At 69.2% G+C, this 57057-nt stretch carries 56 protein-coding genes and 3 pseudogenes (2 of these 59 only partly in view); 24 read left to right on the top strand and 35 right to left on the bottom strand.

Annotated elements, in window-relative coordinates; all coding sequences use genetic code 11:
* The 3 genes and pseudogenes from J4H86_RS26190 to rarD form a co-directional block, all read left to right on the top strand.
* Positions 1-846, top strand: partial view of a ring-cleaving dioxygenase gene (locus J4H86_RS26190; RefSeq protein WP_236540970.1) — the 3' portion only. It extends 105 nt beyond the left edge of the window; only the last 846 of its 951 coding nucleotides appear in the window; its start codon lies beyond the left edge, outside the window; it ends in the stop codon at positions 844-846.
* 5 nt (positions 847-851) lie between these two features.
* Positions 852-1521: pseudogene (locus tag J4H86_RS26195) on the top strand (alpha/beta hydrolase).
* A gap of 68 nt (positions 1522-1589) precedes the next feature.
* Positions 1590-2489 (top strand): EamA family transporter RarD, encoded by a 900-nt coding sequence (gene rarD, locus J4H86_RS26200; RefSeq protein ID WP_236540971.1) that lies wholly within the window; start codon positions 1590-1592, stop codon positions 2487-2489.
* A 171-nt stretch (positions 2490-2660) separates the two neighbouring features.
* Here rarD and J4H86_RS26205 read toward each other — a convergent pair whose 3' ends face one another.
* Both J4H86_RS26205 and J4H86_RS26210 read right to left on the bottom strand, forming a co-directional pair.
* Complete coding sequence (locus tag J4H86_RS26205) at positions 2661-2927, bottom strand: hypothetical protein (protein WP_236540972.1); 267 nt, start codon at positions 2925-2927, stop codon at positions 2661-2663.
* A 324-nt stretch (positions 2928-3251) separates the two neighbouring features.
* Positions 3252-3608 carry a TFIIB-type zinc ribbon-containing protein gene (locus J4H86_RS26210; protein ID WP_236540973.1) on the bottom strand — a complete coding sequence of 119 codons (357 nt, stop codon included), beginning with the start codon at positions 3606-3608 and terminating at the stop codon, positions 3252-3254.
* Between the two features lie 292 nt (positions 3609-3900).
* Here J4H86_RS26210 and J4H86_RS26215 point away from each other — a divergent pair, with 292 nt between their 5' ends.
* From J4H86_RS26215 to J4H86_RS26235, 5 genes are all read left to right on the top strand, one after another.
* Positions 3901-4293 (top strand): DUF485 domain-containing protein, encoded by a 393-nt coding sequence (locus J4H86_RS26215; protein ID WP_236540974.1) that lies wholly within the window; start codon positions 3901-3903, stop codon positions 4291-4293.
* Positions 4290-5960: a solute symporter family protein gene (locus tag J4H86_RS26220; protein WP_236540975.1), complete on the top strand. Its 1671-nt coding sequence runs from the start codon at positions 4290-4292 to the stop codon at positions 5958-5960. The genes J4H86_RS26215 and J4H86_RS26220 overlap by 4 nt, the downstream gene beginning before the upstream one ends.
* A gap of 51 nt (positions 5961-6011) precedes the next feature.
* A complete protein-coding gene (locus tag J4H86_RS26225) occupies positions 6012-6479 on the top strand; it encodes an Lrp/AsnC family transcriptional regulator (RefSeq protein ID WP_236540976.1) in 468 nt (155 codons plus the stop codon).
* Between the two features lie 125 nt (positions 6480-6604).
* Positions 6605-7831 carry an ornithine--oxo-acid transaminase gene (rocD, locus tag J4H86_RS26230; protein WP_236540977.1) on the top strand — a complete coding sequence of 409 codons (1227 nt, stop codon included), beginning with the start codon at positions 6605-6607 and terminating at the stop codon, positions 7829-7831.
* A gap of 446 nt (positions 7832-8277) precedes the next feature.
* On the top strand, positions 8278-9972 hold the full coding sequence (locus tag J4H86_RS26235) for a hypothetical protein (protein WP_236540978.1): 1695 nt from the start codon (positions 8278-8280) through the stop codon (positions 9970-9972).
* A 263-nt stretch (positions 9973-10235) separates the two neighbouring features.
* On the opposite strand, the gene J4H86_RS26240 is transcribed toward J4H86_RS26235, so the two are convergent.
* The 8 genes and pseudogenes from J4H86_RS26240 to J4H86_RS26275 all read right to left on the bottom strand — a co-directional run bounded on the left by J4H86_RS26240 (position 10236) and on the right by J4H86_RS26275 (position 20457).
* On the bottom strand, positions 10236-11174 hold the full coding sequence (locus J4H86_RS26240) for a hypothetical protein (protein ID WP_236540979.1): 939 nt from the start codon (positions 11172-11174) through the stop codon (positions 10236-10238).
* 364 nt (positions 11175-11538) lie between these two features.
* Positions 11539-12357 carry a 6-phosphogluconolactonase gene (pgl, locus tag J4H86_RS26245; RefSeq protein WP_236540980.1) on the bottom strand — a complete coding sequence of 273 codons (819 nt, stop codon included), beginning with the start codon at positions 12355-12357 and terminating at the stop codon, positions 11539-11541.
* Positions 12354-13274, bottom strand: a complete 921-nt coding sequence (locus J4H86_RS26250) for a glucose-6-phosphate dehydrogenase assembly protein OpcA (protein WP_236540981.1) — start codon at positions 13272-13274, stop codon at positions 12354-12356. The genes pgl and J4H86_RS26250 overlap by 4 nt, the downstream gene beginning before the upstream one ends.
* A gap of 22 nt (positions 13275-13296) precedes the next feature.
* Positions 13297-14826, bottom strand: a complete 1530-nt coding sequence (gene zwf, locus J4H86_RS26255) for a glucose-6-phosphate dehydrogenase (RefSeq protein ID WP_236544188.1) — start codon at positions 14824-14826, stop codon at positions 13297-13299.
* Between the two features lie 68 nt (positions 14827-14894).
* A complete protein-coding gene (locus J4H86_RS26260) occupies positions 14895-16505 on the bottom strand; it encodes a glucose-6-phosphate isomerase (protein WP_236544189.1) in 1611 nt (536 codons plus the stop codon).
* Between the two features lie 71 nt (positions 16506-16576).
* Positions 16577-17686 (bottom strand): transaldolase, encoded by a 1110-nt coding sequence (gene tal / locus J4H86_RS26265; RefSeq protein ID WP_236540982.1) that lies wholly within the window; start codon positions 17684-17686, stop codon positions 16577-16579.
* 23 nt (positions 17687-17709) lie between these two features.
* Positions 17710-19738 (bottom strand): annotated as a pseudogene (tkt, locus tag J4H86_RS26270) (transketolase).
* Positions 19739-20037: 299 nt separating this feature from the next.
* Positions 20038-20457 (bottom strand): phosphatase domain-containing protein, encoded by a 420-nt coding sequence (locus J4H86_RS26275; RefSeq protein ID WP_236540983.1) that lies wholly within the window; start codon positions 20455-20457, stop codon positions 20038-20040.
* Between the two features lie 269 nt (positions 20458-20726).
* Between J4H86_RS26275 and J4H86_RS26280 the strand changes: the two genes are divergently transcribed.
* From J4H86_RS26280 to J4H86_RS26290, 3 genes are all read left to right on the top strand, one after another.
* Complete coding sequence (locus J4H86_RS26280; RefSeq protein WP_236540984.1) at positions 20727-21191, top strand: GbsR/MarR family transcriptional regulator; 465 nt, start codon at positions 20727-20729, stop codon at positions 21189-21191.
* Complete coding sequence (locus J4H86_RS26285; protein ID WP_236540985.1) at positions 21191-22060, top strand: alpha/beta fold hydrolase; 870 nt, start codon at positions 21191-21193, stop codon at positions 22058-22060. Before J4H86_RS26280 ends, J4H86_RS26285 begins: the two co-directional genes overlap by 1 nt.
* Before the next feature lie 346 nt (positions 22061-22406).
* A complete protein-coding gene (locus J4H86_RS26290; RefSeq protein ID WP_236540986.1) occupies positions 22407-23348 on the top strand; it encodes a heme o synthase in 942 nt (313 codons plus the stop codon).
* Between the two features lie 53 nt (positions 23349-23401).
* Here J4H86_RS26290 and J4H86_RS26295 read toward each other — a convergent pair whose 3' ends face one another.
* Together J4H86_RS26295 and J4H86_RS26300 are read right to left on the bottom strand one after the other, a co-directional pair.
* A complete protein-coding gene (locus J4H86_RS26295) occupies positions 23402-23749 on the bottom strand; it encodes a hypothetical protein (RefSeq protein ID WP_236540987.1) in 348 nt (115 codons plus the stop codon).
* 75 nt (positions 23750-23824) lie between these two features.
* Positions 23825-24244 (bottom strand): DnaJ family domain-containing protein, encoded by a 420-nt coding sequence (locus tag J4H86_RS26300; protein ID WP_236540988.1) that lies wholly within the window; start codon positions 24242-24244, stop codon positions 23825-23827.
* Positions 24245-24461: 217 nt separating this feature from the next.
* Here J4H86_RS26300 and J4H86_RS26305 point away from each other — a divergent pair, with 217 nt between their 5' ends.
* Positions 24462-25766: a PrsW family intramembrane metalloprotease gene (locus J4H86_RS26305; RefSeq protein WP_236540989.1), complete on the top strand. Its 1305-nt coding sequence runs from the start codon at positions 24462-24464 to the stop codon at positions 25764-25766.
* On the opposite strand, the gene J4H86_RS26310 is transcribed toward J4H86_RS26305, so the two are convergent.
* The 11 genes from J4H86_RS26310 to J4H86_RS26360 all read right to left on the bottom strand — a co-directional run bounded on the left by J4H86_RS26310 (position 25720) and on the right by J4H86_RS26360 (position 35371).
* Positions 25720-26784: a COX15/CtaA family protein gene (locus J4H86_RS26310; RefSeq protein WP_236540990.1), complete on the bottom strand. Its 1065-nt coding sequence runs from the start codon at positions 26782-26784 to the stop codon at positions 25720-25722. The two genes, J4H86_RS26305 and J4H86_RS26310, sit on opposite strands and share 47 nt — an antisense overlap.
* A 104-nt stretch (positions 26785-26888) precedes the next feature.
* Positions 26889-27869 (bottom strand): transporter substrate-binding domain-containing protein, encoded by a 981-nt coding sequence (locus tag J4H86_RS26315; RefSeq protein WP_236540991.1) that lies wholly within the window; start codon positions 27867-27869, stop codon positions 26889-26891.
* A gap of 132 nt (positions 27870-28001) precedes the next feature.
* Positions 28002-28496, bottom strand: a complete 495-nt coding sequence (locus J4H86_RS26320) for a hypothetical protein (protein ID WP_236540992.1) — start codon at positions 28494-28496, stop codon at positions 28002-28004.
* A gap of 52 nt (positions 28497-28548) precedes the next feature.
* The gene (locus J4H86_RS26325) at positions 28549-29628 is read right to left on the bottom strand and encodes a methyltransferase domain-containing protein (protein ID WP_236540993.1); all 1080 of its coding nucleotides are present in this window, start codon (positions 29626-29628) and stop codon (positions 28549-28551) included.
* Positions 29625-30047, bottom strand: coding sequence for a hypothetical protein (locus tag J4H86_RS26330; RefSeq protein ID WP_236540994.1), 423 nt, complete (start codon positions 30045-30047; stop codon positions 29625-29627). The genes J4H86_RS26325 and J4H86_RS26330 overlap by 4 nt, the downstream gene beginning before the upstream one ends.
* A 104-nt stretch (positions 30048-30151) precedes the next feature.
* Positions 30152-30454: a hypothetical protein gene (locus tag J4H86_RS26335; protein ID WP_236540995.1), complete on the bottom strand. Its 303-nt coding sequence runs from the start codon at positions 30452-30454 to the stop codon at positions 30152-30154.
* The gene (locus tag J4H86_RS26340; RefSeq protein WP_236540996.1) at positions 30451-30876 is read right to left on the bottom strand and encodes an ATP-binding protein; all 426 of its coding nucleotides are present in this window, start codon (positions 30874-30876) and stop codon (positions 30451-30453) included. Before J4H86_RS26340 ends, J4H86_RS26335 begins: the two co-directional genes overlap by 4 nt.
* A 650-nt stretch (positions 30877-31526) precedes the next feature.
* Positions 31527-32720 (bottom strand): helix-turn-helix domain-containing protein, encoded by a 1194-nt coding sequence (locus J4H86_RS26345; protein WP_236540997.1) that lies wholly within the window; start codon positions 32718-32720, stop codon positions 31527-31529.
* Positions 32721-32961: 241 nt separating this feature from the next.
* Complete coding sequence (locus J4H86_RS26350) at positions 32962-34182, bottom strand: helix-turn-helix domain-containing protein (protein ID WP_236540998.1); 1221 nt, start codon at positions 34180-34182, stop codon at positions 32962-32964.
* A 35-nt stretch (positions 34183-34217) separates the two neighbouring features.
* Complete coding sequence (locus J4H86_RS26355; RefSeq protein ID WP_236540999.1) at positions 34218-34427, bottom strand: hypothetical protein; 210 nt, start codon at positions 34425-34427, stop codon at positions 34218-34220.
* 65 nt (positions 34428-34492) lie between these two features.
* Positions 34493-35371 (bottom strand): EamA family transporter, encoded by an 879-nt coding sequence (locus J4H86_RS26360; protein ID WP_236544190.1) that lies wholly within the window; start codon positions 35369-35371, stop codon positions 34493-34495.
* Positions 35372-35444: 73 nt separating this feature from the next.
* On the opposite strand from J4H86_RS26360, the gene J4H86_RS26365 reads away from it, so the two are divergent.
* Positions 35445-36665: an arginine deiminase gene (locus J4H86_RS26365; protein ID WP_236541000.1), complete on the top strand. Its 1221-nt coding sequence runs from the start codon at positions 35445-35447 to the stop codon at positions 36663-36665.
* Here the strand turns inward: J4H86_RS26365 and J4H86_RS26370 are convergent.
* From J4H86_RS26370 to J4H86_RS26400, 7 genes are all read right to left on the bottom strand, one after another.
* Positions 36650-37036: a hypothetical protein gene (locus tag J4H86_RS26370; RefSeq protein ID WP_236541001.1), complete on the bottom strand. Its 387-nt coding sequence runs from the start codon at positions 37034-37036 to the stop codon at positions 36650-36652. The genes J4H86_RS26365 and J4H86_RS26370 overlap by 16 nt on opposite strands.
* Before the next feature lie 10 nt (positions 37037-37046).
* Positions 37047-37400: a hypothetical protein gene (locus tag J4H86_RS26375; RefSeq protein WP_236541002.1), complete on the bottom strand. Its 354-nt coding sequence runs from the start codon at positions 37398-37400 to the stop codon at positions 37047-37049.
* Positions 37397-37816, bottom strand: a complete 420-nt coding sequence (locus J4H86_RS26380; RefSeq protein WP_236541003.1) for a hypothetical protein — start codon at positions 37814-37816, stop codon at positions 37397-37399. Before J4H86_RS26380 ends, J4H86_RS26375 begins: the two co-directional genes overlap by 4 nt.
* 135 nt (positions 37817-37951) lie before the next feature.
* Positions 37952-38311 carry a hypothetical protein gene (locus J4H86_RS26385; RefSeq protein WP_236541004.1) on the bottom strand — a complete coding sequence of 120 codons (360 nt, stop codon included), beginning with the start codon at positions 38309-38311 and terminating at the stop codon, positions 37952-37954.
* Positions 38308-38727, bottom strand: coding sequence for a hypothetical protein (locus J4H86_RS26390; RefSeq protein ID WP_236541005.1), 420 nt, complete (start codon positions 38725-38727; stop codon positions 38308-38310). The genes J4H86_RS26385 and J4H86_RS26390 overlap by 4 nt, the downstream gene beginning before the upstream one ends.
* Before the next feature lie 181 nt (positions 38728-38908).
* The gene (locus J4H86_RS26395) at positions 38909-39712 is read right to left on the bottom strand and encodes an ABC transporter permease (protein ID WP_236541006.1); all 804 of its coding nucleotides are present in this window, start codon (positions 39710-39712) and stop codon (positions 38909-38911) included.
* Entirely contained in the window at positions 39709-40635 is a 927-nt protein-coding gene (locus J4H86_RS26400) for an ABC transporter ATP-binding protein (protein WP_236541007.1), read from the bottom strand. Before J4H86_RS26400 ends, J4H86_RS26395 begins: the two co-directional genes overlap by 4 nt.
* Before the next feature lie 330 nt (positions 40636-40965).
* Between J4H86_RS26400 and J4H86_RS26405 the strand changes: the two genes are divergently transcribed.
* The 8 genes and pseudogenes from J4H86_RS26405 to J4H86_RS26440 all read left to right on the top strand — a co-directional run bounded on the left by J4H86_RS26405 (position 40966) and on the right by J4H86_RS26440 (position 47528).
* On the top strand, positions 40966-41667 hold the full coding sequence (locus tag J4H86_RS26405; RefSeq protein ID WP_236541008.1) for a helix-turn-helix transcriptional regulator: 702 nt from the start codon (positions 40966-40968) through the stop codon (positions 41665-41667).
* A gap of 50 nt (positions 41668-41717) precedes the next feature.
* The gene (gene sufB / locus J4H86_RS26410) at positions 41718-43130 is read left to right on the top strand and encodes a Fe-S cluster assembly protein SufB (RefSeq protein ID WP_236541009.1); all 1413 of its coding nucleotides are present in this window, start codon (positions 41718-41720) and stop codon (positions 43128-43130) included.
* A gap of 2 nt (positions 43131-43132) precedes the next feature.
* Complete coding sequence (gene sufD / locus J4H86_RS26415; RefSeq protein WP_236541010.1) at positions 43133-44302, top strand: Fe-S cluster assembly protein SufD; 1170 nt, start codon at positions 43133-43135, stop codon at positions 44300-44302.
* The gene (locus J4H86_RS26420) at positions 44299-44625 is read left to right on the top strand and encodes a non-heme iron oxygenase ferredoxin subunit (protein WP_236541011.1); all 327 of its coding nucleotides are present in this window, start codon (positions 44299-44301) and stop codon (positions 44623-44625) included. The genes sufD and J4H86_RS26420 overlap by 4 nt, the downstream gene beginning before the upstream one ends.
* Positions 44626-44634: 9 nt before the next feature.
* Positions 44635-45396, top strand: coding sequence for a Fe-S cluster assembly ATPase SufC (gene sufC, locus J4H86_RS26425; protein ID WP_236541012.1), 762 nt, complete (start codon positions 44635-44637; stop codon positions 45394-45396).
* 44 nt (positions 45397-45440) lie between these two features.
* Positions 45441-46716, top strand: a pseudogene (locus tag J4H86_RS26430) (cysteine desulfurase).
* Between the two features lie 2 nt (positions 46717-46718).
* Positions 46719-47183, top strand: coding sequence for a Fe-S cluster assembly sulfur transfer protein SufU (gene sufU, locus J4H86_RS26435; protein WP_236541013.1), 465 nt, complete (start codon positions 46719-46721; stop codon positions 47181-47183).
* Positions 47184-47528, top strand: coding sequence for a metal-sulfur cluster assembly factor (locus J4H86_RS26440; RefSeq protein WP_236541014.1), 345 nt, complete (start codon positions 47184-47186; stop codon positions 47526-47528).
* On the opposite strand, the gene J4H86_RS26445 is transcribed toward J4H86_RS26440, so the two are convergent.
* Entirely contained in the window at positions 47518-49704 is a 2187-nt protein-coding gene (locus tag J4H86_RS26445) for a hypothetical protein (protein WP_236541015.1), read from the bottom strand. The two genes, J4H86_RS26440 and J4H86_RS26445, sit on opposite strands and share 11 nt — an antisense overlap.
* A 456-nt stretch (positions 49705-50160) precedes the next feature.
* Here J4H86_RS26445 and J4H86_RS26450 point away from each other — a divergent pair, with 456 nt between their 5' ends.
* On the top strand, positions 50161-51108 hold the full coding sequence (locus tag J4H86_RS26450) for an SGNH/GDSL hydrolase family protein (RefSeq protein ID WP_236541016.1): 948 nt from the start codon (positions 50161-50163) through the stop codon (positions 51106-51108).
* A gap of 547 nt (positions 51109-51655) precedes the next feature.
* On the opposite strand, the gene fabF is transcribed toward J4H86_RS26450, so the two are convergent.
* The 4 genes from fabF to J4H86_RS26470 all read right to left on the bottom strand — a co-directional run bounded on the left by fabF (position 51656) and on the right by J4H86_RS26470 (position 55128).
* Positions 51656-52888 carry a beta-ketoacyl-ACP synthase II gene (gene fabF, locus J4H86_RS26455; RefSeq protein ID WP_236541017.1) on the bottom strand — a complete coding sequence of 411 codons (1233 nt, stop codon included), beginning with the start codon at positions 52886-52888 and terminating at the stop codon, positions 51656-51658.
* Positions 52889-52970: 82 nt separating this feature from the next.
* Positions 52971-53210 (bottom strand): acyl carrier protein, encoded by a 240-nt coding sequence (locus tag J4H86_RS26460; protein ID WP_236541018.1) that lies wholly within the window; start codon positions 53208-53210, stop codon positions 52971-52973.
* Positions 53211-53236: 26 nt separating this feature from the next.
* Positions 53237-54190: a beta-ketoacyl-ACP synthase III gene (locus tag J4H86_RS26465; protein WP_236541019.1), complete on the bottom strand. Its 954-nt coding sequence runs from the start codon at positions 54188-54190 to the stop codon at positions 53237-53239.
* A gap of 2 nt (positions 54191-54192) precedes the next feature.
* The gene (locus J4H86_RS26470; protein WP_236541020.1) at positions 54193-55128 is read right to left on the bottom strand and encodes an ACP S-malonyltransferase; all 936 of its coding nucleotides are present in this window, start codon (positions 55126-55128) and stop codon (positions 54193-54195) included.
* Between the two features lie 177 nt (positions 55129-55305).
* Here J4H86_RS26470 and J4H86_RS26475 point away from each other — a divergent pair, with 177 nt between their 5' ends.
* The gene (locus tag J4H86_RS26475) at positions 55306-56526 is read left to right on the top strand and encodes a PucR family transcriptional regulator (protein ID WP_236541021.1); all 1221 of its coding nucleotides are present in this window, start codon (positions 55306-55308) and stop codon (positions 56524-56526) included.
* Between the two features lie 237 nt (positions 56527-56763).
* A protein-coding gene (locus tag J4H86_RS26480) for a hypothetical protein (protein ID WP_236541022.1) crosses the window boundary here: on the top strand, positions 56764-57057 show its 5' end (the start). The gene runs 429 nt beyond the window's last position; 294 of the gene's 723 nt are visible here — the first part of the coding sequence; its start codon is at positions 56764-56766; the stop codon falls past the right edge of the window.

The raw sequence follows: 57057 nt of genomic DNA on the forward strand, positions 1-57057 counted from the left end.
CGCACGGTCAACTTCGACTCCCCGGACACCTACCACTTCTACTACGGGGACAGTGCCGGTCACCCCGGTACGATCATGACCTTCTTCCCCTGGCCCGGCGCGCCCAAGGGACGTCACGGGGCCGGGCAGGCGACCACCACGGCGTTCTCCGTTCCGGAGGGCTCTATCGGCTGGTGGGAGACGCACCTGGCCAAGCGCGGCGTCGAGACGACGCGACCCGCCGAGCGGATGGAGGAGGACGTCCTCGCGCTCCGCGACCCCGACGGCCTGTTCATCGAACTCGTCGCCAGCCCCGACCACCACGACACCGACCCCTGGGACGGTGGGGGTGTCCCGGCCGAGCATGCGGTGCGGGGGATTCGTTCGGTGACCCTCACCGAACACGACCTCGACCGTACCGCGCGAATGCTGGGTGACCACCTCAACTTCCGGCTCCACGCGGAGGAGGGAAACCGCTACCGGTTCCGTACCGCCGCCGCGGGAACGGCGGTCGGCACCGTCGTCGACGTCGTCGCCGACCCACGGGCTCCCCGCGGCCTCGTCGCCGCCGGGACCGTTCACCACGTCGCCTACCGGGCGCCGGACGCCGACGCCCAGGTGGCGTGGCGGACCGAGCTGGCCAACCTCGGCATCGGTGTCACCGAGGTCCGCGACCGCCAGTACTTCCAGTCGATCTACTTCCGGGAGCCCGGTGGAGTCCTGCTGGAGATCGCGACGGACGGTCCCGGCTTCGACTACGACGAGCCGTTGCTGGAGCTGGGGCGCGCACTGCGCCTGCCTCCCTGGCTCGAGCCCCAGCGATCCGACATCGAGCGGGCGCTGCCGTCCATCAAGACCGAGGGGTGAGGGCGATGTCCGAGCAGGGTCACGGTCGGCATCTCGGGTTCGACCACGTGTTCCAACCGGCCAGTTCACCGGGCGCTCCCACCCTCCTGCTCCTGCACGGCACCGGGGCGGACGAACACGACCTGCTCGGGCTGGGCCAAGCCCTCGCCCGGCGCCGCGATGCTCTCCCCGCGGGGGCAGGTCACCGAGAACGGTATGAACCGCTGGTTCCGGCGCGAGGCCGAGGGCGTCTTCGACGTCGCCGACGTGACCCGACGCAGTGAACACCTCGCCGGCTTCGTCGCCGAGGCCGCCAACGCCTACCACCTGGACCCCGACCGAATCCTCGCCGTGGGCTTCTCCAACGGGGCCAACATCGCCGCCGCCACCCTGCTGCTCCACGGGGACATCTTCCACGGCGCGGTTCTTCTCGCCGCGGCGGCACCGCTGCAGGACAGAGAGCCGGAGTGGGTCGACCTCTCCAGCGCGGCCGTCTTCATGGCCTCGGGGACGACGGACACCATCACGCCGATCGACCAGGCCGAGCTGCTCGCGACCCAGCTCACCGAGCGAGGCGCCGCGGTCGAGTTCTTCCGCCACCCGGGGGGTCACCAACTGCCGCCTCCCGCGTTGGCCAAGGCGCAGGAGTGGGTCCGCAAACAGCGCGCCGCCGCCGGGGAGTCCGGTCTGGCCTGACGACCGCGCGCCCCGTATCGGGACTCCGCGCAGGGCACGAAACCTCACGTGTCCTACTCTTGGGCTTCGTGTCGGAAACACAGCGCGGCGTCCTCTTCGGGATCGGCGCCTACACCCTCTGGGGACTGACCCCCCTCTTCTGGATCCTCCTCCAGCCGGCTACCGCGATCGAGATCCTCGCCCATCGCATCGTCTGGGCGTTGGTCTTCGTCGTCCTCATTCTCGCCGTCCTGCGCCAGTGGGCCTGGCTGCGGAGCCTGACGCCGCGAAAACTGTGGCTGCTGGCCCTGGCCGCGATCGTGGTCACCGTCAACTGGGGCACCTACATCTACGCCGTTACCAGCGGGCACGTGATCGAGGGAGCTCTGGGCTACTTCATCAACCCACTGGTGAGTGTGCTGTTCGGCGTTCTGCTGTTGCGGGAACGGCTGACGGTCGCCCAGTGGATCGCCGTCGGACTGGGCGCGGTGGCGGTCACGGTACTCGCCATCGACTACGGTCGTCTGCCCTGGTTCGCGTTGGTGCTGGCGTTCAGCTTCGGGACCTACGGTCTGATCAAGAAACACGTGAACACGGGCGCGGCGCAGAGTCTCGCGGTGGAGTCGGCGCTGCTCGCCGTTCCCGCCGCCGGGTTCCTGGTCTTCCTGCGGGTGACCGAGGCCGACTCCTTCGGCGACGCTGGCCCGTACCATCTCCCACTGCTCGCCGCCGCGGGCCTCATCACCTTGTTGCCGATGTTGCTCTTCACCGGGGCGGCGACCCGGGTACCGCTGTCATCTCTCGGAGTGATGCAGTACATCGCGCCGAGCATGCAGTTCCTGCTCGGCATCACCGTCTTCGCCGAGGAGATGCCGCTCAGCCGTTGGGTGGGGTTCGTGATCGTGTGGGCCGCGCTCTCGCTGTTCACCTGGGACGCGTTGCGGCGTGCCCGCCGAGAGGCTGCCGCGCGCCGGCCCGCACCAGTGTGACGCGCGGGAGTCCACGCGGACCTGGCCACCCGAAATCACGGCCTGAGGGGGAGGGGTCCGAACACGAACGGGGGGTCGCGTGGCGGTGCCACGCGGCCCCCCGCTCCCCACGGTCACTTCGCGGGCGGATGACCCGTTCGTGCGACGGCTTCGGAGCGAACCGGGTTCGGCTCAGTCCTCGGAGTCGCCGCTGTCATCCGACGCGGTGGCGGGCTCGGCCGGCGCCGTGGTCTTCGTCTTCCTGGTCCGCTTGACGGGGCGGGAGTAGTCCACCAGTGGTTCGATCCACGCGGTGTACTCCTTGTGGCACTCCTCGCAGGAATCCACCTCGCGCAGCGATCCCTCGTGCGCGAACTGGATGACCTCTGTCGCCTCCACCTTCTCCTCCCGCGAGGCGTGCGGGTCGCAGTACTTCACAGTGAAGACCTCAGTAACCACAGGAAATCCCTTCCATCCGATCGATCCGACTACTGGTGTGGTCGCAGTGCTCACCAATGCTCTGCCGCCGGGGCGCCCCAGCGGCATCCCTTCGTCACGACCCGTGTGTCGGTCGCGGTGTCGCACGGAGCGTCGCCGCCAGAGAACACGGCAATGATACATGCGTTCGAAGAGTGTCCGAGATCGCGGAACGTTACACCGTTTCGCCGTCGGGTAACCCCGAGGGGCATCCCCTCGCCGGTCGACGCGCCCAACGGCACAGCGGTGCCGCGGGTCGTCCGGGCGGAGGATGCCCAATCCGAGACTGAGCAGGACCAAGTGTAACTAGGAGAAGATCGCGTCGAGGAAGTCGCCGTAGGCCTCGCCCTTGGGGTCCCGGGGCGAGCTGGCCCCGTCCCGATCGGAGTCCTGGGCCGCCCCGTCCTGGGGGGAATCCGGGCCCGCCGCATCCGCCGCGCCCGCCCCCTCGGCGGACTCGTCGAGGTCGGAACGGCGCCGTCCGGTGTAGGGGGTCTCGATGTTCTGGCCGCGGCTGTAGCGGTGCTCGGCCTCGAGCAGCGCCTCGAGCTCGCCACGGTCCAGGAAGATGCCGTGACAGTCGTCGCACCGGTCGATCTCGACTCCCACGAGTTCGAGTCGGATGAGGTTTCCGGGGCATTTGGGGCAGTTGAGAGTGTTCATGTCTCGTTAGACAGGTGACGCGGTGCGAAAGTTCCCGTCTCGGGAGATCACCGTTAACGGACTTCGCATAACCCCGGCCGATTTACCCGGCTTCATTTCTGGCGTTTCTCCACCACGCAGCGTTCGGCCTCGTTACGGTGAGGATTCAATCTTGATCCGTGTGTCTTTTTCTGCTGGGCACGGTTCGGGATAGAGGGGGGAACGGGTATCGATCATGGTCGACTATGTGGAAAGGTCGTCTGAGGCACTACCGACAGGGCCTGCGCGGGAGACCGACACGGTGGGGGGCACCGTGCCGGTGGAGACCGCGGGTGGTGCGCTCGAAGGGGTACGGATTGACCAGCGGGTCATTCTGTACAGCGGGTTGCGAACGGCCGAGATCAGCGCGGATCCACGTTTCGCGCTGCTACGACGACGGTTGCGGACGCGAATCATCGTGCTCGTGGCCCTGTTCGTGTCGTGGTACCTCGCATATCTACTGCTCACGGCATTCGCCCGGGACACGTTGTCGATCAACGTGACCGAACACGTCAACGTCGCACTGCTCCTGGGGCTCGGTCAGTTCCTGTCGACGTTCGTGCTGGCGTGGGCGTTCGGGCGGTTCTGTCGGCGGCGGTTCGATCCGTTGGCCGAGGAACTGCGGGTCGGCTACGCCGAACCGGAGTTCATAGGGGGGAGACAATGAATGACGGGGGAACCGTGCATGTCCCACTGAACGGGCATGTGGTCACCCTCGCGCTGTGTGGCCTGTTCATCGCACTGACGCTCATCGTGACCGTGTGGGCGCGGCGAAACACCTCCGGTGCGGACGACTTCTATGCGGGCGGTCGGGGGTTCGGTAGCGCGCAGAACGGGCTCGCGCTCACGGGCGACTACCTCTCGGCCGCGTCCTTTCTGGGCATCGCCGGGCTGATCGCCCTGCAGGGATACGACGGGTTCCTGTACTCGGTCGGGTTCCTCGTCGCGTGGCTGCTGGCGCTTCCGCTGGCTCAGCTCATGCGCAACACGGGGCGGTTCACCATGGCCGACCTTCCTGGGTACCGGATTCGGCGAATGAGGGTCCGACTGGCTTGCGCGGTGTCCACGGTGACGGTCTCGGTCTTGTACCTGTTGGCGCAGATGGTCGGAGCCGGCGCCCTGGTGGCGCTGTTGGTGGGCACGCACGAGGCGATGCCGAAGGTCGTCGGGATCGTCCTGGTCGGGGTCCTGATGATGATCTACGTGATGTACGGCGGGATGAAGGCCGCGACCTGGCTCCAGATCATCAAGGCGGTCGTACTCCTCGCCGCGACGATCCTCATCACCGTGCTCGTCCTGGCGCGGTTCGGGTTCGACGTGAGCACGCTGCTCGGCGCGGCCGCGGAACGTAGCGGACACGGGGAGGACTTCCTGCTGCCCGGGCAGAGTTTCGGCGAGGAGGTGCCGGGCGACCCCGTCCAGACGGTGGTCAACAAGCTCGACCTGCTCAGCCTCGGACTCGCCCTGATCCTGGGGACGGCGGCGTTGCCGCACATTCTGATCCGCTTCTACACCGTGACCGACGGCTCCACCGCGCGGTCCTCGGTGAACTGGACCATCGTGTTCGTGGGTGCCTTCTACCTGATGACGCTCGCCCTGGGATTCGGGGCGGCGGCCCTGGTGGGTCGGGACGCGATCCGAGAGCAGGATCCCAGCGGCAACACCGCGGTACCGCTGTTGGCCGAGGAACTGGGCACGTCGTTGGCGGGCCCGCTCGGCGGGGCCGTCCTCCTGGCGTTCATCTCGGCAGTCGCCCTGGCCACCATCCTGGCGGTCGTCGCGAGCCTGACGCTGTCCTCCTCGATGTCACTCGCCCACGACGTGTTCGGCCACATCCTGATGCTCGGCCGACCGCGCGAGTCCCAGGAGATGAGCGTCGCCAGGATCTGTGCCTTCCTGATCGGCGTGACGGCGGTCGCGTTGGCGATCGTCGCGCGGGACCTCAACGTCGCGTTCCTGGTCGGGCTCGCGTTCTCCACCGCGGCCGCGGCCAACTTGCCCACGATTCTGTTGGGGCTTTTCTGGAGCCGGTTCAACACGCGCGGCGTGGAGTGGGGAATCTACGGCGGGCTCACCGCGTCCGTGGTCCTGGTGCTCCTCTCACCCGTGGTTTCGGGGAAGGTGGATCCGGTGACCGGGCAGAACGCCTCACTGCTGCCGGCGTGGATCGACATCCAGATGTTCCCGTTGGAGAACCCGGGGCTGGTCGCGATCCCGATCGGGTTCCTGTGCGCGATCATCGGTGCGTTGACGAGTCCGGAGCGCACCGACGTGCGCTACCAGGAGCTGAAGGTGCGGGCACTGACCGGAACGGGGGCGGTGAAATCCCGATAACGGCCGCGGGCGGCCCTTCTGGGGGCGTCCGCGGTGGGTCAGACTGGGCGCATGACCCTCGATCCGCTGGATGAGCGCATCATCGGCATACTCGGGCGTGACGGCCGGCGCAGCTACGCGCGCATCGGTCATGAGGTGGGTCTCTCCGCGCCGGCGGTGAAACGCCGGGTCGATCGCCTGTTGGACACCGGGGCGATCACCGGGTTCACCGTCGTCGTGGACGAGACGCGGTTGGGTTGGCAGACGGACGCCTACGTGGAGCTGTACTGCACCGGTCAGCCACAGCCCGGACAGTTGGCCCGGGACGTGGGGCGGGTCCCGGAGGTGGTGTCCGCGTGCACCGTGACGGGCGACGCCGACGCCCTGTTGCGGATCCGTGCCCGCGACGTACGCGACTTCGAACGTGTCCTCGACGAACTGGCCCAACTGGACTACGTGGCGCGGACGAAGACGACCCTCGTCCTGTCGCACCTCGTTGACCGGCCACGACCCGACTCACGCAAGAACGGTTCACGCTGAACCGTAAACACGCAAGAAAGGGTTGGCCGAACGCAAGTTTCCTCCTTGGAATGCCACGAAGGTGCGCCGTAGGGTGCCGATAGAACATATTGGCTGCTCAGACGGTTTCCAACGGAGGTCAACCCATGCGTGAATCCGTCCCCGCCGCGACACAACGGGCCGTGGACGCTGTGTCGGCCCACAGTGCCCAGAACTACGCACCACTGCCCGTCGTCCTCAGCGAGGGACGCGGAACACGCGTCTGGGACATCGAGGGACGCGAGTACCTGGACTTCCTCGCGGGATACTCCGCGCTCAACTTCGGACACCGCAACGCGACGCTGGTCGAGGCCGCGCGGGCCCAGTTGGAGCGGATCACCCTCACCAGCCGCGCGTTCATCCACGACCAGTTCGCCGGATTCTGCACCTCACTGGCCGAGCTCTGCGGCAAGGACTGGGTGCTGCCGATGAACACCGGCGCCGAGGCGGTGGAGACCGCGATCAAACTGGCGCGCAAGTGGGGCTACGTGCGCAAGGGTGTGGCCGACGACGAGGCGACCGTCATCGTGGCACGGGAGAACTTCCACGGCCGCACCACGACGATCGTCGGATTCTCCGACGACCCCGACGCCAGGAACGGGTTCGGTCCGTTCACGCCCGGATTCCGCAGTGTCCCCTACGGCGACGCCGAGGCCGTGGAGCGGGCGATCGACGACACGACGGTGGCGGTGCTGATCGAGCCGATCCAGGGCGAGGCCGGAGTCATCGTCCCGCCGAGCGACTACCTCGCGCGGGTGCGCGCGGCCTGTACGCGGGAGAACGTGCTGTTCATCGCCGACGAGGTGCAGTCGGGACTCGGTCGAATCGGTCGGACGTTCGCGGTCGAGCACTTCGGAGTGACGCCGGACGTGTACCTCCTGGGCAAGGCTCTGGGCGGGGGCATCGTCCCCGTCTCGGCCGTCGTGGCGAACCGTGACGTACTGGACGTCATCCGTCCCGGTCAGCACGGCAGCACCTTCGGTGGAAACCCGATGGCCAGCGCCGTCGCGCGGGCGGTCATCACCCTGTTGAACACGGGGGAGTACCAGCGGCGTGCCACCGAGGTGGGCGCGGTGTTGCAGAGCGAACTGCGGTCCCTCATCGGGTCCGGGGTCACCGACGTCCGGGGGCTCGGCCTGTGGGCCGGAGTCGACATCGACCCGCGGTTGGCCACGGGGCGGGAGATCTGTGAGGGGATGCTCGCCGAAGGGGTGCTCGTGAAGGACACGCACGGTTCGACGATCCGGATGTCGCCTCCGCTGACCGCGACCGAGGACGAGGTACGCGACGGCGTCCGCGCGCTGCGCACCGTCCTGGAGAAGCGGATGGCATAGCCCGCGTCTCCACGCGAACATCCACGGCCGCGCCCGGACACGGGCGCGGCCGTTCTCTCGTCCGGAGGACGCATCGGCCCGCCGGGCGGAAGAACCCGGTGCGTGGCCACACACGCGACGGCCGCCCCGCGCGTCGCGACGCGTCCTCGACCCGCCACGGGAGGTCGGTTCGCGGTCGAAGAACACCTGGCGACGGCGGATCCCGGTCGGGTGATCCCGGCGACGCCCAGCACTGTGGCGGCAGTCTGGTGTCCGGTGAGACACCTGAGCGAGCCCCACGGGCAGCGGAAGACTCCCACATGAGGAGGGGGGAGTGTCGCGCGGGCGAACACCGCGTTCCCACGGGTGTGCCGGCATGCGATGCCCACCACATACGGGCTGTTGGGGCGTGCCCGGACCTGACGCGACGGCCGCATGCGACCAGAATCGCCTGCGAGGTGGTTGTGATGGATCGCGAGACTGCCCGGAACGAGTTGGTGCGTCTCCTGTCGTGGTTGCGCGCGGAACGTGGCGACCCCGTGGTCGACAACGCTCTGTACCCCCGGCGCCGGTGGTCCGACCCGCAGGTCCGCCGGGACCTGTGGCGGCGAGCCAGCGCGGCGGCGGGGGAGACGAGCCTCGCCTGGTGGGAGGTGCGCATGTGGGGGCACCTGCACGGTCTCACCGGCGGGTTCCGCTGGAGCCGAGCGGAGGTGCGGCGTCGCCTCGGGGTGGGGCGGGCGGCGGCGGAGGCGGGAGTCCAGCGCGTGACCCACGTGGTGGCCGACAGCCTGGTCGCGCATCCCCCACGGCGGCAGCGGGCCCAGCGCCAGGCGATGACGCGTGGCGACTGGGAGGACGCGGCCGCGGTCACCCTGGGTCGGTCCATCGTGGAACACCACCCCCACCGGGAGGAGATCGCCTACGCCCTGTATGACCACGGGCAGGTGCCCCACAGCGTCCCGCACACCCACCGCAGGGTCCCGGCGGGAACACGCCCCCGCAAGCGCAACCTCAAGACCACGCGATACGCGCCCACGGCCCGCACCGCGCTGCGCCGGGCGGCAATCGAGGCCCGCCACCGGAGCGACGTCCGTGGTAACCGGGGCGCCGGTGCGGTCTTCCCGCTGTGGGCCACCTATCCGCTGTGGGAACGGGTCGAGGGTCGCACGTCCGGACTCACCGAGACGCTGACCGAGCTCCGCGGGTTGGGCCTGTCCGGGGACCGGGACCGGACCGCGGCCCTGCTCGCCGAGGGCCACCACCACATGGTGCGCGGCGACGTGGACCAGGAGACGGTGAACAGTTTCCTGCTGTTGGAGGCGACGATCCTCGGCCAGCACGCCAACATCGGGTCGGCGGCGGTACTGGAGATCCTGGAGCTCAGCCTGGACGTCGGGGACCCGCGCCGGGTCCACGCCGCACAGGCGCGTGAGCACATCCTGGAACGGCACCACTACTGGCGGGCCGCCCAGATCTGGTCTCAGCGGGTGTGGGACCGGTTGCGCGACCCACGGATCCGGTGGGCCAGCACCGACGAGCACCACGTGGCGGTCGCCCGGGCACTGGAACGCCGCGCCTCACTCGCGGCGAAGGTCGCCAGCGTGGTCCCCGCCCGGCGGATGCCCGACCTTCCGGCCCTGGCACGCCGCGTCGACCGCGCGGCCGACCAGGTTCGCGATCCGGACCGGGCCCGGGAGTGGCGCGTCATCGCCCAGAGACGCGCCCTGCAGGCACGGTGGGGCACCAAGAACCGCGATCGGCTCCTTGGGTTGCCCGCCCGTTGGGACGACGACGAGCTCACGGTGCTGGAGGAGATCGACGTGACCGCGGCGCGGCTGGGCGATTCGGCGACCTCCATGAGCTGGAACAACCAGAAGCTCGGAGTGCTGTTGAACGCGGACCGCCCCCAGGAGTTCCTCCGGGCGGCCCGTGGGTTCGTTCCCGCGCTCGCCTCCGAGGGAGGAACCCGCCCCGCGCAGGTCCAGGCGGCGCGCAGCACGGTGGAGCTCGCGCGCCGGCGCCGGTCCCACGGCTGGCGCGCCGTTCGCGACGACCTGGGGGAACTCGCGGTACGACTACCGGAGGACACCGACGAGACCCTGCGTAACCCCTACGCCATCCCGTGGGAGCTGGTCGTGAACGGGATCGCGATCGGGTGATTTCTGCCGGTTTTGGCAATGACGCGTGCAGCGTCGCTTCGTGTGACGGAAGTTCTCGGAGACTGTTCCTGTCCGGAAGGAGAACTTCTCCCTTGCCGACGCATCAGAAGAAAGCAGACTTCATTCGTGCCCCGGAGAGGAGGGAGGCCGAGGGAAGGGTGAGCCCCCGTCCCGGCCGAAATCCATGGAACCCGACAACTGAGACCGGCCCCCGGAACCGACGCGGGAGGGCGTCACCGTCCTCCCGCTGCCGTCGACTCCCTTCAGTTCCACCGCGCCCCGTACCCGAACCCGGTGCGCAGGGTGTGAAAGTCCAGGTGGATCTCGCCGGCGGTGTCCGGCCGCACCATGGCGGTGTCGTCCGCGTACTCCTCGACCACACCGCGCGGCAGGCCCGGGATCTGCCACACCTGGTACGGCTCCTGCCCCCGGTCGAACCGCAACCGCAGGTCGAAGGCGTCACACCGACGCAGGGGGTAGTAGACGTACCGCGGGTGCATCGTCTGGCCTTGCGGGATCCGTACGGCGACGCTGAGCGTGTGCCGCTCCCCGTAGCCCAACGGCCGCGGGAGGCGGATGTAGTGCTGGAAGTAGCTGTCGGTCGGCTGGCGGCGTAGCACCTCCGACCCCCCGAACAGGACGCGCAACTGAAGGCCGTGGGAGTCGCCGCCATAGGACCTGGGAACACGGCCCGACACCAGGACCTCCTCCAGGCCCTCGATGGTGGAAACGATCTCGCGGTCCTCCAGCGCCTCGGGAGTGTCCCCGTCCAGGCACAGCGTGGTGCGCAGCGAGGCGAGGTACCAACCCCCCGGCGCGTAGTTGCCCCGACTCGTCGGCGTCGCGGCGGGTAGATCGGACACGATCCGGTCCACGGCGTCGTCGACTCGGCGGTGTACGGTCCGGATGCTCACGCCGCCCAACTGGTCCGCGGCCCACTCCATCCGGCGTTCCAGTGTGGGGAACCGGGCCGCCGGGTGCGCGCCGAACGCGGCGAGGAACGCCAGTCGTAGATCCTCGGGCAGGTCCTGCGCCCAGGCTTCCAACGCCGAGGCGACCGCCCCCTGCGTCTCGGCTCGGGACGCGGACTCGCGTACGCCGGCCAATGCCTTCAGTTCGTCCCCCAGACGATTCTTCAGGTCGGTGGCGTGGATCCCGCGCCCCGGTCGGAGGCGCTTCATTTCGGTCCTGAGATCGTCCATCGTGCCCCCTGGTGTGTGGAGGCCCGCTCGGTGAACCCGTCCGCGAGCGAGGTGCCTTCCACTGTCCCTTGTTTGTCATTATGGCAACTCTGTGTCAATCCCGTTCGGAATTGAGGCGGCGGTGTCCTGTCATGCCCGGTTCACCGCGTTTAGGATTCCTTGTGGTGAGTCACCTGGTGGCGCGGTGGTGCCGGTGTCTCGACGCTGTGGGGTTCCCCCCTGACTGCCACGCTTGTCGGTGTCACAGCGGAAATCCACCGCGCCATCAGGCTTCCCCGGAGATGGGTTGCCTCATAGGGGACCCACGGTGTCCATCCGCGCGGGGACGACTCTGTCTATCTGCGCGGGGAAGACTTCACAGTGGTCATGACAAGCGTGACGTCGTTTCCCCGTGTCCGGGGATGACCCCACCGGGGGAGACGAGCGCCGGCGGTAGGTGGTCCGCGGCCGCTCTGTCCAACAGGACCAGAGTTCGCACACGTCCGCGGGCCCCTGCCGCCGGAACCTGCACCTCGCCCGCTGGCTTCACGGCCAGGTTGACCGCGGCGGCCTTCTCCGCTCCCGAGGCGAGCAGCCACACGTCGTGCGCGCGCCGGATCGCGGACAGGGTCAGACTGATCCGCGTGGGGGGTGGTTTGGGTGCCCCTCGCACAGCCACGACGGACCGGGTTTCCTCATACAGGGCCGGTTGTCCGGGGAACAGCGACGCCACGTGGGTGTCGGGGCCGACACCCAACAGGCAGACGTCGAAGCTGGGCACGCCGCCCTTGTCCTCCGCCCGGGTCGCCGCCGCGAGACTCGTGGCGTAGCGCGCGGCAGCGCCCTCGGGGTCGTCGCCGTCCGGGCCGTCGGAGGCCGGCATGGCGTGCACCCGCTCGGGGTCGACGTCGACGTGGTCCAGCAGCGCGGCACGCGCCTGGGTTTCGTTCCGGTCCGGATCACCCTTCGGCAGGAAACGCTCGTCTCCCCACCACAGGTCCAGCCGCCGCCAGTCCACCGCGTCCCGCGCCGGCGCTTCGGCCAGCTCACGCAGGACCGCGGTCCCGATCCCGCCGCCGGTGAGCACGACGGACGCGGAGCCCCGCGCGTTCTGCGTGTCGACCAGCCGGGTGACCAGACGCGCCGCGACCGCCTTCGCCAGGAGCTGGGCGTCGGGATGCACCACGACACTCACCGGACTCACGACGTGGCCCCCTCGGCGAACATCACACCGACCGAACGCGCGCTGTCGTGGTACACCTCGTCGGCGTCCAGCCGCCGCAACTCCTCGGCCAACGCCTCGGTCGACCCCCGGCGGGGGAGCGCGACGCGCTGGTCGGGGCGTCCCGTTCGGGACAGGGTCGCGACCCGACCATCGGGGCGCGACACCGAGATCTCCTCCGACTCGGTGATCAGCCGGACACCGGTGATCGCCGGGCCCGAGGAGATCGTGCGCCGTACCGGGATCTCGAGCTGGTCCGCGAGCCAGGCGGCCAGGAGGTCGGCGCTGGGGAAGTCCTCCTCCGCTTCGACCTCCGCGTCGGTGACCCAACCACAGGGCCGGTCCATCGTGGACGCCAGCAGGGACCGCCACGGCGTGATCCTGGTCCAGGTGAGGTCGGTGTCGCCGGGGTGGTAGTGCGCGACCCGGTCCAGTAGGTCCCGCACCGAGGAGTCGGCCCGCTGCGCGTCGGTGATCCGACGCTGCGCGAGCCGCCCCAACGGGTCGGTCGAGGGGTCGCTGGGGCCGACGCCGGGCCACCACACCACGATCGGGGCGTCCGGAGCCAACAACGGCGTGACGACCGAGTCCGGGTGGTCACCCAGTTCGCCGTACAGACGCAGCAGCAGGACCTCGCCCGGGCCGGCGATCCCCGGTGGACGGATCTCCGCGTCCAGGCGGGACTCCTCGTCCGGGTCGCGGCGGATCAGCACGAGGATCCGGCTGGGGTGTTCCCGCGCGGCCTCGGTCGCCGCTCGCACCGCGTCGTAGTGGTCCGCTTCGCCGGTCGCGATGACCAGCGTGAGCACCATGTTGTGCGCTCCGCCGATGGTGCGCTGTTCCTTGCTGAGCTCCTCCACGATCTGCGCGGTCGTGGTGTAGGGCAGGTAGAGCGTCATGGGGTCCCCCTCCCGTGGCTCGTCACGGTCGCCGCCACGACCGCCCCTCGCGTTCCAACAGCTCGTGCCCGGACCGTGGCCCCCACCCACCGGGCGCGTAGGGCTCCGGTGCGCCGGACTCGGCCCAGTGGCGTTCGATGGGATCCAGGATCTGCCAGGACAGGTCCACCTCCCGTTGTCCGGGGAACAACGGTGGGTCACCGACCAGCACGTCGAGAATCAGTCGTTCGTAGGCCTCGGGGCTGTCCTCGTTGAAGGAACGCCCGTAGGTGAAGTCCATGCTGACGTCGCGCACCTCCATGGCCGCCCCCGGGACCTTCGACCCGAAGCGCAGGGTCACTCCCTCGTCGGGCTGGATCCGAAGCACCAGCGCGTTGGCCCCCAACTGCGCGACGTCGCTGGTCGGGAAGAAGGCGTGCGGGGCGCGGTGGAACAGGAGCCCCACCTCGGTGACCCGCCGCCCGAGACGCTTGCCGGTACGCAGGTAGAACGGGACGCCGCCCCAGCGGCGGGTGTCGACCGTGAGCCGCGCCGCGGCGTAGGTCTCCGTCGTGGAGTCGGGGCTGATCCCGTCCTCCTGGGCGTAGCCCCGGACGGGAGCGCCGCCCTGCCAACCCTCGGTGTACTGGCCGCGCGCGGTCGCAGTCGACAGGTCGGCCGGCAGGGTCACCGCCGACAGCACCTTCTCCTTCTCCGCGCGGATGGCGTCGGAGGTGAAGGACACGGGCTCCTCCATCGCGACGAGCGCGAGGAGCTGCAACAGGTGGTTCTGCAGGACGTCACGGGCGGCGCCGATGCCGTCGTAGTACCCGGCACGGCCACCGACCCCGATGTCCTCGGCCATGGTGATCTGCACGTGGTCGACGTAGCCACGGTTCCAGATCGGCTCGAAGAGCGTGTTGGCGAACCGCAGCGCCATGATGTTCTGAACGGTTTCCTTGCCCAGATAGTGGTCGATCCGGAAGACCGACTCCGGGGGGAACACCTCGTCGACCTTCGCGTTGAGCTCACGCGCGCTCTGGAGGTCGTGGCCGAAGGGCTTCTCCACCACGACCCGCCGCCAGGCGTCGCCCGAGGACTCCGCGAGACCGCTGCGCTTGATCTGGCCGATGACCGTAGGGAACAGGGCCGGCGGCAGCGACAGGTAGAAGGCGTAGTTGCCGCCCGTCCCCCGCTTGGCGTCCAGGTCACGCACGGTCGCGGCGAGCTGGTCGAAGGCCTCGTCGTCGTCCAGCTCCCCCGACACGAACCGGATGCCCTCGCTGAGCTGCGCCCACACGTCCTCGCGGAACGGGGTTCGGGCGTGGCGGCGCACCGCGTCGTGTGCGACGGCCGCGAAGTCCTGGTCCTCCCAGTCCCGGCGGGCGAACCCGACCAGTCCGAACCCCGGGGGCAGCAGTCCACGGCTGGCAAGGTCGTAGATGGCCGGAAGCAGTTTGCCGCGGGCCAGGTCCCCGGTGACGCCGAACATCACCAACACGCACGGGCCCGCGACTCGGGGCAGGCGCCGATCCCGCGCGTCACGCAGCGGGTTCGGCACGGCGCCCGGCATCACCGGTTCCTTCACCTTCAACCCCATCCCTGTTCTCCGCCAGACCGCGTGGGCGCGGCCGTGACTGACTATGCCGTGGATTCCAGCGCCGCGAGAAGCTCGGCCATTCCCTCCACCCGATCCCGCAGGTGGACCCGCACCACCGGCCGGTCCCGTTCGGCGAGCGCGCCGAAGTCGCCCAACGCCTGGGCCATCTGCAGCCGCGCGAATCCGAAGCCACGCCCCGGAATCGCGAGGTCCTCATCTGTATCCCCGGTGACCTGCAAGAAGACACCGTTCTGCGGGCCGCCCTTGTGGTACTGGCCGGTGGAGTGCAGGAAACGGGGGCCCCAACCGAAGGTGACGGGGTGGACGCCGCGTTCCGCCAACGCCGGACGCAGCCGGCGCGCGGCGACGTCGCGTCCCCGGTCGAGGTAGGCCATCACCGCGAGGTAGCCCCCCTCTTGAGGGAGCGCCGCGAGCGACCGCAGGACGCCGCTCAGGTCACCGAGGTCGTGCGGGACCGCCTCGGTGAACGCCCGCGAGGCGTACACCTCGACCGCGCCCGCGACGAGCAGGGGATCGCCCGTGGGGAGGGGAGCGTCGCCGGCGGACTCCAGCAGCCGGGTCGTGTTGTTCTTGGACTCCGCCACGTTGGGCTGGTCGAAGGGGTCCACACCCAGGACGCGCCCAGCGATCGCGGTCGCGTACTCCCACGCCAAGAACTGGGCTCCCAGCGGACCGGTGACCACTGTGTCGCTCTCCGGCGCCGGCACGCCCGGTGTTCCGAAGCTGACCAGGTGCCGGTCGCCACCGGGGGAGTACCCCGGCGCGTCCTCGTCCTCGACCACGACCGGCAACAGCCCGCGGCCGTCCTTGCCGGTCGACTCCGCGAGGAGTTGTTCGATCCAGTCGCCCAGACCGTGCGGTGCCACCCCTGCCAGCGCGACCTTGTCCCGGCCCGCGTGGTCGCCGGCCCGGGCCGACGCCCCCAGCGCGGCGCCCAGCAGCAGTGCCGGGTTCTTGGCGACGTCGTTGGACCGCAACGACGGTTGCAGGGCCGAGGCCTCGTCCAACAGGTGCTGCACCTCCACCCCCGCGAGTGCCGCCGGGACCAACCCGAAGGCGCTCAGCGCGCTGTAGCGGCCCCCCACGTGCGGGTCGGCCAGGAACACGGTGTAGCCGTGTGTCTCGGCGAGCTCCGCCAACGGCGACCCCGGATCGGTCACGCACACGATGCGTTCGGCGGGCGCGATGCCCGCGTCCCGGAACGCCTGCTCGGCCGCGCGCCGCTGGCTGTCGGTCTCGATCGTCCCGCCACTCTTGGAGGAGACGACCACCACGGTCCGCTCGAGGCCGTCGTCCAGCGCGCGGCGAACCTGCTGGGGGTCGGTGCTGTCCAGCACGATCAACGAGTGACCGCTGCTCTCGGCGATGACCTCCGGTGCCAGTGACGAACCCCCCATCCCGGCGAGGACGACACGGTCGATGCCGTCGGCGCGTTTGCGTTCCGCGAAGGGCAGGAGCCGAGGCAGCAGTGCCTGCGACGACGCGGGCAGATCCAGCCAGCCCAGCCGGATCGACGCCTCGTCCCGAGCCTCGGGGCCCCACAGGGTGTCGTCTAACGCGACCAACCGCTCGGGCACGTCGTCGGACACGAGCCGGTCCACGGCGTGCCGTACCGAATCCTCGGTGTCCATCGTGTGGACGACCGACAGTTCAGCGGCGTTGGACTCGATCACGGCACACCGTCCTCACTCACGAGATGGGACTATCCCGGCTGGCCACCCAGACGTTCGGCCACACCGTCCAGCAGGTCCTGCCAGGACTTCACGAACTTGTCCACGCCCTCGACCTCGAGGACGTTCTCGACGTCGGTGAAGTCCACACCCACGGTCGCCAGCGCGTCGATGTCGGCCTGCGCCTGTGCGTAGGTGCCGGCGATGGTGTCACCCTTGACCACCGCGTGGTCGGCGACGGCCTCCAGCGTGGCCTCCGGCATGGTGTTCACCGTGCCGCTGGCCACGAGCTCCGTCACGTAGCGCGTGTCCTCGAAGGCGGGGTCCTTCACGCCGGTGGACGCCCACAGCGGACGCTGCGGGTGCGCCCCGGCGGCGGCCAGCTCGTGCCACCGTCCCGTCGCGAAGGTCTCCTCGTAGGCCGCGTAGGCCAGACGCGCGTTGGCGATCGCCGCGCGGCCCCGGAGGTGCCGCGCGGCCTCGGAGCCCACCGCGTCCAGACGCTTGTCGGTCTCGGTGTCGACCCGGCTGACGAAGAACGACGCGACCGAGGCCATCGTCGACAGGTCCACGCCACGCTCACGCGCCTGCTCCAGACCCGTCATGAACGCATCCATCACCGAGCGGTAGCGGCTCAGCGAGAAGATCAGGGTGACGTTGACACTGATGCCCTCGGCGAGCGCCTGGGTGATGGCCGGCAGACCCTCGAGCGTCGCCGGGATCTTGATGAACAGGTTGGGCCGGTCCACCATCCACCACAGCGCGCGCGCCTCGGCCACCGTGCGTTCGGTGTCGTGCGCGAGCCGCGGGTCGACCTCGAGCGAGACCCGGCCGTCCTGGCCGCCCGTCGCCTCGTACACCGGGCGCAGAACGTCACACGCCGACCGGATGTCGTGCGTGGTGATCTCCCGGACCGCCTCGTCGACCGGCACACGGCGCAGCGCCAGGTCCCGCAGTTGGTCGTCGTAGGCGTCGCCCTGCTTGAGGGCGCCGGCGAAGATCGTGGGATTGGACGTGACGCCGACGACGTCGCGTTCGCGGACCAGCCACTCGAGGTTGCCGTTGCGTAGGCGTTCCCGGCTGATGTCGTCGAGCCAGACCGCGACTCCCGCCTCGGTCAACTCGTTCAGCGGACCAGACATGGTGCCCCCTTGGTCGATGTCGCTCACTCGTCGCCCAGGTCCTCGGCGCGCTCCGCGCTGCGCCGCGTCGCCTGCACGACCTGGTCCGCCGTGATACCGAACTCCTCATACAACGTCTCGTACGGAGCCGACGCGCCGAAGTGCTCCAGGCTCACCGTCTCTCCGGCCGGGCCGAGGAACTGGTGCCAGCCCAGGCCAACTCCCGCCTCCACGGACACCCGTACCCGAACCTTGGGCGGGAGTACCGTGCGACGGTAGGCCTCGTCCTGCTCGGCGAACCACTCGACACACGGCATGGACACCACGCGGGTGGGGGTGCCGTCGTTCTCCAGTCGCTCGCGCGCCTCGAGGGCGATCGCCACCTCACTACCGGTCGCGATGATGACGGCCTTGGGGGTACCGCCGGTGGCCTCGGCGAGGACGTAGCCGCCCTTGGCCGTGCCCTCGGCGCTGCCCAGGACCTCGCGGTCGAGGGTGGGGACGTTCTGTCGGGTGAGCGCCAAGCCGGCGGGCCGGTTGTCACGCTCTAGGACGGTCCGCCACGCCACCGCGGTCTCGTTGGCGTCCGCCGGACGGACCACGTCCAGGCCGGGGATCGCCCGCAGACTCCACAGGTGCTCGACCGGCTGGTGGGTCGGTCCGTCCTCACCGAGCCCGATGGAGTCGTGCGTCCACACGTAGGTGACGCCCAGGCCGATCAGGGCCGCGAGCCGCACGGCGGGGCGCATGTAGTCGCTGAAGACCAGGAACGTGCCGCCGTAGGGACGGGTCGGCCCGTGCAGGGCCATGCCGTTCATCAGAGCCCATGCCGTGCTCGCGGATGCCGAAGTGCAGGACCCGGCCGTAGGGGTCGCCGGAGAACTCCTTGGTGGAGCGACGCGCCGGCACGAAGGACGGCTGTCCCTTGGGCGTCGTGTTGTTGCTTCCGGCGAGGTCGGCGGAGCCACCCCACAGTTCCGGCAGCACGGGCGCGATCGCGGAGAGGATCTCGCCGGAGGCCTTGCGTGTGGCCATGCCCTTGGGGTCGGCGGGGAAACTCGGGATCGCCGACGCCCAGCCCTCGGGAAGCGCGCCCTGCTGGAGTCGGTCGTACAACGCGGCCCGCTCGCCGGCGTCGCGACGCCACGCGGCCAGCTGGGACTCCCACTCGTCGCGCCCGGCGCTGCCGCGGTCCAGCGCCTCGCGGGTGCGGGCCAGGACGGCGTCGGGGACGTCGAAGGTGGTGTCGGCGTCGAGGCCGAGGATGCGCTTGGTGGCCGCGACCTCGTCGGCGCCCAGGGCCGCGCCGTGGGAGGCACCGGTGTTCTGCTTGTTGGGCGCGGGCCAGCCGATGATGGTCCGCAGCCGAATGAAGGAGGGGCGCGCGGTCTCGGCGCGGGCCGCGCGCAGCGCCTGGTAGAGCTCGTTGACGTCCTCGTGGTATCCGCCGCGCGCCGTCCAGTCGACGTGCTGCACGTGCCAGCCGTAGGACTCGTAGCGGGCCGCGACGTCCTCGGAGAACGAGATGTCGGTGTCGTCCTCGATGGAGATGCGGTTGTCGTCGTAGATGACGACGAGGTTGCCCAGCTCCTGGTGGCCGGCGAGTGAGCTCGCCTCGTGGCTCACGCCTTCCTGCACGTCACCGTCGGAGCAGACGCAGTACACGAAGTGGTCGAACGGGCTGGTGCCGGCGGCGGCGTCGGGGTCGAACAGCCCGCGCTCACGCCGGGCGGCCATCGCCATGCCCACCGCGTTCGCGATGCCCTGCCCCAGCGGCCCGGTCGTGGTCTCGACACCGGCGGTGTGCCCGTGCTCGGGATGGCCGGGGGTACGGCTGCCCCACTGGCGCAGCCGCTTGAGCTCGTCCAGGCTGAGGTCATAGCCGGAGAGGTAGAGCTGCACGTACTGCGTCAGGCTGGAGTGACCCGCGGAGAGGACGAACCGGTCCCGACCCGGCCAGTCCGGCCTCGCGGGGTCGTGCCGCATGATCCGCTGGTAGAGCAGGTAGGCGGCGGGAGCGAGGCTCATGGCGGTGCCGGGGTGCCCGTTACCCGCCTGCTGAACCGCATCCATCGCCAGAGCCCGGGCCACGTCGACGGCGCGCTGGTCCGTTTCCGACCACTGAAGTTCTTCTGACGGCTGGGCGGGGCCAGTGTTCACTGGGCAGGCTCCATCCTTCGAGTTATTCCGAGCGTGCGCTCCACGGGAACGCGAACCGGGGCCACCCCCCGGGGGATACGGTGCGTCAAACGCGCCGCCACAAGGGGCGACCGCCACGACACCGGTCACTCCGAGCTTATCGCGCACGTGCGCGACAGCGACCACCACTCGACGTCTCGACGCTGGACAACGGCGGACGTCGTGACTCCGTCCTAGAAGTCGCCGTCGGCGACCTGGAGCACCGTCAGTCCGATGTTCCGCCACATGGCGACCACCCCGTCGCGGTCGTCGAGGACACACAGCACGTCGTGGTGGTCCCGGATGTGGCGGTCGTACAGCTCCCGCTTCACCACGTGATCCCGCCGTCGGTCCCCCTCCGACCGCATGTGCAGCTCACCGTCCACCCCGACATGCTCGGCCAGCCACTCCCGCGTCGCGGCCGCGCACTCGTCACTGCGACCCGTGACGTACACGACCTCCAACCCCGACTTCGCGAGGCGTCGGACGACGTCCACCACCGGTGCGTTCGGCGTGTCCTCCCCGACCCGGTGCCACTGATACGGCCCCCGAGCGTCGGCGCCGGTACGCAGCGCGAGGGTTCCGTCGATGTCGACGAGGATGGTCCTGCTCACTGAGTTCCTCCATAGGGGGAGACCGTCGCCTGAAGTCCGATCTCACCCTATGGGCGGGTTTGTGAGGGGTGTGGGCGCCCTTCGATGTGTGGGCCTCCCGTGTCGATGGGGGCTCACTACCGACGTGGGGCCGGTGCGCCCGGTGTGACTCGGTCGATCACTGTCCGGGTCCGCGTTCTCCGCGTCGCCGGAAGTCAACGTGGTGGGATCCCGAACGAAAAGAATACGCTTGTTGCAGGAATAACTGCAACAAGCGTATTCTCATGTCCATGAGCGAACCGACCGAAGCCGAGCTGGACTTCGTTGATGAGGTCGCGGTCTTCTTCGAACGCGAAGGGATGCCACTGATCGCTGGGAGAGTGATCGGATGGCTGCTGATCAGTGATCCTCCTGAGCAAAGCCCGGCCCAGCTCGAAGCGAATCTTCGAGTCAGCCGCAGTTCGATCAGTTCCGCGACCCGGCTGCTTACGCCGAGCGGACTGGTGGAGTCAGTCCGCGTGAGGGGCGATCGTCGGCAGTACTTCCGTATAGCCCCCGATGGTTGGAGCCGCATGCTGGAGCGCCGCTACGCCCAGGCGACGTCCTTCCGCCAGGTGATGGAGAACGGACTTCGGATCCTGGAAGGCGAAGGAGCCTCCCCCAAGCGCCGTGAACGCCTGGACAACGTCCGTGACCTCTACACCTTTCTCGAGGAGGAGCTCCCGGCCCTCCTGCGGCGTTGGAAGGAGTCCTGATGGAAGAGCGGACCACGCGCCAGCGCGACCCCTTCAGCCGGGTCACCATCGACTGTCCCGAAGGCCCCCTGAGCGTTATCGCCGAGGGTCGGACAGGTCCTCCGGTCCTACTGCTCAGCGGTGCGGGACAGGACAACGCCATGCTGAGCTGGCGACACCTCATCCCCTTCCTGGCGCAAGATCACCGGGTCATCGCGCTCGATTGGCCCAAGCAGGGAAACAGCAAGCCCTGGAACGGAACCGCTGACCATCCGGTCATGCTTGACGTCATCACCCGCGCGCTGGACCACTTCGGCCTCGAGCGAGTGGCGATCGTCGGTATGTCGCAGGGTGGCGCACTCACCCTCGCCTACGCGATCGACCATCCCGACCGGGTGGAGCGCATCGTCGCGATCGCGCCCGGTGGCATCATCTCGTTCCCTCCAGTGGTGCACCAGCTCCTTTGGATGGCGGCCCGCAGTCGATTCCTCAACACGACCGTGCCCTCATGGATGTTTCGCGGGCGAAAGCAGGTCGCGCGCTTCCTCCGAGGGGCGCTCTTCGCGGGCCCGGTCGAGGACTTCGAGGAGATCGTGGACGAGGTCTTGGACGAGATGAGGACGGGAACCAGCACCTCGGACTGGCAGTCCACCTCCATCGGCTTCTGGCGGATGAAAGTGGACTTGAGGCCACGCTTGGGGGAGATCACCTGCCCCACGTTGTTCATCCAGGGCGACAAGGATGTCGGAGTGCGTCCACATCACACCATCGCCGCCGCGAATCGCGTTCCACGGGCGCGTCTGGAGATGCTGAAGGGCCACGGCCACTGGCCCAATCGGCAGTCGCCCGAGAGAGTCAATACGCTCATCCGCGACTTCCTGCGGGACTGAGCTGCCCACGACGCCACGGCCACTTACCTATGGAGCGGTGGTATCTCCCCGGCCGGTTTCGCCTCGCCTCCCGGGACAGCGCATGTTTCCCACGGTCACGCAACGGGAGCGAAGGCTGGACCCGGCCGGCGGCGGCGAGCCGGCCTGACCCATCGAGTCGAGGCCCCCACCGATCCGGCTCCACCAGGTGACTTCTCTCACCGCAGGTCATGCCGGCAACGGGGGGTGGATCGGGGGTTGGCGCGGACCTGTACTACAGTTTGTCGTTGATTGGTCCTCGCGCTGGGGGTGGCCACTGCCGCGGCGAGTTCCAGGACCCGTGGTGGCGAGCGGAATGGTTCATCGGATGGCGGTTACAGATCAGGCGCGGCCTCGCGGCGGGGGTCCGAACTCCTTCGGGGCCTACGTGCGTTCGTATGTGGCGCTGTCGAAGCCTCGAGTGATCGAGCTGTTGCTCATCACCACGATTCCCGTGATGTTCCTGGCGGCCGGTGGTGTGCCGCCGTTGCTCACCGCGGTCGCCACGCTGATCTTCGGGACGCTCTCCGCCGCCAGCGCCAACGCGATCAACTGCTACATCGATCGCGACATCGACGCGGAGATGCGTCGAACACGGCGCCGGCCGATGGCGATGGCCCAGGTGACCCCCCGTGGTGCGCTGTTCTACGGCGTGTTCCTGGGCATCCTGTCCACCCTCGGCTTCGCCGCGACGGTCAACCTGCTCGCCGCCGGGCTGTCGCTGTTCGCCATCCTGTTCTACCTGTTCGTGTACTCGCTGCTGCTCAAGCGGCGTACGGCGCAGAACGTGGTATGGGGCGGCATCGCCGGGTGCATGCCCGTCCTGATCGGGTGGGCGGCGATCACCGGCGAGCTCGCGCTGGCGCCGTTCGTGCTGTTCCTCGTGGTGTTCTTCTGGACGCCGCCGCACACCTGGGCCCTGGCCATGCGCTACAAGGAGGACTACGCGGCGGCGAAGGTCCCCATGCTTCCCGTGGTCGCCACGGAGAAGCGGGTGCTGGTCGAGTGCGTCATCTACAGCTGGGTCACCGTGGCGTGCTCCGTCGCGCTGTGGCCGGTCGCCAACACCACCGTCTTCTACCCCGTGGTCGCGGCCGCGCTCGGCGTCATCCTGTTGTGGCAGGCGCACCGGCTGCTCGCGCAGGCGCGGAGGGGAGTCACCGGGCCGCAGTTGCGGACGATGGGGTTCTTCCACCTGTCCAACGCCTACCTCGCGCTGCTTTTCACCGCGGTGACCATCGATCCGCTGCTCGCCGGCTGGATGCGCTGAGGCGCGACCTCGGCGGCGCGCCCCAGCGTGCGGTCATTGCTGGCCGCCCGCCGTCACCACTCCGGGCCGGTCGTCCTGTAGTGGGGTGATCCCGGGCCCTGCTCGGGAGGCGCCCCGGGAAGTCCCACGTAGGCGACACCGACCCGCACGGTGAAGTGGAAGCTCTTCGTCGCCCCCTGCACGATGACGGTGTACTCGTAGTCGTCGTGGTGCACCACGGTCCGTGACTTGGGGCTCATGGGGTGCTGAGGGCGGTGGTTGTTCGCCAGGTGCCACGCGGCCTGCCGCGCCTCCTCCTCGCTCGCGTAGGTCGTCCCGAGCGACGGGTCGTAGATCTTGCGCCCCTGCTGCTGCTTGTTGGTCTCCTCCTCGATGAGGACGATCCACCGTGGCTCCGCCATCCGCCAACTCCCCGTCGTTTCCGTGTGCCGTGGTCCGGACACTCCCCGACGTTACTGTGCGCGGATATGTGGGGCCTAGTCGCCGTTGGAGGCCGACTTGTGCCGCCGTATGCGCCACCGGCGGACGAACCGCTCCACGTCGACGGGAACGAGGTTCAGCGGTGGTCCCTCGGGCGGCCGCATGTTCATTTCCCGGATGCGACGGTTGATCTCGGTGAGGATCTGGCGCACCTCGGCCTCGGAGGAGGCGTCAGCGGCGTCGGCCAGTGCCTGCTCGGCGGCCTTGCGCAGCGCCAGGGTGGGGGGAAGGTAGCTCAGCCCCTCGGCACGCATCTTCTTCTTGACCCACCACAGGTCGTCCCGGGGCCGGTCGATGTCCTGGATCGGCAGCCCCGTCCCGGGTACGTCGTCGAACTCGCCGCGTTCCACCGCCTCGCGGATCTGCTTCTCCACCCAGGACTCGAACGGTTCGCCGGTCGGCTTTCGTTCGACCATCGCCACCCCCGGTCCTCCGGTCCCTCGGCCACGCCACCCGGCGGTTCGGCGGCCATGCCTTCAGTCTATGAGGCACGTCACCGCAGCTCTCGAGGTGTCCGAAGACGGCCAGCGACGCACTCATCGGCGGGTATGACGCCGATTGCGCGCATTGGTGATGGTGTGGGCGACGTGCCGACTCGAAAGATCGATCGGGCTCAAGCTAGGCTCTGATGCCATGCCCGGTCTCGATACCAAAGCCATCCTCGAAGGACGCCGACCCGGCCGGCACTCCGTCGGCCTGATCATCGGCATCGGCGTCAGCGTGCTGTGCATGCTGCTGGTGTTCGGCTACTTCCTGCTGATGGGCGTGCTTGGGGCAGGCGCAGCCGGGGCCTTTGGTTTCGTGATCAGCCTCGCCGCCGCCGTCATCCCGGTGTCGATCATCATCCCGCTCATTCTGCTCCTGGACCGCTTGGAACCCGAGCCGCCGCGGATGCTGGTGTTCTCGTTCCTGTGGGGTGCCGGGGTGGCCGTCCTGGCGGCGCTCATCCTCAACACGGTGGGCGGGATGTACTACGCGGTGCCCACGTTCGGTGCCGGCGGGGAGTACTTCACCGCCACGGTGATCGCGCCGGTCGTGGAGGAGAGCATGAAGGGGCTGGTGCTCCTGCTCTTCCTGTGGCGGCGTCGTAACGAGCTGAACTCCCTCACCGACGGCATCATCTACGCCGGTATGGTCGCGGCGGGCTTCGCCTTCACCGAGAACGTGTCCTACTTCCTGACCTCGTTCTTCGAGGGCGGCTTCGGTGGTTTCGCGTTCGTCTTCGTCCTGCGCGGCCTCGTCTCACCGCTGGGACACCCCATCTACACGGCGATGATCGGGATCGGGGTGGCCTACGTCGCCCTCAATCGGGGGCCCGGGCGGTGGGTCGCGCTGTTCTTCGGCTGGGTGGCGGCGGTGCTGCTGCACGGACTGTGGAACGGGTCCACCGCGTTCGGCTTCGGCGGCTGGGCGGTGGCCTACTTCCTGATCTTCCTGGTCCTGATCGGGATCATCGTGATCGCGGTCGTGGACCGGCGGCGCGTCATCGCGGCCATCGCCTACTACCTTCCGCCCTACACCAACACGGGGCTCGTGACGGCCCAGGACATCCGGATGTTGAGCACCATGGGGGGCCGGAAGCTGGCCCGTCGGTGGGCACAGTCGACCGGTGGCCGGGGCGGGTACAAGGCGATGGAGGACTACCAGCTCGCCGCCACCGAGCTCGCGCTGATGCACATGGAGTGGGACCGGGGGATCGCCCGCCCCGACTGGCAGGCCCGGCGGGACTCCCTCCTGGCGCTGATGCACGTGGCCCGGGAGGCCTTCCTTGGCCACGTGCGCCAACCCGTGGCACCCACGTGGGCGGGCTCGGCGACCGACTCCGGGTTCATGCGGCGTGGCAACTTCCAACACATCATCGACCAGGCGCGCGCTCAGCAGCAGCAGCGGCCTAGCGGCCCGCCGCCGCAGCCCGGGGGCTCCCAGCAGGGGTGGTGACCTCGACGCGTTCCGCGGTGCCGAAGTACACGCGGAGGATGAGCACCCAGGTGACGACTGAGCCCAGGACGTGGGCGACCACGAGGCCCTCCGGGAGCTGCAGGGCGTACTGGGTGTAGCCGATCGCGCCCTGGGCCGCCACGGCGGCGACGAGGACGATCGCGTAGCGCCGCAGGTCCCGCGGGGCGCCGCTGCGCAGGAAGTTGACGAGGAGGGTGACGGCCCCCAGCGCCGTCGCCCATCCCAGGACGGCGTGCACCCGCGTGACCGTGGGGAGGTCGAAGCCCCACCGTGGCGCCTCGAGGTCACCGCCCAGAGGGCCGGTGCCGGTGGTGACGACGCCGGCCGCGAGCAGCAGGAACCCCACGACGGCCAACCCGGCAGCGAGCCGCCGCTGCCCCTCGTCGACCCGGGGGCGCAACTCGCCTCGGGGTTCGCGCAAGCGCAGGTAGAGGGCGACCGTCACCACGAGCATGACCATCGACAGCATGAAGTGCGTGCCCACGGAGGCGGGGTGCAACCGGGTCCACACGGTGATCCCACCGACGACCCCCTGTCCGAGCACCCCGAGGGGGATGACCACGGCCATCCGCATCAGATCCGGGCGTCCGTGCCGGCCGTACCTGCGCCACAGCGCCACGACGACGATCACACCGACCGCCAGGACGAGGAAGGTCAACATCCGGTTGCCGAACTCGATCGCCTCGTTGAGTACGGGGTGGTGGTCACCACCCGACGGAACGAAGCTGTCCGGAGTGCAACGCGGCCACTCCGAGCATCCGAGCCCGGACTGGGTCACCCGCACCGTCGCCCCCGTGACCGCGATCCCCGCGTTGACGGCGACGTTCCCCAACGCCCACCAACGCAACGACGCGTCACTCGGCTCCCAGATGGTGCGAGCGAGCAACACCAACGCGATCACACCCGCGACGGCGAAACCGACCTGCCATCCCCAGATAGGGACACCGAGCATGTCCGCGGCCAGCACGGTCTGGGGTTCAGTGGAGAAGCCTGGCATACGACACAGCGTAGTAGGGCGCGCTGGTTCCCCTGTTCGGGGGCGGCGAATAGGGCTTGACCTGCGGTGTGAACCGGTTGCGGCGTGACGCCCGGCTGAGCCGGTTACTCGAGGTCGCAGACCTCGTCGGCGGTCTGCGCCTCGGGGGAGAGTTCGGCATGGGTGAATCCCCACGGTTCGCCGATCTCGGCGAGGCGCCCGTCGGCACGCATGTCGTCCACGACCTCGTTCACGGCTCGCCGTAGGTCGCCCTCGTCTGTTGGGAAGGTGAATCCCGAGTAGCTGCGCGGGCTTCTCGGGAAGGGGTCCGTGGTCTCCATCGAGTCGGCGTTGTCCAGTTGCTCGTCTTCGGCTTGATCGCTCAGCCACCACCGCAGGCGCACCGACTCCTCCGCGTATCCGTCGATCTCGCCCTCGGCCAACATTTCCGGAGCCTCGTCGATGGGTGCACGCACGGCTTGCTCCCTGTCCACCTCGACGTGCGCGGCGTCCCCCGGAGACCGGGAGATGCCGGTGATGAGGTCCCCGTCGTCAAAATCGGAGAAGTCCACGATTCCCTGCGGGGTCCGGGCCTCGACAAGGAACGAGCCGAGGTTCTCCGTCACTGGGTTTCCTGGTTGAGTGTCCTCGCAGGCGGTATGGAGTTCGTTCGGGATAACCAGGATGTCGAGATCATCGGTGTTTATGTGATCGGGGCTGTGGGCCAACGAACGCTCCACCAGTTCGATCTCGCCCGCGCCGAGTTCGGTGAACACCTCGTCCGCGAGTTCGGGAAAGAATCCCCTGGGGGCGCTCTCGAGATCAAGGGAATAGGGTTCCCGCTGCGGCATGCCGATCCGCACCGTCCCACCGTCTTCGATTCGTTCCAGCGCTGAGTCGACCTCCTCGTCGTCACCCTCGGGAGACGCAAAAGGTGTGGGGGATTCCGAAGGGGTATTCGGCGACGGCGACGCGCTCTGTTCCGCGCGCACTTGCGCGTCATCGTGGTTCTGGACGTTGACGAGGGATACGCCGACCAGCAGGGCGACCGCGCCGGCACCCAGTACGAGGCCCGCGATGTGCCCGCTGCCTACGGACTTCGACAACCAAATCCTCCCAGGAGTGGGGGTGAACCCAGGACTCGTCCGAGGGCGACGCTACCAACGCGGCCCCAGCATCGACGGCCCAGAGACTGACCGCTCCCGGACATATGCGTGCGGATGGCGCCGAGCGGTGGGTCACCGCGCCGCTTCTCGGAGGGAGGCGGTGACACGGCGGGTGAGGAAGGTGCAGTTGCGTCCGCGTCGTTCGACCTCGCGCACGATGGTCCAGCCCTGAACGTCTTGGTAGTAGCGGACCAGGGCGGAGGAGAACGTTCCACGACGGACTTCTCCTCGCCCGGTCTGGCAGGCGTGGTCAAGTGCCCAGCGAGCGATGGTGTGCCCGAGGCGCTGGTTGTTGGGCGTGGTCCACGTGGAGGCGAGGAACACGGCAAGGATGGCACGCTCGGATTCGGTGAAGCCCCAGGGTGGGGACTCGTTGTAGACGCTGGTGCAGCCGAGCACCGTTGCGTCGTCGACGAGGACCCACATCGGAGTGTCGTCGCGGGTCTGGGCCGCGATGGCCTCGGCCGTATCGTCGGTGACGCGTAGGCCGTGTTCGCGCATCCACTCCATGCGAGCGGTGACCATGGCGGCCACTGCGGTCGCGTCGGCGGGTGTGGCTTCACGCATGCGGCTCCTCGATACAGCTCGCCCTCGGCTTTGGGAAGTGTGGGGTCCGTCCTCACTCGTGGATGGTGAGTTCACCGTCGTGCTGGGTGACGCGGTAGGTGTCGTGGGCGGGGCGGCCGGCGAGCTGCCAGTCGGTCCAGGTCTGCTCGGCGACCGCCCAGAGGTCGGTGTCGCCATAGGTGACGGTCGGGCTGGTCTCGGCGTCGTTGAGGGGGACGCGGGCCCAGGCGGAACCGTCCCGCTTCTGGAGTTGGAGGGCGCGTTCGGCGCCGTCGGTCCACATGACGCGTTGGACGTCGGGAAGGCGGGAGGCCAGGAGTATCCGGTAGGCGTAGTGGTCTTGGATGATGCCCGCGGTGAGGCGGGTGGGGCGCGTCGCGGTGGTGGGGGCGTAGTCCAGACGTTGCGCGCCGGTGGGGGCGTTGGGGAAGCGGGCCGGCATGAAGGACACCGTGTGGCGCGTGAAACTCCCCTCCAGCTTTCTACCGTTGAGGCGCAGCGCGACGGCGCCGGACTCGATGCCGAGGTCGATCGCGGCGAGGATCAGCCCGCCTTGGGCGAGCTGGTCGATCCACGCCGGCGGGATATAGGGAACGGAGCAGGTGGCGATGATCCGCTCGACCGGAGCGTCGAGTGCGAGTTGGCGTTGGCGGCCGTCGCCGGTGGCGAGGGTGGGGGTGTAGCCGGCGGCGTTGAGACGTTGGCGCGCGGCGTCGACGACCTCGGGCTGGACGTCGATTGAGTAGACGTTCTCGCTGCCGAGGCGTTCGCAGAGCAGGGCGGTGGTGTATCCGGTTCCGGTGCCGATCTCCAGGACCCGCGTCCCGTCGTGGACGTCGAGGCCGCGCAGCATCCCGGCCATCAGGCCGGGCGCGGTGGAGGAGGAGGTCGGGATCCCGACGGTCCCGCCGTCGAGGGCGGTCACCAGGGTTTCGTCGGCGTAGGCACCGGCAGGATCCTCGGCGGCGGTGTGACTCAGCCAGTTTCCGTTGCTGGGGGTGTACCAGCGGGGGACGAGGACATGGCGCGGCACCGCCGCGAACGCCGGCGCCCACGTCTCGTCGAGGACTCCGTTGGCGCGGAGCTGGGCGACTAGCCGGTCACGGTGGATCTGGTGGGGATCGGTCGTCACGGGGGTCCTTCCAGAAGTTCATCGACGATCGCTTCCACGATCGGTAGTCCTGTCTCATGCTGGATCCAATCCCACTGGCCAGCGGGGTTGACCTCGAGGAACACCCACTCACCATCGGGTTGCACGACGAAGTCCAGCGCGCCGAACCGCAGCCCCAACCGGGCCAGGAGGGCGTGCACGCCGTCGGCGACATTCTGGGGGACCGTCGTGGTCTCGTAGCGGAGTTTGCGGTAGTCCGACCGCCAATCGATGACGCCGGTGTCGCTGTCGGCGTGGACCGTGGCGGCGAGGAGTCGGTCACCGGCGACGGTGAGGCGGACCTCGTGGTCCTTGGGCACCCAGCCTTGGAACAGGTGCGCCGTGGCCTCAACCCCCTCCGCCATTATCAGCGACGGCCGTGAGCTGAAACTGCTGTACACCCAGCTCCTCGCTGACCCCGACCTCTGAATGTCGGGCCGCCCTGCCTGGGAGGGTGAGGGGCGGGGCGGCCCGGTGGCCCGCGCGCCGGGGGGCGCGCGGGACGTCAGTCGCCTTCCACGAGCAGCCTGTGCAGGCGTCGTTCCAGGGCGACGGTGCGGTCCAAGGGGAGGCGCAGATTGTCGTTGGCTGGGGAGGAGACCCATCCGTAGTCGGTGGCGATCATCAACAGGCTCCGCTCGCGCCTGCGGACAGTGACGACGCGCTGGGAGTAGCTGAGTTCGGTCACGATCTCGTCCCGCTGTAGCCGAGGCGAGTGGAACGCGAGGTTGCGCGCGGCGACTTCGGTCCACACGGCTGTCCGGCCTGGCGAGCTGGGGGAACGTCGATCGCGTGGGGATGTGGTCACCAGGCTCCTCCGCTTCGTTGAGCTGGAACCAGAAGAGGGAGGTGGGCGGTGACGGTGCAGTGATCGTGGTGGGTGATGGTGGTCCAGGTTTCCGCCATGGCGACGACCAACTGGAGTCCGTGCCCGTGCTCGGCGAGGGGGGCGGGGCGCCTGCCCCACGCCGGGGTGGACTGCGTGTCGTTGCCCTGATCGGTGACACTCACCAATGCTCGGGTGGGCTGGATTTCTGTGGTGACGGTGAAAGTTCCACCGAGATCTCCGCTTCGGGTGTGCAGCAGCGCGTTGGTCGCGAACTCCGACACCACCAGCACAGCCTCTTCGATCGCGTCGTCATCGACCCCGTGCTTGGCCAACTCTGTACGGACCCAGGCGCGGGCCAGCGCCACACTTCCTGGCAGGCCAGCGAACCTCTTCGTGGTCATGACGACACCCCCACCACGGGCAGCGGCCCGGTCGCGAGGATCGACGTCACTGTTGAGGGATGGCTGAGGGCGGTGCCACACGACCGGCACCACGCATGAGATGGGCGACGGAAGAGGTAGGGACGAACCCGCGAATGACGGCGACGTGCATCACGCGAAGCTGGGGGTACAAGAATCCCGTCATCGCGAGTTAGGGTTCTCGCTGGCATCAGTCCTCCTAAGACTGGTGTCCACGCCCCGGGGCAGTGCAAGCTGCCGCCGGGGTCTCGGGATGAGGTGACGTCATCGCCGGGTCACTCCGCAGATGCGAGACGCGTGCGGAGCCCCTCGGGAGACGGCGCCGTGAGGATCGATCCTCCGGAGACCGGAATCGCACACCATTCGCCAGGAACGTGATCTGGGCTCAGGGCGCGCCAAATCCGATAGGTGGCGAAGTCAGCCTGGAGCCGTTCCAGGGCGATGTCATCAGCCCAGGGCCCGTGAAGATCGTTACGGTCCATGGTCCGCGTCCACATGCGATCACCGTTTTCGCTATCGATCGGTGACCTGGACGCTACGCACTTCGATTTCCCTAATGAAGGGACAGGGCGTCAGGATTCACATTCCGTGCGGGTGGCGAATATGGACGACCCGGACGGGTTGTCCGGGTTCTATTCGGCAGGGGCAACGGCAGAAGCCATGACCTGCAAGGCTCCGGAGAGTCTCGTCTTCCGCGCAATCATGTCCGTGACAACCGATGCAGCGAATTTCTGGTGTCGGAACCATTCCGGGCTCAGATTATACGCCTCTGTGGCCACATTGACCGCTTCGTCCACCTTGCGGCGTTTGATTAAGGCGTGGGCGTCGTTGAGGCGATGGCGTGCCCAGGAAATCTTGTAAAGGTCCCCGCGGTGCACGTTTCGCGATGCGGAAAGCGCACGAGACGGCTCGTCGAGGGCGATGTGGATGTGCGCCTCCTGCATCGCGACCTGGGATGGACCAAAGGAAACCCAGTAGTCGTGCCGGTCGTGATCGAGGTGCCGCGCACCGGATCGGGCGAGCGCCAGATACTCCAATGCCTCGTCGCCACGTGACGCCCCGCCCGCCGTCACGGCCGCGTGCAGCATCAGGCCACCCCACGCCGTCACCTGTCGCATGTCCGTGCACGACATCGTCGGTTCGATCGTCTCTGCAGCACGCAGTGCCAAGCGCTCAGCGTCCTCATATCGCCCCATTCGAAGGAGGATCCACACATACGTGCCACGCAGCGTCGCGGAACGGAACTCGTCGTCACCTTCCTCAGCCGTCGCCAAGCCACGGGCGGCGCCGAGGAGAGCCGCGTCGTCACGTCCCGTGTGCACCATCAGGCAGGCGGCGAGCTGGCAGGCATGCGCGTATGCGGCAGCCACCGCTCTGGGGCCCAACGCGTTCCGCGTGACGCGGCACTCGGAGAGCAGTCCTGGCAGCGTTGAAGCCAGCACGCCGAACTCACCCGCGAAATAGGCACCGTAGGCTCGCTCCACCGAACTCCACAGGCGTGCGGGGTCAGACGGCTCGTCATCGTCCTCGGGATCCATTCCCGGCAGAAGGTCGGGTGAGGAGATCGCGTTACGAACGTCCAGGACCCCGGAGTCGCCCACCCGATGCACACGATTGCCCTTGCCAGTCAGCGTTCCCGGGTCCTCGTCCAACGCTGCGGCAAGAGCCATGATCGTCGTCAAACGCGCTGTCCGCCGAGAACCACGTTCGAGTCGGCTCACCAAATCCTCACTCACCGACGCACGCCGCGCCAGCTCCGCCTGCGTCATCCCATGAGCGAGACGAAGGGATCGAATTCGAGGACCAAGACTGATCGCGTCATCCATACCGGATCCCGTCGGTCGGGGGCAGTCACCGTCCAGACTAGGTCGGGACCTGCCCTGTGTCAGGCGTGCCGGCGAACCGGTGGAGCGTTGCACGGAGTCACGCTTCGCGTGGCTCATTCGTGCTGGCGACCGTAAGCGTGCGCTTCGTGAGGCGGAGACTCCGGCGGAGTCCGAGCGAAGGCATGGGTTGCTCCTCCTGCTTCGGCCGGCCAATCCAGTCCAGATCGCGGCGCGATCCGCGTCAGACTGCCAGACCGAGGAAGTCCGCGATCTCTCGGTGGTCGCTGGATGGCATCCTCTTGGCCTGTTCCAGTAGATCCTCCGCGAGGTGCCGGGCCGTGGTCTGGTTGCGGAGCCACACTGGGGCCTTGGCCTTCAAGGCGAGCATGATTTGCGTGGTCTTCTCAACGTTGCGCAGCTTAAGGTGGGCCGACGCCTTGTCTAGGGCGTACCGCTGTTGTGTGTTCGGGGTGGCAGCGGCCTGGTTGGCGCGGATCTGCTCGGACAGCTCCAGTGCGCGATCTGGGTGGTCGGCGATCAACTCGTTCTGCATGCCGTTCATCGCCACCGTGGCCGGGCCGAACTTCATGTGCCCCGCTGTGTCGATCTCCTCGCCGACCACCTCGGCGGCGGATCGAGCGAATGCCTGGTACTGGCGGGCCTCGTCGGGGCGGTTGTTCCGAGCGGCCGAGGCGGCGGCGCGCATCAGGATGTAGCCCCAGGCCGCGATCTGTCCGTGGTCAGCCTTGGTGAGTTTCTCGGGCTCTAGTGCATCGGCGGTGTCCACGCAGAGCTGCTCGACCTCGTCGAAGCGCGCTTGGCGTAGTAGCGTCCACCCCTGCTGACCGATCGCGGCTGCGGCAAGCCCTTGGTCCCCGACGGCGAGGGCGTCGGTGAGGGCGTCGCGCAGCGCGATGATGCCGAGGTCGTGCTCGCGGATCTGAATGCAATAACGGCCGGTGAGCTGGAGGGCGTCGGCACGCAATCGGACCGCGCGCTCTCGCTCCTGACCTTGGAGCGCGGCGACGTGCATGTGTGCGGATCTGACGAGGGCGGGCGACAAACGCGCCACGTCGTCGTATCGGTCAGCCTGGTAGTGGCTGGCAACGGCCTCCACCGCGCGCCCGAGCAGAGCAAGGTTGGGTGGTACATCGTCGTCGGGATAGATTCGGCCGTGTATCCCCGCTGGTGGATTCACGGCCGAGCGGATGTCGGCCAGTACGGTGTCGCGGTGGTCGTCGACTCGGGGCGCGGGGGATTCGGGGGTCATGAACCATACGGTTCGTACGCCGAGGGCGCGCCCAAGTCGGTGATAGGTCTCGATACGGGCGGTCCCACCCTGTTCAAGCTTGCGGACGACGCCGACGGAGAGGTCCGCCGCCTCGGCGAGATCCTCTTGGCTCATGCCGCGCCGCCGGCGAAGTTGCACCAGCCGATCAGAGACGGTGGAATCGTGGTCCATACGCTGGATCCTCGCTGTGTGGTGACACTCACAGCCTAGGCCGCCGCCATCTCCGTGTCAGGCGGGCTGGGGAAACCCGGGGCCGCACCGGTGAGAAGCCCGTCGGCGTACGAGGCGATCACGAACCGGTCCAACGCCAACAGCGCCACCACCGTCGCTGGGGGCCGCTCGGCCAGCGGTGGCCCTTGCGGAGCCTCCCACGACGGCAGCGGGGCGGGAACAGAGGCGCGGCGAGTCCGAGTCACAACAAGGCACTGTAGTGACGCGCACCCACAAACCGGACGCCCACGGTTCAGGGATCGGGGAGAGCCTAGGCTTCCGGCTCGGCCCTTCGGCCCGTCCGGGTGGCCCCGGCGCTGGCCACGACGACGCACACCATGGCGAACCACTGCACCGGGCTCAGGAACTCCGCCAGGAGCAGCATGCCGATCACCGCCGCCGCGGCGGGCTGCAGGCTCATCAGGATGCTGAACACGCTGGGGCGGATGCGGCGCAGCGCGTGCATCTCCAGGCTGTACGGCACGATCGTGGACAGGATGCCCACCGTGACCCCGATTGCCAGCAGGCGCGGGTCCAGCAGCGCCGTACCCGCCTGGCTGACGGCGGCGGGGCCCACCATGACCACCCCGACCACCATGGCGATCGCGAGCCCGCTGCTCCCGGAGAACCGGCGTCCCGTCGCCGCGCTGAGCAGGATGTAGCACGCCCACGAGCCTGCGGCCAACAACGCGAAACCCACCCCGGCGAGGGTGACGTCGCCGTCGTCCCAGCTCAACAGCACCACTCCGGTGGCCGCCAAGCCCACCCACACCAGGTCCAGCGGGCGCCGTGACCCCGCGACGGCCACCACGAGAGGTCCGAGGAACTCGATCGTCACCGCCACGCCCAGCGGGATCCGGGCGATCGCCTCGTAGATGGCCCAGTTCATCGACACGAGCGCGATCCCGAACGCGGTGACGATCCGCCAGTCCGCCCATGTCCGCCCCCGCAGCGCGGGGCGGATCACAAGGAGGAGGACGACGGCGCCGGTGAGGAATCGCAGCCAGACGACCGCGCTCGGCGGCAGCTCGTCGAAGATGGTCTTGGCGACCCCGGCACCCGACTGCACCGACAGAATGGCGGCCAACACCATCCACGTGGCGGGGATCGAGCCCCCCGCGCCACGCGCGAGTTCCCCGCCCCGGCGCAGGGTACGAACAACGCGGCCTGGTGGGCGGGCATCGAAAGCGGACACGGGTTACGAGTCTAGGAGAGGAGCCAACATGGCGTTGCGTGTCGACTCGGAGGTGGGACGCCTCCGTCAGGTCATCGTGCACCGGCCCGATCTGGAGATGACGCGCCTCACCCCCGGCAACATCGGAGAACTGCTCTTCGACGAGGTGATGTGGGCGCGCCGGGCGCGCTCCGAGCACGACGCCTTCGTCGACCTGCTCCGGGAGCGCGGCGTGCGTGTCCACCTCTTCCACGAGCTGCTGGAGACGGTGCTCGACGAACCGAAGGGGCGGGCGTTCGTCCTCGACAACACCCTTGACGAACGCTTCTACGGACCCACCGCCATCGACGCCATCCGTGAGACCTTCGACCGGATGGACACCACCACCCTGCGGCGCCACCTCATCGGGGGTATCACCAAGCGGGAACTGCTCGAGCACGTGGCCGAGCCGCGCTCGGTGTGGTTCCAGACGCTGGAACTGGACGCCTTCGCGCTCTCCCCACTGCCCAACCACCTGTTCACCCGCGACACCTCCTCGTGGGTGTACGGGGGCGTGTCGGTCAACGCGATGCGCAAGAAGGCGCGCCGGCGGGAAACCATCCACTACGAGGCGGTCTACCGGTGGCACCCCCTGTTCGCCGGGGAGGACTTCGAGGTGTGGGAACACGGCGGCTCCTGGGCACCCGCCACGATCGAGGGCGGCGACGTGATGCCCGTAGGCAACGGCGCGGTGCTCGTCGGAGTCAGCGAACGGACGCAGCCCCAGGCCGTCGAGCTCCTGGCCCGGGAGCTGTTCGGTCGCGGCGGTGCCGAGCGCATCGTCGGCGTGCAGATGCCGCGCTCCCGGGCGGTCATGCACCTGGACACCGTCATGACGATGGTCGACTACGGCGTCTTCACCAAGTACGCGGCCCTGGGGATGCTCCCCAGCTTCACCGTGGAGCCGGGGGACGGAGCGACCGGACTGGACGTGCGCTCCCACCCCCCCGAGGAGATGCACACCGCCATCGCCGACGCGCTGGGCATCCCCGACATCAAGGTGCTCACCCCGGTGCAGGACGTCTACTCCGCCGAACGTGAGCAGTGGGACGACGGGTGCAACGTCCTGGCGATCGAACCCGGAGTCGTGGTCGCCTACGAACGCAACACCACGAGCAACGCGCACATGCGGGCGAACGGGGTGGAGGTGCTGGAAACGGCGGGTGGTGAGCTCGGGCGCGGGCGTGGAGGACCGCACTGCATGACCTGTCCGATTCAGCGCGATCCCTGATCGGCGCCCGACGCGGCCGGCTGGGGAGCCTCCTCCTCACCCGACGGAGGTGCCTCGGCCGCTCGTCGGCGCGGCGTCGCGACGACGACCAGCGCGAAAAGGAGGAACCAGGCGCAGGCCGCGACCCCCGGCTGCAGGAACGTCATGATCAACGCGACGTACGTCTGCCCACCGAAGCCCAGCCAGGCCTGCGCGATGAGCCACAGGTACGGGAGCGCCGCCGCCGTCACGTACAGGACGAGCGCGGTCACGGCGAGCCCCCGCCACGATGGGCGGCGCACCGCCACCAACCAGAGCCCGGCCAGCGCGACGATGACGGGTGGTCCGAGGTCTCGCACGACGATGTAGAGCGGTACGCCTATGTGTTCCACACGGAATTGTCTACCAGTGCCCGTTCGTGGGGGCGTCGCCCGGTCCGTGCCCCGGCCAGGTGGACGCGGGCCGCGTCGGCGCGGCCGCGGTACGTCCTCGCCTCAGCGCCGCCCAGATCAGTAGCGCGACGGGTACGGCGTGGAGCAGGTTGAGCGCCAGGGTGGAGCCCAGCGTGACCGCCGGTGTGAATCCGACCACGCTGCTCACCCCGAACCGACTCCACAGGAAGGCGGTGACGGCGTACACGATGAGCGCGCCGCCGGCACCGATGACGATGCCCCGGTTGTCGGAGCGCGCGACCACGCCGAGGACGATGGCCGCGATTCCCACCAGGAGCAGGACGAGGTAGGGGAGGAAGATCATGGCCGCCCTCCATGGTCGGGACCGCCGTCGTATCCGGAGGTGGAGTTCGGGGGCAACGAGTAGGTCGGCGCGGTGTCAGGAGGAACCCACCCGGGCGCGGCGGCGGGACGTGTTCCCTCACTGACGGGCCGAAGGGCCCCGACGGCCATCAGGATCATGCCGGCGCCGAAGACGAAGGACTGGATCTGGGGTAGCAGGCGGACCCAGTCCGCCGGTCCGGCGACGGCGTACAGATCGGGCACGAGGAGGAGCCACGCTCCCCGCAGGACCACCGACAGTGTCACGACGATCGCCCCAGCGAGCACCAGCGGGCGTCGCCGTCGAGGCACCAGGAACGCCGCGCCGCAACCGACGAGCCCCAGCAGGATCATGGGAATGAGCGGGACGAGGAACGATGAGTGGGGTAAGGCGGGCACGTGTGCCTCCAGGGGGGTGCCGAGTGCGCAATACCCTAGCCCGCGGTCGCGTGGATGGCTATGGCGTGCGCGGGAAAGGCGCCGCGCTGCCGTGAACCCGGCACGACGGGCCACCGTGTCCCACGGCCACGTGGTCTACCAGCGCCCGTCCGGTGCTCCATCGCCCGGACCGCCTCGAGGCCACGTGGGGGTGGGGTGCGTGGCCGGCGGCGTGGAGCGCCCCGGTTTCAGCGCGGCCCAGGCGAGCAGCGCGACCGGGACGGCGAGCAGGACGTTGAGCGCGACTTGGGCGCCGAGCCACACGTCGAACGGAGACGCGACCACGACACTGATCCCAAAGGTGTTCCACAGGAACTGTGCGGCGACGAACACGAGCAACGCGACCCCAGAACCGGCCACCACCACTCGGTTCGCTGACCGGGAGCGCGCACCCAGCACGATGACCGCGATCCCCACCGGGAGAAACGAGAGGTAGGGGATGACGTCGAAGGTCACTGTCGCCCTCCAAAGTCGTGGCGGCCGTCCGGGCCGTGGTGGGGGCCCGGGGGCGGGGAATAGGTGGGCGAGGTGCCGCCGGGCGCGACCCGCCATCCCGGTGTCGGGGGGTGCGCCGTCCCGTCGTTCGTGGGTCGGAGGGCCCCGACGGCCATGAGCAAGATGCCCGCGGCCAGGCCGAAGTCCAGCAGACGGGTGAACAGGAAGACCGGGTCGTCGGGGGTGGCCACGGCGTAGGGATCCAGCACCACGAGCACCAGGAACAACCGCAGGACCGCGGCCACCACCACGAGGACCGCCCCCGTGAGCACCAGCGGGCGCCGGGGACGGGCAACGAAGAACGCGACGACACATCCGAAGACCCCCACGACGAACAGGGGGGTGAGTTGAAGCAAAACACTGGGCAGGGGCTGCACGGCTGACTCCCGGGGGCAGGATGCGCAACACCCTAGCCCGCGGGGGCCCCGGTGGCTATGGGCCGAGGAGACCCGTTGCGTGCGTCCTCCCCCGGCGGCACGCCAAGGCCGTGGGAGGCGTCGCGGGACCCGGTCCGGCAGGCCACGAACGCCAGGCGCGGGGGATTCACCTTCGAAGTGGTTACTCCCAGCGGAAGTAGCGACTGGCGAGGAGGCCGGCCACCAGCGCCCACGCGAGCAGCACGACGAACGAGGCGACGGGGAACGCGCCGCCCTCGAAGGCCGACCGGAGACCCTCGGAGAGGGCGGTGATGGGGAGCCCGGAGGCGATGGTCTCCACGACGCCCGGGAGCCGGTCGGTGGGGAACATGACGCCGCCGAGACCCAGCAGGATCAGGAAGACGAGGTTGGCGGCGGCGAGCGTGCCCTCGGCGCGGAGGGTTCCGGCCATCAGCAGGGCCAGGGCGCTGAACGCGGCGGTGGCGGAGAGGACCAGGGCGAGCGCGGTGCCGACGCCCAACACCGAGAACTCCGCCGACCAGCCCAGGGCGAGGGCCACACCGATCAGGATCGCGAACTGCACCGCCTGGACCGCGAGCACCGCGAGGGTCTTCGCCGCCAGGAGCCCCGCGCGGGGCAGGGGAGTGGCACCGAGGCGTTTGAGGACGCCGTACTTGCGCTCGAACCCGGTGCCGATCGCCTGTCCGGTGAACGCCGTGGACAACACCGCGAGGGCGAGCACACCCGGTGCGAGGAAGTCGACGCGGGCGTCAGTGCCCAGGTCCAGGATGGGCAGGGTGCCGAAGGCGACCAGCAGGAGCACCGGAATGACCAGTGTGAGCAGTACCTGTTCTCCGTTACGGAGCAGGATCCGCAGTTCCATCCGGGCCTGGGCGGCGACCATCCGGCCCATCGGTGCGGCGCCCGGTCGGGGGCTCAGGTCCATGGGCGCGGTCGTCTCCGCGGGCGCTGGTGCTGTGCTCATTTCTCCCGTAGCTCCCGCCCCGTCAGGTCGAGGAACACGTCCTCCAAGGTGCGGCCGCGAGCTCCCAGCTCTCGGGCGGGGATGTCGTTGTCCGCGCACCAGGCCGCCACCGTCGTCAGCAACGCCGGCGCCTGACCGTCCTCGGCGAGGACCGCGTAGCTTCCCGGGCTCGCCTCCTCCACGGTGCAGCCGACCGGAAGCCGGTCCCGCAGCGTGCTCAGCTCGAGTGACGGTGACGCGTGGAATCGCACCTGTGTCCGGGTCCCGGTCAGTTCCGCGGGGCTCCCCGTGGCGACCACGGTGCCCCGGTCGATGATCACGACATGGTCGGCGAGGCGCTCGGCCTCCTCCATGTAGTGGGTGGTGACCAGGGTGGAGACTCCGCTGTCGCGCAACTCCCCGAGCAGTTCCCAGGTCGCGGCGCGCGCCTGGGGGTCCAACCCCGCCGTGGGCTCGTCCAGGAACACCAGCTCCGGCCGACCGACCACGGCGCCCGCGAGGGAGAGCCGCTGCCGTTGCCCGCCCGAGAGTCGACGCACGGGGGTGTCCGAGCACGACAGCAGACCCAGCCGCCGCAACAGTGCCGCCGGCGGTACGGGGTGGGCGTGGAACGACGCGATCAGGCGCAACCACTCGCCCGCCCGCGCCCCCGTGGGGGCACCCGCCTCCTGGGGCATCACCCCGACGCGCGCCTTCAACGCGCGGTCGTCGGACGTGGGGTCCAGGCCGAGGATCCGCACCGTCCCCGCGTCCGCGCGACGGTAGCCCTCACAGATCTCCACAGTGGTGGTCTTCCCAGCCCCGTTGGGCCCCAGTAGCGCGGTGACCGCGCCCCGAGGCGCGACGAAGTCCACGCCGGACAGTGCCTCGACGGCGCCGTAGCGCTTGACCAGTCCCGTGACTTCCACCGCAACCTCACCCATGACAACTGAGAGTGTAGAGGCGTGCCCGCCCGAACCGGCTGCGGGTCCGGATTGGTCGTCTGGTGGGCCGCTCACCGTCGGCGTCCGCGGTCCCACGGCGCCGCGTCCGAGGGTGCGGGGCCGACCTACGGGCAGTTTATGGTCAAGATCACACCAAGCTTGACAGTGAGACGGCGTCTTATCATTTGGACGACCGGGGGTCCGTGGTCGGGCAGTCACCACCTCCTTCCGACGAAATCCCAGTTAGGTACGCCTACCCTGCATGGGATTCATGCTCGTTGTGGTTTGCCCGAGCGGAACTATTTAGGCCACACTGGCGTTGTGAAATACATGAGCGAGGGGCAGAAGGGTGGCGCGAGTGCCGAACAGGGCACCCGCGCACACGTCGCTCGTCTCATTCTCGAACACGGTCCGATCACCGCGGCCGCCCTGGGGGAGCGGCTCGGACTCACGCCAGCGGGGGTACGCCGCCACATCGACAGCCTCTCCAAGGAGGGCCTCATCCAGACCGGTCCGGGCACCCCCCGTGTCCGGCGCGGCCGGGGCCGTCCCGCGAGGGCCTACACGATCACCGAGGCGGGCCGCAGCACGTTCGTGCACGGGTACGACAACCTCGCCGCCAGCGCACTGCGGTTCCTCGCGGAGAAGGCCGGAGTGGAGCGCGTCACCGAGTTCGCGCAACGCCAGGTGGCGGAGTTGGAGCACCGTTACGCCCCGGTGCTGGCGACCGTACCCCCGGCGCAGCGGGTGCAACTGCTCGCCGACGCGCTGACCGCGGACGGCTACGCCGCCTCGGCCGGCACGGCCCCCGCACCCGGGGGAGGGCAACAGCTCTGTCAGCACCACTGTCCAGTGGCGCACGTGGCGGCGGAGTTCCCCCAGTTGTGCGAGGCGGAGGCCGAGGCCTTCGCCCGTCTGCTCGAATCACCGGTGCGACGGTTGGCAACCATCGCACACGGGGACGCGGTGTGCACCACGCACATCACCCCCCACGACATAGATGACCGCCCGGCGCCGCGCCGGGACCGTTGACAAGCCGGTGCCGTAACCGGGACCCGTACGTCCAGGAGGATTCCGCGCAAATGACGTCGATCGCGCACCCCGAGCTCGAAGGGCTCGGCAACTACGAGTACGGCTGGGCCGACCCCGACGCCGCGGGAGAGGCCGCGCGTCGCGGCCTGAACGACGAGGTTGTTCGGGACATCTCCGAGAAGAAGGACGAGCCGGAGTGGATGCGGGAGACCCGCCTCAAGGCTCTGCGGCTGTTCGGCAAGAAGCCGATGCCGTCCTGGGGCTCGGACCTGTCGGGCATCGACTTCGACAACATCAAGTACTTCGTGCGCTCCACGGAGCAGCAGGCCGCCTCCTGGGAGGACCTGCCCGAGGACATCAAGAACACCTACGACAAGCTGGGCATCCCCGAGGCGGAGAAGCAGCGGCTGGTCGCGGGTGTGGCGGCGCAGTACGAGAGCGAGGTCGTCTACCACAAGATCCGTGAGGACCTCGAGGAGCAGGGTGTCCTCTTCCTGGACACCGACACCGCGCTCAAGGAACACCCGGAGATCTTCCAGGAGTACTTCGGCACGGTGATCCCGTCCGGCGACAACAAGTTCGCCGCGCTGAACACCGCGGTGTGGAGCGGCGGCTCCTTCATCTACGTGCCGCCGAACGTGCACGTCGAGATCCCGCTCCAGGCCTACTTCCGGATCAACACCGAGAACATGGGCCAGTTCGAGCGGACCCTGATCATCGTCGACGAGGGTGCCTACGTGCACTACGTCGAGGGCTGTACCGCGCCGATCTACTCCTCGGACTCGCTGCACTCCGCGGTCGTGGAGATCATCGTCAAGAAGAACGCGCGGTGCCGGTACACGACCATCCAGAACTGGTCGAACAACGTGTACAACCTGGTGACCAAGCGGGCCGTGGCCTACGAGGGCGCCACCATGGAGTGGGTCGACGGCAACATCGGCTCCAAGGTCACCATGAAGTACCCCGCGATCTACCTCATGGGCGAGCACGCCAAGGGCGAGACGCTGTCCGTCGCCTTCGCGGGCGAGGGCCAGCACCAGGACGCCGGCGCCAAGATGGTGCACTGCGCCCCGAACACCTCCTCGTCCATCGTGTCGAAGTCCGTCGCGCGTGGCGGTGGCCGCGCCTCCTACCGCGGACTGATCCAGGTCCAGGAGGGCGCGTCCCCGGCCAAGTCCAATGTCGAGTGCGACGCGCTGCTCATCGACACCGAGAGCCGCTCGGACACCTACCCCTACAACGACATCCGCGAGGACGACGTCGAGCTGGGGCACGAGGCGAAGGTCTCCAAGGTGAGCGAGGACCAGCTCTTCTACCTGATGAGCCGCGGGATGGAGGAGAACGAGGCCATGGCCATGATCGTGCGCGGCTTCGTCGAGCCCATCGCCCGCGAGCTGCCCATGGAGTACGCCCTGGAACTGAACCGGCTCATCGAGCTGCAGATGGAAGGATCGGTCGGCTAAGAATGGCCAGCGCGAACATCGAGACCAAGGAACACGCCCACGGTCTGGGGGCGATTCCGGTCTCCCGTGCCGACGTCCGGGGGTCGTTCGACGTGAACGACTTCCCCGTCCCCAACGGGCGCGAGGAGGAGTGGCGCTTCACGCCGCTTCGCCGCCTGAAGGGGCTCCACGACGCGGCGGACAAGGTCGGGCCGGGTGAGGTCAGCATCGACGTCTCCGCCCCGGAGTCGGTCGCGGTGGAAACCGTGGGCCGCGACGACGAACGACTGGGCACCTCGTTCCTGCCCAGTGACCGGGTGAGTGCCCGCGCCTACTCCTCCTTCGAGGAGGCGACCGTGATCACGGTGCCCAAGGGAGTGCAGGAGGACACGCTCACCATGCGGGTCACCGGCACCACCTACGGGACGGCCTACGGCCACACGGTGGTGCGGGTCGAGCGCGGCGCGACCGTCACCGTCGTGCTGGACTACTCCGGTTCCGCCGTCTACGCGGACAACACCGAGTTCATCGTCGAGGACGGCGCGCGGCTGAACGTCGTCAGCCTGCAGGACTGGGCCGGCGACGCGGTGCACGTCACCCAGCAGCACGCCCGGATCGGGCGGGACGCCACCTTCCGCAGCTTCGTCGCGACCCTGGGCGGTGACCTCGTGCGGGTCGTGCCCAAGGTTCGCTACGCGGGGCCGGGTGGCGACGCCGAACTGCACGGCCTGTACTTCACCGGGACCGGTCAGCACCACGAGCACCACTCGCTGGTGGACCACAGCACGTCGCACACCCGGAGCCGGGTGGACTACCGCGGCGCGCTCGCCGGAGACGACGCCCGCGCGGTGTGGATCGGTGACGTCATCATCGGTGAGGGCACCGTGGAGACCGACTCCTACGAGAACAACCGCAACCTGCAGCTCACGGAGAACACCCGGGTCGACTCCGTGCCCAACCTGGAGATCTTCACCGGCGAGGTCGCCGGGGCGGGGCACGCCAGCGCGAGCGGCCGCCTGGACGAGATCCACCTCTTCTACCTGATGTCGCGCGGGATCCCCGCCGACGAGGCGCGGCGGCTGGTGCTGCGCGGCTACTTCGAGGAACTCATCAACCGGATCGAGAACCCGGAGCTGCGCGAGCGCATCAGCGCCGAGGTGGAGGAGAAGTTGCAGGAGCAGGGGCTGGGATGAGCGCCGAGTACGTGAAGGTCTGCACGCTGAGCGACATCCCCGAGGAGGGGGCGCTCGGCGTGGAGATCGACGACACGCCTGTCGCGCTCGTCCGCAGCGAGGGCGAGGTGTTCGCGATCAGCGACATCTGCTCTCACGCCGAGGTCAACCTCTCCGAAGGGGAGGTCGAGGACGGCACCATCGAGTGCTGGCTGCACGGTTCCTGCTTTGACCTGCGGTCGGGAGCGCCGATCAACCCGCCGGCCACGCAGCCGGTGCCCACATACCTAGTCAAGACCGACGGCGAGGACGTCCTCGTCTCGCTCAACACGCAGAAGGCCTGATAGATAACTATGAGCACGTTCGAAATTCGGGGGCTGCGCGCCGACGTCCTGATCAGCGACACCGAACGCCAGGAGATCCTGAAGGGCGTCGACCTCACCGTCAACTCCGGTGAGACGCACGCGATCATGGGCCCCAACGGTTCGGGCAAGTCGACGCTGGCCTACGCCGTGGCCGGACACCCCCGCTACGAGGTCACCGACGGTGAGGTCCTCCTGGACGGGGAGAACGTCCTGGAGATGAGCGTGGACGAGCGCGCCCGCGCCGGCGTCTTCCTCGCCATGCAGTACCCGGTCGAGGTTCCGGGTGTCTCCATGTCCAACTTCCTGCGCAGCTCCGTGTCCGCGGTGCGGGGCGAGGCCCCCAAGCTGCGCGAGTTCTCCAAGGAGCTCTCAAGCGCGATGAAGGACCTGTCCATCGACCCCGGTTTCGCCGCGCGCGGCGTCAACGAGGGTTTCTCGGGCGGTGAGAAGAAGCGGCACGAGATCCTGCAGCTCGACCTGCTCAAGCCGCGGATCGCGGTGCTGGACGAGACCGACTCCGGGCTCGACGTCGACGCGTTGAAGATCGTCTCCGAGGGCATCAACCGGGCGAAGGCGAACAGCGACGTCGGCATCATGGTCATCACCCACTACTCGCGGATCCTGCAGTACGTACGGCCCGACCACGTCCACGTATTCGCGGGCGGTCGGATCGCCGAGTCGGGAGGCCCCGAGCTGGCCGAGACCCTGGAGTCCGAGGGCTACGAGCGGTTCGCCAAGGCCAGCGCGTAGGAGGAACCGTGGCAACGCAGGGTCAGCAGGACCGGCAGAGCCGGGTGGGCCAGCTCGACCCGGAGAAGATCCGGGCGGACTTCCCGCTGCTCCCGCTCGGTGCGGGACGAGCCGCTGGTGTACCTCGACTCGGGGGCGACCTCACAGAAGCCGCGCCAGGTGCTCGACGCCGAGCGCGCCTTCTACGAGACGCACAACGCCGCGGTCCACCGTGGCGCGCACCAGCTCGCGGAGGAGGCGACCGACGCCTACGAGTCCGCCCGGGCCACCATCGCCGGATTCATCGGGGCCGCACCCGGTGAGGTGGTGTTCACCAAGAACGCCACCGAGGCCATCAACCTCGTCGCCTACGCGATGAGCAACGCGGCGACGTCCGGACCGGAGTTCGAACGGTTCCGGATCGGTCCCGACGACGAGATCGTCGTCACCGAGATGGAGCACCACGCGAACCTGGTTCCGTGGCAGCAACTCGCCCAGCGCACCGGTGCCCGGCTGCGGTGGTTCGGGGTCACCGACGACGGTCGCCTCGACCTGTCCACATTGGACGAGCTGGTCAACGAGCGCACCAAGGTGGTCGCGTTCACCCAGCAGTCCAACGTGCTGGGAACGGTCAACCCGGTGCGCACCATCGCCGCACGGGCCCGCGAGGTGGGCGCGCTCACGGTGGTGGACGGCGCGCAGTCGGTGCCTCACCTCCCGGTCAACGTGGGCGACCTCGGAGTCGACTTCGTCGTCTACTCCGGCCACAAGATGCTCGGCCCGAACGGGATCGGCGTCCTGTGGGGCCGTGCGGAGCTCCTCGCCGGGATGCCGCCGTTCATCACCGGCGGATCCATGATCGGCGTGGTCCACATGGAGTACTCCACGTGGGCCGACGCGCCGCAGCGTTTCGAGGCCGGGGTGCCGATGGCGCCCCAGGCGGTCGGACTCGCCGCGGCGTGCGACTACCTGAGCTCCGTGGGCATGGAGGCCGTGCACGCCCACGAGCACGCCCTCACCGAGTACGCCCTGGGGCGGATCGGCGAGCTGGAAGGGGTACGGATCGTCGGCCCCACCAGCACCGTGGACCGTGGGGGAGCGGTGTCCTTCGTCGTCGACGACGTCCACGCCCACGACGTGGGTCAGGTCCTCGACGACCGTGGAGTGGAGGTCCGGGTCGGACACCACTGTGCCTGGCCGCTGCACCGCCGGTTCGGGATCGCGGCGACCACCCGGGCGTCGCTGTACCTGTACAACACCCACGCCGACATCGACGCCCTCGTCTCCGGCATAGTGGCCGCGCAGGAGTTCTTCGGCGTGGCGACGACAGGACGGGGCTAGGGATGCGGCTGGAGGCCATGTACCAGGAGATCATCCTGGATCACTACCGCAATCCGCACAACAAGGGGCTGCGGGACCCGCACGACGGCGAGGCGCACCACGTCAACCCCACGTGCGGGGACGAGGTGACGCTGCGCGTCCGGCTGGGCGCCGGCGACGACGGGTCGACTGTGGTCGAGGACGTCTCCTACGACAGCCTGGGCTGCTCCATCAGTCAGGCCAGCGTCTCGGTGATGACCGACCTGGTGATCGGCAAGTCGGTCGAACACGGGATGCGTGTGGCCGAGGAGTTCACGTCCCTGATGCAGTCACGGGGACAGGCGGAACCCGACGAGGACGTCCTCGAGGACGCGGTCGCCTTCGCCGGTGTCTCCCAATACCCTGCCCGTATCAAGTGCGCCCTGCTGTCCTGGATGGCGTGGAAGGACGCGACCGCCCAGGCGCTCGCGCGGAGGGAGAACGCGTAGATGAGTGAGTCGCCCGCACCGGCCCAGGGGCAGGACGCCCTGGTCGAGGAGATCACCGAGGCGATGAAGGACGTCGTCGACCCCGAACTCGGGGTGAACATCGTCGACCTCGGCCTGCTCTACGGTGTCAACGCCGAGACCAACGACGAGACGATCACTCTCGACATGACGTTGACGAGTGCGGCCTGCCCGCTGACCGACGTGATCGAGGATCAGACCAACAGCGCGTTGGCCGACTTCGAACGCGAGGTCCGCATCAACTGGGTGTGGATGCCGCCGTGGGGCCCCGACAAGATCACCGACGACGGTCGGGACCAGCTACGGATGCTGGGATTCAACGTGTAAGGTGCGCCGGAACGTACAGGGCGGGGCGAAGCTCGGCGACGATGTCGCTGTCGCCCCGCCTTTCGAGCATCTCCAGCACTGTGGCCGCGTCGGTCGAGGGCTGCGCCCCGTCAGGACAGATCCGGTGACCGATGATCTCCAACGCGGCCTCGGGGGTCGCCGCCGCGGTGTAGCCGAGCAGGTGCAGTGCCTTGCCGGTCGGCCCGTCCTCCACGACCTCGCCCGAGGCGAGGCGTCGCGCGTCCAACTGGTCGCCGTCGATGATGATGAAGATCCGGTCGCCGGGCTGCGCCGACAGGCGCCGCAATAGCGGACGCAGGGAGTCGAAGGCCGGCTGGTCACGCCAGACGAGCACGAGCAGGTCCGCGCCGGGAGCGGTCAGACACAGGAGCTGGCCGGGGTTGAGTCCCAGATGCGCCGCGTAGCCCGTGGGCACCGTCACCGGCGCTCCGTTGAGATGGTCCGCCGTCACGTCGACCCGATGCCACCAACGGCCGTCGGGAGCCCGGAAACAGCGCGCGGACTCCGCGACCCCCGCCGGGGCGGACGTGGGCGTTTCCTCCGCGGCGGCTCCGCCTCGACGGCGGATCGGTAGTCCGTTCGCGGTCGTTGCGCCGGTCTCCTCCGCCATTCCGGGAACCCGGGGCGCGACACCCAGGGGAGGGCTCGGCGGCTGGGTGCCGGGGCGGGCGTCCAGGAGAACCTGCTCACCGGTGACCGTGACGCCGGGGACGCTCAGCAGCCAGGCGCGCAGGGCCTGCGGGCGGATGCCGAGCTGCTGGCCGAGCCGCGACCCGGCCTCCTCCACGCTCGGTTGGCCACTCAGCAGCTCCCGGGTGTGCCACCGCAGTTGGTGCGGATCACCGGCGATGAGCCATCCGTCGTGCATGCGGCGGTCGGTGAACAGGGCCACCACGACGCGCCATAGGGGGGCACCCAGGGCGGGGATCTCCACCGGGTGCTCGGGGTGGGCGGCGATGAGGTGGTCCAGGGTGGCGGCCGTCCCGATCCGTTCGGCCACCGCCAGCAGGTGTTGGGTGACGGCGGTGCCGCCGGGCGAGGACAACCACCGCACGATGCGTTCCTCCGCGGTGCGCTGCGCGCTGCGGATCCTGTCCACGTCCACCCCGACCCGGCCCGCGAGCACACGGATGCTCACCGGCTCGGCGGGGAACAGCCGTTCGGCGGCGACGGTGCGTTCCAGGGGTTCCCAGCCACGGAACAACTGGTCGACCGTCGCGATCAGTGGGCGCTCGGTGAGGTTGGTGGGAGGCGGGGGCAGCGGCGTCGGCACGGTGACCTCGGGTTGGTTGTCGCGCGGTTCCACGTAGGCGCGGCGGGCGCGCGGCGGACCGAAGTCGGGGCGTCGCAGGGCACCGTCGGGGCCGATGAGAGGAGCCTCGGGGGAACCGGAGGTCGACGCCGTGGCTTGTGCCTCACGGTCCTGTTGGTCACGCTGGTCCCGATGCGCGCGCAGGGCCCGCAGGGTTCGCAGTGCGCGGGACGCCGCGTGACCGTGCCCGTCGGGAACGGTGTCACCGGGGCCAAGTGCGGCGCCGCCCTCGGCGGCGACGTGCGTGGCAGCCGCCCCGCCGTGCACGGGCTCGGCTCCCGTCGCCGAGGCCAGGTAGGACAACGCCTCGTGTACGTGTGGCGGAGAGGACTCCGGCATCCAGTTGGCGATCGTCCGGACCGCTTCCACGATCAGACCGGGGGAGGGGCTCGGGCCGAGCGGCAGTGCGGCCGGTCCATCGGCGTAAGGCTCCACCGCACGCAGGACGGCGGTGCTCAACACGGCGATGGCGTCACAGTTGCTGGGGAACGCCCACGTGGTGACCGTGGCCAGCGGGGTGTCCAGAACCCGCTGCCAGTCGCCGGCCGTCGCGATCACGGCACTGTGCACGGGTTCCGCGGCGAGCTCCCCGCTGGAGGCGCTCCGCAGCGGCGGGAGCAGGTCGCGCAGGGGGAGGTGCTCCCACTGTTGGGTGAGGAGCCGGGTCAGGTTGTTGGCGAGCCACGTGGCGCCGACGACCTCCACCGCGCGGGTCACCGGCAGCGAGTCCCACCACGCCTCGGCGAGGCGAGGGTGACGCAGGAACGGGTCGACGTCGGCGGGCTTGCTCCAGCGCAGAGCGGGCACGAGGTCGACCAGGCAAATCGGAGAGCAGGCGTTCATCCGCGTTGACCTCGACCTCCTGTGTCGCGAATGGGAGTGGCGGGCTGACCAGATAGTACGTGTGTCTCGCCCGGCGCGATACCCCGGCCTCCGCTCTCTCGGTGTCGGACGGCCCACCTCAGCACACGCCGAGATGTGGGGTGCGGCGACGACACAGGGACAGTGGAAGCCCCGGACATCCTAGTGGTGATCCCCGCCACAGGGAACGGACCAGTGGACGAAGTGGCGGGTGGGGGCCATGCCGTGCGGCGGAGAGTCACGGCGCGGACGCGCTCGCTCACACCCCGCGCAGGGGCGGCCGCGATGGACTGATGTCGAACACGCGGCGGTATGCTTGCAGAGTTCGCCTCTTCCCCCGCACGTGGCCGTTCGGTCTGGACCTGAGGCGCACCCGCACCTGTTCCACGCCCCGCAGCGTGCCAACGACGCGACCCCAACCCGCATTGATTGGCTGACGTGACTGACCTGGAGTTCAACGTGCCCGGTGGCTCTCAGGAGCGCACCCCCGTGGTGCGCTCCTACGTCGCCATTGGGGACAGCTTCACCGAGGGACTCGATGATCCTGGCCCGGACGGCGAGTACCGAGGCTTTGCCGACCGATTGGCCGAACACCTGAGTTCGCAGACCACCGGGTTCCGCTACGCGAACCTCGCTGTCCGCGGGCGCCGGATTCGCCATATCTTCGGCGAACAACTCGAGCAGACCCTGGAGTTCGCCCCCGACCTCGTGACGGTGCACGCGGCCGGCAACGACGTGCTGCGCCCCAACACCAACCTGGATCGGCTCGCGGTGGAGTTCGACCGGGGGATCCAGCGGCTACGCGAGGCCGGGATCACCGTCGTCCTGCTCTCCGGGCACGACACCGGCTGGATCCCGGTCCTGCGGGCCTATCGGGGGCGGGTCGCCGTGTTCAGCATGCACCTGCGCGCCATCGGGGAACGGCACGGCTGCCACGTCGTCGACCTGTGGGCCATCCGCGCGCTGAACGACCCACGAGCGTGGAGCGTCGACCGTCTGCACCTCAACGGTGCTGGCCACCGGATCCTGACCGCCCGGATCGCCGAGTCCATCGGCCAGCCCGTCGGCGGACCCGAACTGTGGCAGCGGCCCTTCGCCACACCACCCGAGGTCCTGCCCCCCGCGGTTCGACGCCGCGAGACGTTGCGCTGGACCCACAAGTACCTGCTGCCGTGGCTGCGTCGGCGTGCCATGGGTCGATCCTCCGGCGACGGACTTCTGCCCAAGCGCCCGGTGATGAGCCCCATGGCTCCCCCGCCGCCCGAGCGGGACGGCGGCGCGTCCCCCAACGGCCACCACCCCCTCAACGGCGAGGTCAGGCGCTCCCTCGACGGTGTGCTGCCCGACACGCAGTACCCCAGCAGCCGTCGGGATCCCACGAGCTGAACCGGGCCCGCTGAACCTGACCTCAGGCCATGGTCGCGGCGTTCCTCCCGCCGGGACGCTGGTGGCGGGCGTGCCACGCCCAGGGTGGGCGATGACGCGAGCACAAGGGTGACCAGAGGCCCCTGGTCGGTCGACCGGTGACGTTACGCCTCGGGCTCCATCCGGGAGCCGTGAGGTGGTGGCGTGGTCCTTGGGCGGGTGCGGGCGGGCCCGTCGACTGGTGCGGCGACGCGGGCCGAGCGACCCACCACGCCTGACATACCCCCAGCGGTGCCCGCGGTTCCGTGCGGAGACGTTGTGGCCCGGTGGCGGCGGACCGGGACCGGCCTGGCTCGAGGCTCCGATGGCCCGCGCCGAGGATCAGTGGCTGGCCAGGGAGTCGGTGCACCCGGATCGTGGTCAACGGGTGCCGTGGTCGTCGTCGTCCGGTGTTCCAACCCGCACGGCGGCTCCACCCATCTGCGACAGCGACGGCGCGCCCGCACATCCCCGATGGGGAGTGGAGCGCGCCGTCACCGTAGATCGGGCTGGCTCGAGCCCGCGTGGTCTAGTGACGCCGGAAGGCGACCGCCACGTTGTGTCCGCCGAATCCGAAGGACTGGTTGAGGGCGCCGACCGCGCTGGCGGGGAGGTCACGCGCCTTGTCGCGCACGATGTCCACCACGACCTCGGGGTCGAGCGTCTCGACGTTGATGGTGGGCGGGATGCGCCCTTCGTGCAGGGTGAGGATCGTCGCGATGGCCTCCACCGCGCCCGCGCCCCCCAGCAGGTGGCCCGTCATCGACTTGGTCGACGTGACGGCCACGTTGTCGGTGGCGGCGTCGCCGAGGGCACGGCGGATCGCCACGGTCTCGCCGACGTCACCCATCGGGGTGGACGTGGCGTGGGCGTTGATGTGCGCGACGTCGGCGGGGGTCATCTCGGCGTCGGCGAGCGCCGCGTTGATCGCGGCGACCTGGCCGTCGGGGTCGGGGGCGACGAGGTCGTGGGCGTCGTCGGAGTAGCCCTTGCCGGCGGCGACGGCGTACACGCGCGCGCCACGGGCGGCGGCGTGCTCCGCGGACTCCAGGACCAGGATCCCGGCGCCCTCACCCATGACGAAGCCGTCCCGGTCGGTGTCCCACGGCCGCGAAGCGGTCTGCGGGGAGTCGTTCCGGGTGGACAGAGCGCGCATCGAGGCGAAGGCGGCGATGTTCAGCGGGTGGATCGCCGCTTCGGTGCCCCCCGCGATGACGATGTCGGCGCGGCCGGAGCGGATCATCTCGATCGCGTTGCCGATGGCCTCGTTGCCGGAGGCACACGCGCTCACCGGGGCGTGGGCACCGGCGCGGGCGGTGAACTCCAGCGCGACCGCGCCCGAGGCGCTGTTGGGCATGAGCATGGGCACCGTGAACGGCGAGACCCGGCGCCAGCCCTTCTCCCGGAAGATGTCGTACTGGTCCAGCGTGGTGAGGATGCCGCCGATGCCACTACTGACCACGACACCCAACCGCGTGGGTTCGACGTCCGGTGTGCCCGCGTCCGACCACGCCTCGTGCGCCGCGATCAGCGCGAACTGCTGGGTCCGGTCCAGGCGGCGCAACCGGTGTCGCTCGAGGCGTTCGCTGGGCTCCTGGGCCGCCAGGCCCGCGATCTTGACCGGGAGCTCCTCGGCCCAGTCAGCGTCGATCTCTCGGATGCCCGAACGCCCCGAGAGGAGCGCGGACCAGGTCGTGGCCACGTCCTCGCCAACCGGTGTGGTCGCGCCGAGGCCGGTGACGACGACGTCTGTGGTACTCACGGTCGCTCGCCCTTCTGTGTTCGCTGCGCTTTCATGGGACTGGGTGGGGCGGGCCGCGGTGACGCGGCCCGCCCAAACGTCACTACTTCTGGATGAAGGTGATGACGTCCTGGACCGTCTTGAGATCCTTGAGCTGCTCGTCGGGGATCTCGACGTCGAACTTGTCCTGCGCGGCCACGGCGATCTCCACCATGGCGAGGGAGTCGATGTCGAGGTCGTCGACGAAGCTCTTCTCCGGCGTCACGTCCGCGGCCGGGACACCAGCGATCTCGTCCACGATCTCGCCGAGGCCTTTCAGGATCTCCTGCTCTGGGAGGGCCATTGAAGTACTACTCCTTCTGTTGCCTGTCACGGAACTTCTATTACCTGCGCCGCGTAGCTGAGCCCAGCGCCGAACCCCAGGGTGAGCACAGTGCTTCCCGAGGCCAGCTCGCCCCGGCCGATCATGCGCCCCAACGCGAGCGGGATCGACGCGGACGAGGTGTTGCCAGCGGTGACAATATCGCGGCCGATCAACGCCTGTGGCGCCCCCAGCTTCCTCGCGATGCCTTCGACGATACGCAGGTTCGCCTGGTGCGGGACAAAGGCGTCCAGCTCGGTGGGCGCGACGCCCGCCCGGTCCAGCGCCTCCAGTGCGACCTCGTAGAGCTCGGTCGTGGCCCAGCGGAACACCGCCTGGCCTTCCTGCTGGAGGTAGAGATTGTCACGGAGGATGATCTTGTCCGCGCGCTCACCGGAACTCCCCCACACCACGGGGCCGATGCCCGGGGTGTCCGAGGGGGCGACCACGGCCGCGCCGGCACCGTCGGCGAAGATCACGCACGTCGTGCGGTCGTCCCAGTCCACGTAGTCCGACAGCTTCTCCGAGCCGATGACCAGCGCGTTGCGGGCGGTGCCGGCGCGAACCGCGTCGTTGGCGACCGCCATCGCGTAGCAGAACCCCGCACAGGCGGCGTTCACGTCGAACGCGCCGGGAGCCTTGATTCCCATTCGGGCGGCGGTCTGCGCCGCGGCGTTGGGGATCTGCCCGGGCATCGTGCATGTGGCCACAATCACCATGTCGATGTCGTCCGGGGACAGTCCGCTGGCGGCCAGCGCCTTGCCACCGGCCGTCACCCCCATGTCCACGACACCCTCGTCCGGCCCCGCGATCCGACGCTCGGCGATGCCCACGCGACTGCGGATCCACTCGTCGTTGGTGTCGAGACGGGCCGCGAGGTCGTCGTTGGTCACCACCGTGTCCGGCTGGTACTCGCCGAACGCGAGTACACGAGCACCCGGCACCGCAGGTGAGGATTTCATGGTCAGAGGCCTTCCGAGCTGGATGAGGGGGAACCGGCGTGCTCCTTGATGAGCTCGCGGGCACGGTCGAGGTCCTCGGGGGTCTTCAGCGCGAGCAGTTCCACTCCCCGCAGGGCGCGCTTGGCCAAGCCGACCAGAGTCCCCGCGGGCGGGAGCTCGATGATCGCCGTCACGCCCAGGTCGCTCAGCGTCTCGGTGCACAGGTCCCAGCGCACCGGCGAGCTCACCTGAGCGACGAGCCGGTTGAGGTAGTCGCGGCCCGACCGGACGACCGCGCCGTCGGCGTTGGACAGCAGACGGGTCCGGGGATCGCCCGGGAGCACGCCCGCGGCCAAGGCGCCCAAACGCTCCACGGCGGGCGTCATGTGCTGCGTGTGGAAGGCCCCGGCCACCGACAGGGAACGCAGGCGGGCGCGGGCCGGCGGCGCGTCGGCGAGGGCCTGAAGCTGCTCCACCGTGCCGGCGGCGACGATCTGTCCGGAACCGTTGTCGTTGGCGGGGGTCAGGCCGTGCGTCGCGAGCGCCTCCAGGACCTCCGCGCGGTCGCCGCCGAGGACCGCGGTCATCCCGGTCGGTGTCGTCGCCGAGGCCTCGGCCATGCCACGGCCGCGTTCCCTGACCAGGACGAGTGCGGCCTCCGGGCTCAGCACGCCGGTGAAGGCGGCGGCCGTGAACTCGCCCACGCTGTGGCCCGCGACCGCGTCAGCGGTGTCACCGAGCTGTTCGGCGGCGAGGAGCCCGGCACTCACGAGAAGCGGCTGGGCGACCGCGGTGTCGCGGATCTCGTCCGCGTCGGCCGTGGTGCCGTAGCGCCGCAGATCGAGGTCCGCCACGGCGGACCAGTACTCAACCCGGTCAGCGACACCGGGGAGCTCGAGCCATGGAGACAGGAAACCTGGGGTTTGGGCGCCTTGGCCCGGAGCGACTATGACAAGCACACCTCCAAGACTGCCCTGTGGTGACACGCCAGCCCGATGCCGTGGCGCACGAAGTTAGGCGGCGTGACTCTGTTGGGTCCCTACAAAACCGAGGATGAACGGGCCGTCCCTGGTGCGGTCGGTCACATACCGCCCCGTAGGTCACTGGTGGTCGTTCAGTGGTGCCACTCTGGAACAGTGAGTACCGAGCCGACCAGCGATGACCTGGAGACGATCAGGGCGGAGACCGCCAAGCGTTTCGAGCGTGCGATGGGGGAGCTCAGCACCGCCGCCGTCGCGCTGATGGAGGAACGCCTCTCCTGGTTCCGCGGCATGGACGCGGAGGATCGCTCCTGGGTGGGTCTGATCGCCCAGTCCGGTGTGGCGGCCTTCGTCGACTGGTTCAAGAACCCCGGGCGGACCCGCCCACCCATCACCGCCGAGGTGTACGGCATGGCGCCGCGCGAGCTGACGCGGTCGGTGACCCTGCAGCACACGGTGGAGATGATCCGGATCGTCATCGACGTAGCCGAGACCCGGGTCCCCGAGCTCGCCGCGCCCGGCGGTGAGGCACAGCTCCGTGAGGGGATACTGCGCTACAGCCGGGAGCTGGCGTTCAGCACCGCCAAGGTCTACGCCCGGGCCGCCGAGGCGCGCGGAGCCTGGGACGCCCGGCTGGAGGCCCTCGTCGTCGACGCCCTGTTGCACGGCGACCGGGAGGAGGGGCTGGAGACCTGGAGCGCCGCGCTGGGCTGGAAACGCTCCCCGGTCATCGCGCTCGCCGGCCAGCTCTCCGAGGCCGACACCTCCGTGGTCGACGAGATCCGTGGGCTGGCTCGCAACCAGGGCCACGACGTCATCGCCGGCGTGCAGGGCGACCGGCTGATCGTCGTGCTCGGCATCAACCGGGGGCAGCGTGACGACGACACGATGGCCGCCGAGCACGCCTTCACCGCGGCCGCCGAACTCGCCGAGCTCTACACCTCCGGCCCCGTCGTCGTGGGCGCGGCGACACCGGACCTGCGCAGCGCCAGCGCCTCGGTACGCGCGGCGGTCAGCGGCCTGCGCGCGGCCCCCGCCTGGCCCCACGCGCCGCGCCCGGTCGGAGCCGAGGAGCTCCTCCCGGAACGCGCCCTCGACGGCGACGACGCGGCTCGAGAACAGCTCTACACCGACGTCTACCAGCCGCTGCAACGGGCCTCCTCGCCACTGTTGGACACCCTGGCCGTGTACCTGGAACACGGGGGGTCGCTGGAGGCCGCCGCCCGCACGCTGTTCGTCCACTCCAACACGGTCCGTTACCGTTTGGGGCGTGTAGCGGAACTCACCGGACGCACGCCGACCAACGGTCGCGGCGCCTTCGCGCTCCGCGTCGCCGTCGCCCTGGGGCGACTGCGGGAACGCGACAACGGGAACTGACACGCCCGGCGGAATGCCGTTGTGTCGGCGGCTCGGCGACTCTACGCTCACGGACGCCGACCCCTGACTCGACGCACCTCCCGACCCCGCCGGTGGCGCGAGCCGGTGCCCCGCTGTCGGACACATCGGGTTTTGGCGGGACGGGTGGGGATCCGTCGGTCACGGGGGACACTTTCGTCGGCGCGAGCGACTAGGATCGGTGATACGGGCGATGAGCAGGGTTTACGGGGGGAAACTGTGGATCTGAAGCGTCGGTGGACAGCCGTACTGGACCCGGTTCGGGCTCCCACGATGAGCGGCTATCTCTCCCGCCAGGTGCTGATCTTCCTCATCGCTCCGATCCCCGTCTCCGTGGCCGTCATGCTCATCGTCGGGCCGCACTGGTCCGCCTCCGCGTGGATGGTGCTCACCGGGGCCATCGCCGGAGTCGCGTCGCTACTGCTCGGTCTGAGCATCCAACCCTCGCCGCTCCCACCGGGCCTGCGCCCCGACGCGTCCGCGCGGCGTTCGCTGCTGCGATTCCGCCAGATC

The sequence above is a fragment of the Spiractinospora alimapuensis genome, from assembly GCF_018437505.1.
Taxonomy (GTDB): domain Bacteria; phylum Actinomycetota; class Actinomycetes; order Streptosporangiales; family Streptosporangiaceae; genus Spiractinospora; species Spiractinospora alimapuensis.

Bases quoted from the DNA above. Each gene is read 5' to 3' on its own strand.
- J4H86_RS26260 (WP_236544189.1), bottom strand. From the start codon at position 16,505: ATGGACACCGAGGATTCGGTACGGCACGCCGTGGACCGGCTCGTGTCC.
- zwf (WP_236544188.1), bottom strand. From the start codon at position 14,826: ATGCCGGGCGCCGTGCCGAACCCGCTGCGTGACGCGCGGGATCGGCGC.
- J4H86_RS26375 (WP_236541002.1), bottom strand. From the start codon at position 37,400: ATGATCTTCCTCCCCTACCTCGTCCTGCTCCTGGTGGGAATCGCGGCC.
- J4H86_RS26220 (WP_236540975.1), top strand. From the start codon at position 4,290: ATGAATGACGGGGGAACCGTGCATGTCCCACTGAACGGGCATGTGGTC.
- J4H86_RS26310 (WP_236540990.1), bottom strand. From the start codon at position 26,784: ATGCCAGGCTTCTCCACTGAACCCCAGACCGTGCTGGCCGCGGACATG.
- J4H86_RS26285 (WP_236540985.1), top strand. From the start codon at position 21,191: ATGGAAGAGCGGACCACGCGCCAGCGCGACCCCTTCAGCCGGGTCACC.
- J4H86_RS26445 (WP_236541015.1), bottom strand. From the start codon at position 49,704: ATGAACGCCTGCTCTCCGATTTGCCTGGTCGACCTCGTGCCCGCTCTG.
- J4H86_RS26235 (WP_236540978.1), top strand. From the start codon at position 8,278: ATGGATCGCGAGACTGCCCGGAACGAGTTGGTGCGTCTCCTGTCGTGG.
- sufU (WP_236541013.1), top strand. From the start codon at position 46,719: ATGCGGCTGGAGGCCATGTACCAGGAGATCATCCTGGATCACTACCGC.
- J4H86_RS26210 (WP_236540973.1), bottom strand. From the start codon at position 3,608: ATGAACACTCTCAACTGCCCCAAATGCCCCGGAAACCTCATCCGACTC.
- J4H86_RS26320 (WP_236540992.1), bottom strand. From the start codon at position 28,496: ATGCGTGAAGCCACACCCGCCGACGCGACCGCAGTGGCCGCCATGGTC.
- J4H86_RS26305 (WP_236540989.1), top strand. From the start codon at position 24,462: ATGCCCGGTCTCGATACCAAAGCCATCCTCGAAGGACGCCGACCCGGC.
- J4H86_RS26350 (WP_236540998.1), bottom strand. From the start codon at position 34,182: ATGGACCACGATTCCACCGTCTCTGATCGGCTGGTGCAACTTCGCCGG.
- J4H86_RS26460 (WP_236541018.1), bottom strand. From the start codon at position 53,210: ATGGCCCTCCCAGAGCAGGAGATCCTGAAAGGCCTCGGCGAGATCGTG.
- J4H86_RS26345 (WP_236540997.1), bottom strand. From the start codon at position 32,720: ATGGATGACGCGATCAGTCTTGGTCCTCGAATTCGATCCCTTCGTCTC.
- J4H86_RS26240 (WP_236540979.1), bottom strand. From the start codon at position 11,174: ATGGACGATCTCAGGACCGAAATGAAGCGCCTCCGACCGGGGCGCGGG.
- J4H86_RS26400 (WP_236541007.1), bottom strand. From the start codon at position 40,635: ATGGGTGAGGTTGCGGTGGAAGTCACGGGACTGGTCAAGCGCTACGGC.
- J4H86_RS26405 (WP_236541008.1), top strand. From the start codon at position 40,966: ATGAGCGAGGGGCAGAAGGGTGGCGCGAGTGCCGAACAGGGCACCCGC.
- J4H86_RS26440 (WP_236541014.1), top strand. From the start codon at position 47,184: ATGAGTGAGTCGCCCGCACCGGCCCAGGGGCAGGACGCCCTGGTCGAG.
- J4H86_RS26290 (WP_236540986.1), top strand. From the start codon at position 22,407: ATGGCGGTTACAGATCAGGCGCGGCCTCGCGGCGGGGGTCCGAACTCC.
- J4H86_RS26420 (WP_236541011.1), top strand. From the start codon at position 44,299: ATGAGCGCCGAGTACGTGAAGGTCTGCACGCTGAGCGACATCCCCGAG.
- J4H86_RS26340 (WP_236540996.1), bottom strand. From the start codon at position 30,876: ATGACCACGAAGAGGTTCGCTGGCCTGCCAGGAAGTGTGGCGCTGGCC.
- J4H86_RS26395 (WP_236541006.1), bottom strand. From the start codon at position 39,712: ATGAGCACAGCACCAGCGCCCGCGGAGACGACCGCGCCCATGGACCTG.
- sufB (WP_236541009.1), top strand. From the start codon at position 41,718: ATGACGTCGATCGCGCACCCCGAGCTCGAAGGGCTCGGCAACTACGAG.
- J4H86_RS26225 (WP_236540976.1), top strand. From the start codon at position 6,012: ATGACCCTCGATCCGCTGGATGAGCGCATCATCGGCATACTCGGGCGT.
- J4H86_RS26295 (WP_236540987.1), bottom strand. From the start codon at position 23,749: ATGGCGGAGCCACGGTGGATCGTCCTCATCGAGGAGGAGACCAACAAG.
- sufD (WP_236541010.1), top strand. From the start codon at position 43,133: ATGGCCAGCGCGAACATCGAGACCAAGGAACACGCCCACGGTCTGGGG.
- J4H86_RS26280 (WP_236540984.1), top strand. From the start codon at position 20,727: ATGAGCGAACCGACCGAAGCCGAGCTGGACTTCGTTGATGAGGTCGCG.
- J4H86_RS26365 (WP_236541000.1), top strand. From the start codon at position 35,445: ATGGCGTTGCGTGTCGACTCGGAGGTGGGACGCCTCCGTCAGGTCATC.
- rocD (WP_236540977.1), top strand. From the start codon at position 6,605: ATGCGTGAATCCGTCCCCGCCGCGACACAACGGGCCGTGGACGCTGTG.
- tal (WP_236540982.1), bottom strand. From the start codon at position 17,686: ATGTCTGGTCCGCTGAACGAGTTGACCGAGGCGGGAGTCGCGGTCTGG.
- J4H86_RS26465 (WP_236541019.1), bottom strand. From the start codon at position 54,190: ATGAAATCCTCACCTGCGGTGCCGGGTGCTCGTGTACTCGCGTTCGGC.
- sufC (WP_236541012.1), top strand. From the start codon at position 44,635: ATGAGCACGTTCGAAATTCGGGGGCTGCGCGCCGACGTCCTGATCAGC.
- J4H86_RS26250 (WP_236540981.1), bottom strand. From the start codon at position 13,274: ATGACGCTCTACCTGCCCTACACCACGACCGCGCAGATCGTGGAGGAG.
- J4H86_RS26300 (WP_236540988.1), bottom strand. From the start codon at position 24,244: ATGGTCGAACGAAAGCCGACCGGCGAACCGTTCGAGTCCTGGGTGGAG.